The organism is Xanthomonas axonopodis, from assembly GCF_001304695.1.
In the GTDB taxonomy this organism is placed as follows: domain Bacteria; phylum Pseudomonadota; class Gammaproteobacteria; order Xanthomonadales; family Xanthomonadaceae; genus Xanthomonas; species Xanthomonas axonopodis.
Genome location: NZ_JFAQ01000010.1, coordinates 1 through 57,671 on the forward strand (window position 1 = coordinate 1; position 57,671 = coordinate 57,671).

A 57,671-nucleotide genomic window follows, 5' to 3' on the forward strand; every position below is an offset into this window, starting at 1 on the left:
CGCACCGTCCGCTACGCGTGGTTGGCAACAACGTTGTTCGACACCATCGAGCAGGTTCAGGACAAAGCCACGCGCTGGCTATGGACGTACAACCATGAACGCCCCAACATGGCGCTCGGCGGCATCACCCCAGCAATGAAATTGGCGATGGCCGCGTAGCTCCACTTTTGGCGAACGCTAAAAGCGGGGGGATTACCCACGGTCATTCCAGGCATGCGTGCGCTCGACGACCCAGCGTTTGGCCAGCACCACGAATCCTTGGGCGTTGGCCTTCACCGTGAACAGGTCCGGTTGCTCTGGGCCAATCCAGCGCCCCACGTTCTTGTTGCCCGGATGGCGCACGATCTGCACCCGAATGTCATGGCATTGCGAGACTGTCTGCGCGCACTGCCCCGCATAGCCACTGTCCGCGTACAAGGCCTGGATGCCTGGATATTTCTCCATCGCCCTTTCCACCACCGGATGAGCACCCTCGCGGTCCTGCACGCTGGCGGCGGTGATGCTCACGGCAAGCAGCAGTCCGAGCGTATCGACCACCAGATGGCGCTTGCGCCCCTTGATCTTCTTGCCGGCGTCATAGCCACTTTCGCCGCCTTGCGGAGAACCCCGTGTGGATTGTGCGTCAATGACCGCGGCGGTGGGCTCGGCGTTCTTGGGTGACCGGGTAGATCAGGTCCTGGTACGCCGAGATCGGCTGATCGTAGCCAGACTGGTTGCTGAGGAAGCGTCGGTTCTGTTTTTCGCGACGTGCGGCGCGTGCGCTCAATTCCAGCGAGGTGAACGGGCCGGCATCCACCGAGCGGCTGGCGTTGAGTGCCAGCGCAGCGATCTTGTCGCGCAGTGCCTGCGGCTCGGTCTGCCCGGCAATGCCGTATTCGGGCGTGTCCGAGCTGGTGCTGATGGTGGGGGTGACGCTGCGGCGGAAATCGAACGAGATGGTGTCCGGATTGCTGCCGAAACGCACCGCCTGCCAGGTGTTATCGCGCTTGGCCTGCGAGAACGACAGGTCGCTGCCCAGGGTCCACACATCGCCGCTCCACTTGGCGTTCAAGCCGCCGGCGGTGAGTGTCTTGACCTCGTTGTAGTGGCTGACCACATGGTCGACCTGCAGGTTGGAATTGGCCAGCGTGCCGGCCACCACATCGCCATCGACGATGGTGTAGGACGAGCCCGGCGTGGTGTATGGATTGGTGCTGCCAGAGAAGGTGCTGAAGGCTAGCCCGTTGAACCAGTTCTGCAACTGGTCTTCGTCGATTTCGATGCGCGAATACAGCCCGTCGAATTTCAATTCGAAATTGCCCGAGCGCCATTGCACGGTGCCCATTGCGCCGGTGCGGGTCTGGTCGATCAGCTTGAGCTGGTCGGCCGCGCCCCAGGGAGTCGGGTCCACGCTGCCGTCGCCATCCACATCGCGCGAGTTGGTGGCGTCGGTATAGCCCCAGCTGCCGATCGACGAGCTGGCGTTCTTCTGCTTCTGGTAGGTGGCGCCAAACGCCACCGCCAGGTTGTCGTTGAGTTTGTGCACCCAGCTTGCGCCGAAGCGGCTGCCCCACGGGCTGTAGCCGTCCACATCCTTGGCGTGGTCGTAGAACACCGGGCCGGCGGTGCCGACGAATCCCGGCCCGGTGTAATCGAGCGGGCTGATGGTGGAGATGTCCACGGTGGCGGCAAGACCGCCGGCGACCAGATCCGCCGATTGGGTCTTGTAGACCTTGACGGTGGAGACGATCTCGGTGGGGAACACCTCCCAGCGCAATGCGCGGTTGGGCTCGGAGGAGGCGATTTCGCGCCCGTTGACGGTGCCTATGGTCATGCGCGGGCCCAGGCCGCGCACGGTGGCCAGGCTCTCGTTACCACGGTCGCGGGTGCCGTTGACGCCGGGCAGCCGCACCAGTGCCTAGGCCACGGTGACGTTGGGCATCTGGCCCATGTTGTCGGCAGAGATCACTTCCACGACGTGATCGGACATCTGCTTGGCCTGCACGGCCTGATTCAGGCTGGCGCGCTGGCCAATCACGGTGATGTTGTCGAGCGTCACCGGCGTTTGCCCGTTGCCGGCAGCAGGGCTGGCGTCGCCTGCGGGCGGGGCGGCGGGAGCGCTGTCCTGTGCGTGCGCGCCGAACGCGGTCGCCAGGACGCAAGCGATGGTGGTGCACAGGATGGCGCGAACTGGCGTGCGGCGCAGGCGCCGGCTGGCCGGGTGGCCGGTATGGTGAACAGGCATCGGTTGATCCCTCCCAGGACAAAGTGACCGAATACGGTGGTAGCTGCTGGTGCGGCCAGCCGCGTGGCGCGGGTCTGGCGCGTCCGCGCGGGTGTGGCCGGTGGTGCTGTGCTGCGTGATCAGTGTGGGTCGTTCGTTTGCGTGGCGCCGGAAGCGCGCTGCATCGCGCTGGCCTCCCCTTGTCTTGCATGTGTCCGCTTCAGGGTAGAAGCGCAAGCCATTCCATTCCAATGAAGCATTTTGCTGCAGCTATCTCGGCTTGGAATGCTGCGCTGCGGCACTCGCGACTGCCTCCTCGCCCTGGAAGTGCGGGCAGTGATGCGGCAAGAGGGCTGTGGGATTGGGCCTGATTTGGGCTGATGCGATTGCCCGATGATGTGTGGCTTGTCTACGCCGGAAGAGCGCCAGATTGGCCAATGCAATCAGCCCAGGGCAGCGTGTCCGTCGTTGCGATCGCGGGGCGACGCACGGCCAAGCCCGACGACCAGATCCAATTCTCACCAGCCCGCTAACGCGTGCGTGCCGGCAGGCGTGGCAGCGCAGGGAAGGCGCGCTGCACGCAGTCGTTGCGCTCGCAGGTCAGGCAGCCCGGGCCGATCGGTACCGCATCGTCCACCGCGTTCAGATCCCAGCCGCGCGCATACACCAATTGATCGGCGTGGCGCAGGTCGCAGCCCATTGCCAGGGCAAACGTCTTGCGCGGGCGGCCATACCCGTGCGGGCCACTGCTGACCTGGCGAGCCAGCCAGAAATAGCGCCGGCCGTCGGGCATGCGCGCGATCTGGGTGAGGATGCGGTCGGGCTGATTGAACGCCTCATACACGATCCACAGCGGGCAGGCGCCGCCGACGTGCGAAAAATGGAAGTCGGTGGCCGAATGGCGCTTGGACACATTGCCGGCGCGGTCCACCCGCATGAAGAAGATCGGCAAGCCGGCTGCCCCGCGCCGCTGCAAGGTGCTGAGCCGGTGACACACCGCTTCGAAGCCCACGTCGAAGCGGTCGGCCAGCCATTCGATGTCGTAGCGCGAGGTTTGCGCGCTGTGCAGGAACGCGCTGTACGGCATCACCAACGCGCCGGCGAAATAGTTCGACAGACCGATGCGCAAGAGTGCGATGCGCTCGGCGTCCTCGAAACCGGCATCGGCAATGCGCGCGTCCAGCAGCGGCGCGCATTCCAGCAACGCCAGTTGCGCGGCCATCTGGAATGCCTGCTGCCCTGGCCGCAAGTGCGCCGGCAGCCACAGCACGCGCGCCTGCGCATCCATGCTGCGTTTGTCGCTGTGCAGGTCGGGTGCGTCCTGCACCAGCAGGCCATGACGATCGGCCAGCCGTTGGCGCAGCCGCAGCGGCAGATTTTGCGGGGTCAATCCAAGCTCGGCGTAAAGCGCTTCGGCGCGCTCGTCCAGGTCGGGCAGATAGTTGTGCGCGCGGTTGAAGTAGTCGCGCACCTGCTCGCCGGGCGACAGCGATGGGATCGCCGCGTGCTCGACCCCGATCTGCAGTTCCAGCGCGGCGTTGCGTTCGAGCAGCTGCTGATGGGCGCGGTGCAGGTCCAGTAGCGCCTGGGCCACCTGCGGCAAGTTGCCGGTGAGTGCACGCAGCTCGGCCGGCAACAGCGTGTGGCCCAGGCTGCGCAGCGATTCGTCCAGCGGTTCGACCAGTGCGGCCGGGTCGTCCAGGTCCAGCAGGCCGTCCAGGTCGCCCAGCGCGGTCTTGAGCCGCTGTTGGATGGCCAGGGTGAGCGGGCGCTGGTTGCGCTCGATCTGGTTGAGATAGCTCGGCGACAGTTCAAGCCGGCGCGCCAGTTCGGCCTGGGTCAGGCCATGGCGCTGGCGCAGCCGCTGCAGGCGCAGCCCGAGCTGGTGGCGGAGTTGAGCGTGCGGTTGAGGCATTCGCAAGATTCGCAAAATTGTGTTGCCAGCTTAGCGCGATTAAGCAATCGCGGGCTGGGAATGCAAGGCGCCGATGCAAACAATGCGAAGCAATGGCCTGCAACGGCCCGATGTCCTTCTTAACGAGCGAGCCCTGCAATGAGCGAATCCGTCCCCCGCGTCTCCCTGTTGATCGATGGCGAGTTGGTGGTGTCCGCCAGCACGCAGTGGCAGGATGTGGTCAACCCGGCCGACCAATCGGTGCTGGCCCAGGTGCCGTTCGCCACCACCGCCGAAGTGGATGCTGCAGTGGCGGCGGCCAGCCGCGCGTTTGTCAGCTGGCGCAAGACGCCGATTGGCACGCGAGCACGTATTTTTCTCAAATACCAGCAGCTGATCCGCGAAAACATGCCCGCACTGGCTGCACTGCTGAGCGCCGAGCAGGGCAAGACCCTGGCCGATGCCGAAGGCGATGTGTTTCGTGGTCTGGAGGTGGTGGAGCACGCCGCGGCGATCGGCAATCTGCAACTTGGCGAGCTCGCCAACAACGTGGCCAATGGCGTGGACACCTACAGCCTGCTGCAGCCGTTGGGTGTGTGCGCGGGCATCACCCCATTCAACTTCCCGGCGATGATTCCGCTGTGGATGTTCCCGATGGCGATCGCCACCGGCAACACCTTCGTGCTCAAGCCCTCCGAGCAAGACCCGATGGTGGCCATGCGGTTGGTGGAGCTTGCGCTGGAAGCCGGCATTCCCAAGGGGGTGCTCAACGTTGTGCACGGTGGCGAGGAAGTGGTCAATGCGCTGTGCGATCACCCCGACATCAAGGCGTTGTCGTTTGTCGGTTCCACCAAGGTGGGCACGCACGTGTATCGGCGTGCCTCGCTCGCCGGCAAACGCGTGCAATGCATGATGGGTGCCAAGAATCATGCCGTGGTGTTGCCCGACGCCAATCGCGAGCAGACGCTCAATGCGATGGTCGGCGCTGCATTCGGCGCCGCCGGGCAGCGCTGCATGGCCGCTTCCACCCTGGTACTGGTGGGTGAAGCGCGCACGTGGATTCCGGAGCTGGTGGCCAAGGCCAAGAGCCTGAAAATCGGCGCCGGCAACGCGCTGGGCACCGAGGTCGGCCCGCTGATTTCCTGCGCCGCGCGTGAGCGGGTGGAAGGCTTGATCGCCTCGGGCGTGGAGCAGGGCGCCACCCTGGAACTGGACGGGCGCGCACCGCAGGTGCCGGGTTTCGAGCAAGGCAACTTCGTTGGCCCGACCATCTTTTCCGGCGTCAAACCCGGCATGCGGATCTACGACGAAGAGATCTTCGGGCCGGTACTGGTGATCCTGGAAGCCGCCACGCTGGACGAGGCCATCGCCTTGGTCAATGCCAACCCCAACGGCAATGGTACGGCGTTGTTCACCCATCCGGTGCGGCTGCGCGGCGTTTCCAGGAAGACATCGATGTGGGTCAGGTCGGCATCAACGTGCCGATTCCGGTGCCGGTACCGCTGTTCTCCTTTACCGGCTCGCGCGCTTCCAAGCTCGGCGACCTGGGCCCGTACGGCAAGCAGGTGGTGATGTTCTACACTCAGACCAAGACCGTGACCGCGCGCTGGTTCGACGATCAGACGCTGGGCCATGGCGTCAATACCACCATCTCTCTCAAGTGACCCGATCACCATGAATGCAGCCATCCAGCTACACCCGAACGCGGCCGATCTGAACGAGGAGCAGGAGGCCTTCCGTGCCGTCGCCCGCGATTTCGCCGACAAGGAACTCGCCCCGCATGCAGCGCAGTGGGACGCAGAAGGCCATTTCCCGCGCGAGGCCATCGCCAAGGCCGCCGAGCTCGGCTTTTGCGGTCTTTACACCGATGAAGGCGTTGGCGGCCTTGGCATGCGTCGGCTCGATGCGGCCGTGGTGTTCGAAGAACTCGCCACGGTGGATCCGTCCACGTCGGCGTTTATCAGCATCCACAATATGGCCACCTGGTTGATCGCCAGCTATGGCACCGAGGCGGTGCGCGCGCAGTGGGGTGAGGCGATGACCAGCGGCGCCAAGCTGGGTTCGTATTGCCTGACCGAACCGGGCAGCGGCTCGGACGCGGCATCGCTGAAATCACGTGCGCAGCGCGACGGCGACAGCTATGTGCTCAACGGCAGCAAGGCCTTCATTTCCGGCGCCGGCGCAACCGACGTGCTGGTAGTGATGGCACGTACCGGCGAAGACGGTGCACGTGGCATCAGCGCCTTCGTGGTGCCGGCCGATGCGCCGGGCATCAGCTACGGTCGCAAGGAAGAAAAGATGGGCTGGAACAGCCAGCCTACCCGCGGTGTGAGCTTCGAAAACGTGCGTATTCCGGCCGGCAACCTGCTGGGCAAGGAAGGCGAAGGCTTCAAGATGGCGATGAAGGCGCTGGATGGTGGCCGCATCAATATCGCCGCTTGTTCGTTGGGCGCCGCGCAAGGCGCGCTGGATGCCGCGCGTCGCTACATGGGCGAGCGTCGCCAGTTCGGCAAGAAACTGGCCGATTTCCAGGCGCTGCAGTTCAAGCTGGCCGACATGGCCACGCAGCTGGTGGCCGCGCGGCAGATGGTGCACACCGCCGCGCGCAAGCTCGATGCCGGCAACCACGATGCCACCGTGTGGTGTGCGATGGCCAAGCGCTTCGCCACCGATGCCGGCTTTGCCATCTGCGACGATGCCTTGCAGATCCATGGCGGCTACGGCTATATCCGCCAATACCCGATCGAGCGTTTGCTGCGCGACAGCCGCGTGCACCGCATTCTGGAAGGTACCAACGAGGTGATGCGCATGATCGTGGCGCGTCATCTGCTCAATGGCGAGGAGGAATTGCGATGAGCGATTGGGAAGGACGCCTCCACACCGGTCTGCAGGTCGAGCGCGACGGGCACGTGGCCATCGTGACCTTGAGCAACCCACCGGCCAACACCTGGACCGTGCATAGCCTGGCGGCCCTGCGCGATTTGGTACGTGCGTTGGATGCCGACCGCAGCATCTGTGCGCTGGTGATCACCGGTGAAGGCGAAAAATTCTTCAGCGCCGGTGCCGACCTCACGCAGTTCGCCGACGGCGACAAGGCCAACGCACGCGAGGCCGCACGCCGGTTTGGCGAAGCCTTCGAAGCCTTGAGTGCGTTCCGCGGCGTGTCGATCGCCGCAATCAACGGCTATGCGATGGGGGGAGGGCTTGAGTGCGCATTGGCCTGCGATCTGCGCATCGCCGAGCAACACGCACAGTTCGCATTACCCGAGGCCAGCGTCGGCCTGCTGCCGTGTGCCGGCGGCACCCAGAACCTGCCGCGCCTGGTCGGCGAGGGCTGGGCCAAGCGTATGATCCTGCTGGGCGAGCGTGTCGATGCGGCAACCGCGCAGCGCATCGGCTTGGTGGAAGAAGTGGTGGGCAAGGGCGAGTCGCGCGCGCCGGCGGTTGCCTGGGCGCAGCGGGCCGGTAAACAGAGCCCGGTCAGTGTGGCGGCGTGCAAGCAGCTGGTGCAGTCCACCCGCCATGGCACCCATGCAGCGGCATTGATTGCTGAACGCGAAGCCTTCCTGGATCTGTTCGAGCACGCCGACCAAGCCGAGGGTGTGGCCGCATTCCTGGAAAAGCGTGCGCCGCAGTGGAGCAACCGCTGATGGTGCAGGTCAGCGCAATCGACGAGGCACCGGTGCTGTTCGAGCAGCGTGTGTGCGCCGATGGGCATCGCATCGGCATCGCCACCTTGAATGCGCCCAAGACGCTCAATGGCCTGTCGCTGCAGATGACGCGGCTACTGGAGATGCAGCTGCGCGCCTGGGCCGACGATGCGCAGATCGCGTGCGTGGTGTTGCGTGGCGCCGGCGACAAAGCGTTCTGTGCTGGTGGCGATCTGCATGGCCTGTACCAGAGCATGCGCGCGCATCGCGATGCAGTGCCCGACAATGCAGCGCGACGTGCAGCGCCGCAGGCCAACGCGCATGCGGCCGCATTTTTCGAGGAGGAATACCGGCTCGATTACCGCATCCATACGTATCCCAAGCCGCTGTTGTGCTGGGGCCACGGCATCGTGATGGGCGGTGGCATCGGCTTGATGTCCGGCGCCAGTCATCGTGTGGTCACCGAACGCTCGCGCCTGGCCATGCCGGAAATCAGCGTGGGCCTGTTTCCCGATGTGGGTGGCAGCTGGTTGTTACGTCGCGTGCCACAGGGCGCTGGCCTGTTTCTGGCGCTGACTGGCGCGCCGCTGGATGCCAGCGATGCCATTTACGCGGGGCTGGCAGATGTGCGCCTGGAGCATGCGCAGTACGCAGCGGTGCTGGATGCGCTGAGCGCGCACGCATGGACGGGCAATGCCGATAACGACCGCGCCCAGCTCGGTGCATTCCTGCATGGCATTGCGCAACCGACCGAGCCGGGCCCGCTACACGTCCATGCACAGCTGATCGAACAGTTGGTGGCCGGCGAGTCGTTGGAACACATTGTCGCTACGATCCTGGCGCTGCAAGGCGAAGACAGCTGGCTGCAGGCCGCAAGTGCCACCTTGGCCGCCGGTGCGCCGGGCTCGGCACGCCTGGCCTGGGAGCTGCATCGCCATCCGGGCACCACAACGCTTGCCGACACCTTCCGTACCGAATACGTGGTCGCATTGCATGTGGCGGCACATGGCGATTTTGCCGAAGGCATCCGCGCGCTGTTGATCGACAAAGATCGTCAACCGGGTTGGCAGCCTGCATCGCTGGAAGCAGCCGATGCGCAGTGGGCCGCTGGCTTCTTTGTTGCGCCCTGGCTGGCCGCGGACCACCCGCTTGCCGATCTGGGGGCGGGCGAGCCGGTTGTGCGTTGAGTGGTTGGCAACTTGCGAAGGACGTTTGGCTCACGCCGGATTTGCGTCGCGGTTGCCATGTCTTACCTGTGTCGTCGCAACTCAAAACTGGCGTTGGCTCCGTGCGCACCAGCAATCCGTGATGACCCCGGCTATCTATTGAAAATGGTCCTCTTTTGGAAACCGACACCATGAGCAAGATCGCGTTTATCGGCCTGGGCAATATGGGCGGGCCAATGGCTGCCAATCTGATCAAGGCCGGGCATCAGCTGCGGGTGTTCGATCTCGCACCGGCTGCCCTGGATGCTGCCGCAGCGGCCGGGGCGCATGCTGCCAGCTCCGCGCAGGACACGCTGGCCGATGCCGAGGTCGTGATCTCGATGCTACCTGCAAGCCGCCACGTCGAAGGTGTGTACCTGGGCGAATCCGGCATCCTGGCGCAGATCCCGGATGGTGCCCTGGTCATCGACTGCAGCACCATCGCACCGCTATCTGCGCGCAAGGTGGCCGAGGCGGCCAAGGCGCGTGGCCTGACGGTGTTGGATGCCCCGGTCTCCGGTGGCACCGCCGGTGCCGCAGCCGGCAGTCTGACCTTCATTGTCGGCGGCGCTGCCGATGCGCTGGAACGCGCGCGCCCGGTGTTGCAGGCCATGGGCAAGAACATCTTCCACGTCGGCGACAACGGGGCAGGGCAGGTCGCCAAGCTGTGCAACAACATGGCCTTGGGCGTGATCATGGCCGCCACCGGCGAAGCGCTGGCGCTTGGCGTCGCGCAGGGCCTGGACCCTGCGGTGTTGTCGCAGATGATGGCAGTCAGCACCGGGCGCAGCTGGGCCACCGAGGTGTGCAACCCGTGGCCCGGCGTGCTGCCCAATGCGCCGGCTTCGCGTGGGTATAGCGGCGGCTTCGGCAACGACCTGATGCTCAAGGATCTGGGCCTGGTTGCCGAGTCGGCGGTGCAGGCCGGCGTCTCGATTCCGCTCGGTGAGCTGGCGCGCAACCTGTATGCAATGAACAGCCAGGCCGGCAACGGAGCGCTGGATTTTTCCAGCGTGGTCAAGCTGGTCGCCAAGGTCTAACGAGCCACCTGGCTCGCGCCGCGGATTGTTGGAAGGGGGGGGGGCGGTGCGGTGGTGACATGCTTCCAGACCATGACTGCGGTCCTCTCGCCTCGCGGTAGCGCAACCACTGCGCTTTGTGCCGCCTGCCGCACGGCGCGCGTGATGTGATGTCATTACGCACAAGTGTAATAGTCTCCGCCATCGCGTGCGTCTAAGGTGCGCGCATTGCAGCAGGCCACGACATCCATGGGACACGACCACAACCACGCACCCAGCGAAATCCGTCACGAAGCACCCTTGTGGTGGGCACTGGGGTTGACCGCCACCTTTCTGCTGGCAGAGATCATCGGCGCATTCGTGACCAACAGCCTGGCGCTGCTGTCCGACGCTGCGCATATGGCCACCGATACCGTCGGCCTGATGATCGCGCTGGTCGCGGTGCGTCTGAGCCGTCGCCCGGCCGACGCGCGTCGCACCTATGGCTATGTGCGACTCGAAGCGCTCGGCGCATTGGCCAATGGCGCGCTGCTGTTCGCAGTGGGCGGCTACATCCTATGGGAAGCCGCGCAGCGCTTTCGCGCTCCGCAGGACATCGCGTACAGCGGCATGCTGCTGATCGCAGGTTTCGGCCTGGTGATCAACCTGGTCGCGATGAAGCTGCTGCACGCCGGCAGCGGCGAAAGCCTCAACGTCAAGGGCGCCTATCTGGAAGTCTGGAGCGACATGCTCGGCTCGGTGGCAGTGATCATCGGCGCCCTGCTGATCCGCTGGACCGGCTGGCAATGGATCGACCCGGTACTGGCCGTGCTGATCGGCCTGTGGGTCTTGCCGCGCACCTGGGTGCTGCTGCGCGAGGCGATCAACGTGTTGCTCGAAGGCGTCCCCAAGGGCATCGATCTAGCCCGGGTGCAGCAGGCACTGACCAGCCATCCAGGCGTCGAAGACGTGCACGACCTGCATGTCTGGGCACTGGCCTCCAGCACGCCGGCGCTCACCGCGCACATCGTGGTCAACGAGGCCACCGACCGCGACCGCCTGCGTGATGCGCTCGGCGCCCTGTTGCATGAGCGCTTCGATATCGCCCACGTCACCTTGCAGGTGGAAAGAGGCGACTGCGGTACTGAACCTTGCGGCACACCAAAGCCGGCTGCAGACACTGGCCAAGACGCGCACCATGGGCACAGTCATGCGCATGGGCATTCCCATCATTGACCTCTGGTAGTAGCAGGTTGGCAGGTCGTCCAATTAGCGCGTTTCGACCTGCACAATCAACAGGAACGGTTCTGTCCAGGCGCGGCGTACCTACATCGATGTCGACCGCGAAGGAATAGGTGCCCACATCTGCAAGATGCCCCGCTGACCAAAAAAGAAGGCTGCCAACGGCAGCCTTCTTGCAAATCAAACGCTGTCGATGATAACTGCTGGCCTCAGGCCACAGCTTCCCGCAACAACGGCCAATCCCAACCCGGGCGCGGCGCGAAGCGTTCGCCGTGGCGTGCATGCAAGGCCTGCAGGCGTTCCAGTAGTGCGTCTGCGCCGACGCTGCGGATGTACTGGATCGGGCCGCCGCGGAAAGGCGCAAACCCTGTGCCGAAGATGACGCCGGCGTCCAGCAGGTCTGCGTCGGCCACCACGCCGTCGTGCAGGCATGCGACCGCTTCGTTGAGCAGCGGCAGGATCAAGCGATCTTCCAGATCCGCCGGTGCGGTGTAACCGCTGGCAACCTCGGGTTTGACGGCGCGCCCGTTCTCCCATTTGTACAGGCCCTGGCCGTCCTTCTTGCCGCGCTTGCCGGCTTCCACGGTGGCCAGTGCCGCCGGGATAGGCAAACGCAGGAATGGCGCCAACTCGGCGGCCACACCGGCCGCCACATCCAGGCCCACGGTGTCGATCAATTCGATCGGCCCCATCGGCATGCCGAACTTCACCGCGGTCTTGTCCAGCACCGGGCCAGGAATGCCTTCGGCATACGCCGTGGCCGCCTCGAGCAGGTAGGGGAACAGCACCCGGTTGACCAGGAACCCCGGCGTGCCGGCCACCGGCACCGGGAACTTGTCCAAGGCCTTGCAGAACGCAGCCAGGCGCGCGACGTTGGCCGGATCCAGGTCATCGTGCTGCACGATTTCCACCAGCGGCATCATCGCCACCGGGTTGAAGTAGTGCAGGCCGGCGAATTGCGCCGAGCGCTGGATGTGGCCACGCAATTCGGTCAGCGGAATCGACGAGGTATTGGTCGTCAGCAATGCATCCGGCTTGAGTTGCGGCTCGATCGATTGATACAGGTCGCGCTTTGCCTGCGGGTTTTCGATGATCGCCTCGATCACCAGATCAGCCTGCGTCACGCCCGCGCCGGCCAGGTCGCCGCGCAGACGCGCCGCCACTGCCGGCCGCTTGGCATCGTCCTTGACGCGCTTGGCGAACAGCTCACCACCGCGTGTCAGCGCTGTATCGATAAAACGCTGCTCGCGGTCCTGCAAGGTGACCTCGAAGCCCTTGTACGCCGTCCAGGCCGCGATATCGCCGCCCATGACGCCGGCGCCGATCACATGCACATGGCGGATCGGGGCTGCTGCCGCGCCGGCTGCGTCCTTGCCGCCCAGCGCTTTCAGACGCTCGGTCAGGAAAAAGATGCGAATCAGGTTGCGTGCGGTCGGTGTGCTGGCGAGTTTGACCAGCGCCTTCCGCTCGGCTGCCAGGCGGGCCTGGATGCCGCTCCCGCCCGTTCGCTCCCAGACGTTGATCAAGGCATAGGGCGCCGGGTAATGCTCCTTGCGCGCCTTGCGCGCCACCTGCTTGCGCATCTGCGGCGCCAGTATTTTGCGTGCCAGCAAAGTGTTGGTGGCCCACGCAGTGGCGCGTTGCTTGAACGCACGCGTGGTGCCAGCGAGCGCCAGGCTGGCTGCCACATCCACCAGCACGGCGGGAGCGGCCACCTTGTCGACCAGACCCAGCGCGCGCGCGGCCTTGGCCGACACCGTGCGGCCGGTGAGCATCAGATCCATCGCCGCCGGCGCACCAATCAGGCGCGGCAAGCGGGCGCTGCCGCCCCAGCCGGGGAAGATGCCGAGCTTGGTTTCCGGCAGGCCGATGCGGGTGCTGCCATCGTCAGAAGCCACACGGTAGCGGCAGGCCAGCGCAATTTCGGTGCCGCCCCCCAGGCAGAAGCCATGAATCGCCGCGACGGTCGGGCAGGGCAGTTCGGCCAGCTTCTGAAAGACCTGCTGCCCGCGATGGATCGCATCGTTGACCGTGCCCCTGCGGTCGAATTCCTGGAATTCCTTCAGATCGGCACCGGCGATGAAGCCGTTGGGCTTGCCCGAGCGCAGCACCACACCTTTTGGCGGATCCAGTGCCAGCCGCTCGACCACGGCGCCCAGCTCCAGCAGCACCTCCTGCGAAAATGCGTTGACCGGTGCGCCCTGCCGATCGAGGCTGAGCACCACCACGCCGTCCTCGCGCAGATCGGCCTGCCAATGGCTGAATCGGAGCCCGTCGAAACCTGGAAGCATGCGTCTGGCCGTCCGGCAATAGAAGGAAAGGTCGTTATCATCCAGAGGTTGTTTCCTTCACGTCAAATACCCATACCTGTCGACAGGAGAGATCCGCGCGTTGCGCGCGGCGTCGCCTGCGGTGCGTCGCTGCCGCTACCCTGATGCGTGACGGTCGTACGGATCGGTATGAACTTTTCCTTTCAATGGCGGTCTCATTGCCCGACTTCGGTGGGCTGACAGGAGTGCGGCCCGACATGGCCGAAGTCGATACACCTCAGGAGCTGGACCTGGAACTGGTCCGGCGTGTGCAGCGCGGCGAAAGTGCGGCGTTCGATGTGCTGGTGCGCAAGTACCAGCATCGGATCGTCGCCTTGATCGGGCGCTACATCGCCGACTGGAGCGAATGCCAGGATGTTGCCCAGGACACGTTTGTGCGCGCGTATCGCGCCATCAACAGTTTCCGTGGCGACGCCCAGTTCTATACCTGGCTGCACCGCATTGCCGTCAACACTGCCAAGAACCATCTGGTTGCGCACAACCGCCGCCCGCCCACCGACGACATCGAGATCAGCGATGCCGAACAATTCGATGGAGCGACCCGATTGCGCGACACCGACACCCCGGAGCGCGAATTGATGCGACAGGAGCTGGAACAAACGGTGATGCGCGCGGTCCAAGCACTGCCGGAAGAACTTCGGTCGGCCATCACCCTGCGCGAGGTGGAGGGGCTGAGCTACGACGAAATCGCGCGAAAGATGGATTGCCCGATCGGAACGGTGCGCTCGCGCATCTTCCGGGCACGCGAGGCCATCGACATCGAGCTGCGGCCTCTGCTGGAGACCGAAAGCGCTACCCGTGAGCGACACCGTGTATGAACCAGAACCCTGCCATGTCCACCACCGACAAGTTCGAGCTTCACTATCGCCAGCAGCTGTCTGCACTGGTCGACGGCGAGTTGAGCGCCGACGAGTCGCGCTTCCTGCTGCGCCGTCTGGCCCACGATGAAGAATTGGCCGGCTGCCACGAGCGTTGGCAGCTGTGCGGCGACGTGCTGCGCGGTGCGGCCAGTGCGCCGGCCCCGCTGGATTTCGCGGCGCGTGTGCGCAGTGCCATTGCCGCCGAGCCGGCACCGCAAGCCCAGCCTGTGGCCCGCCCGGGCGCACGTTGGCGCTGGGGCGGCGGCGCAGCGATTGCCGCCTCGGTCGCGGCGATTGCCTTGTTCCTGGCACGCGAGCGCCTGCCCGACACCGCCGCGCCCGGTGCTCAAACCCCCGTCTATGTCACCGCTGCGCAGCTTCCGCCTGCCTCGCAGACCCCGCAGGTACCTGTGGCACCGAAGGTGCCTGTGGCACCGAAGGTGCCGGCTGCACCGGCTCCGGGGACGCCGGACGAGGTGGCCGCGCTTGTTGCAGCCGTGCCTGCCGCCGCGCTGGCCTCTACTCGCCGCGGCGCGGCAACCCGCAATCAGCAAGTCGCACGCAACGCGGCTGCGCGTCAGCAACAGGCGCCGACCCGCATGGTCGCTGCGGCAGCACCGGCACCCACGGGCACCGCATCTGCGGTTGCGGCGACACCGTCCAACCCGTTCACGCATCCGGATACCACGCTGCAGGCACGTCCGTGGCCGCGCGCGGCCTTGTCCGGGGCTGGTGAAAGCTCGCTCAATGCCAGTTTCCGCCAGAGCCGACCCGGCACGGCGTTCTATCCGTTCGAACCCGCGCCACAGGCAGTGACCAGCCCGGCGCCGAACCGGCCGGCACCGGCGCAGGCCCCGCAGGACTGACCCTGTCGCCGGCCTTCGCCCGTTCGGCAATCTCCCTTCCGTTATCGTGCCGGGCCCGTGTTGCCACGCGGGTTCTGGCCCTGTCGCCCTGCCATCGGAGGCAACCTGATGAACCATCGCATCCGCACCCAGATGTTCGGCCTGATCGCCATGACCCTGCCGCTGGCCGCCTGCGCGCAGCAGCCCGCACCCGCTGCCAAGGACGTCGCCCCGATTGCCGCCAACCGCAGTACCACGCCAGCGCCGCAGCTGGTGGTGGGGCTGCCGGACTTCACCAATCTGGTCGAGCAGGTCGGCCCGGGTGTGGTCAATATCGAAACCACCATCACCCGCAAGGACGTCATGGCGCGTCAGCAGCGCAGCGGCCCGGGTGGCCGTGGTGGCGGTGCGATGCCCGATGACGATCAGATGCCGGAATTCTTCCGCCGCTTCTTCGGGCCCGATTTTCAGATGCCGGGCGGTCCGCGGCAGGGGCCTGGCGGCGGCGATGACGACGGCGATGACGACGGCGGCATCGCCGGCAAGTCGATGGGTTCGGGCTTCATCATCTCGGCTGACGGCTACGTCCTGACCAACCACCACGTGGTCGATGGCGCCAGCGAGGTGACCGTCAAGCTGACCGACCGGCGCGAATTCAAGGCCAAGGTGGTGGGGAGCGACGAGCAATACGATGTGGCGCTGCTGAAGATCGATGCCAAGGGCCTGCCGACCGTGCGCCTGGGCGACTCCAACACGCTCAAGCCGGGGCAGTGGGTGGTGGCGATCGGCTCGCCGTTCGGCCTGGATCACTCCGTCACCGCCGGCATCGTCAGTGCCACCGGCCGCAGCAATCCGTATGCCGACCAGCGCTATGTGCCCTTCATCCAGACCGACGTGGCGATCAACCAGGGCAACTCCGGTGGCCCGCTGCTCAATACGCGTGGCGAGGTGGTCGGCATCAATTCGCAGATCTTCTCCGCGTCCGGCGGCTACATGGGCATCAGTTTCGCGATCCCGATCGACCTGGCCTTCAGTGCGGCCGAGCAGATCAAGGCCACTGGTCACGTAAATCGCGGCATGCTGGGCGTGGCGGTCGGCCCGATCGATTCGTTGAAGGCGCAGGGCCTGGGCTTGCCGGATACGCGCGGCGCGCGGGTCAACGATATTCCCGCCGGTAGCCCGGCTGGCAAGGCCGGTGTCGAAGTGGGTGATGTGATCCGCAGCATCAATGGTAAGGATATCCAGGCCTACAGCGATCTGCCGCCAATGATTGGCTTGATGGCGCCTGGAACCAAGGTCACTCTGGATGTCTTGCGCGATGGCAAGCCGCGCAAGGTGACGGTCACACTCGCACCACTGCAGGACGGCGGTGAGAACGCCGCGCCGCGCACCGCCGCCGATGAGGCCAAGCCCGGCGCCCCGGCCAGCGTGGAATTGCTCGGCCTGCAGGTCGCCGATCTCAGCGCCGCCGAGCGCAGCCGCCTGGGTCTGGAAGCGGGCGAGGGCGTGCGCATTGCCGCGGTCACCGGCGCGGCGGCACGCAGCACCCAGCCCCCGCTGTCGCCGGGCCTGATCATCGCCCGCGTGGGCCGGACCAAGGTCGGCAGCGTCGCCGAACTCAACCGCGCCCTATCCAGCTACAAGAAGGGTGATGTGATCATGCTGCTGGTCACTGACGGCAAGGCGACCAGCTACGTGGCCTTGAAGGCCGGCGGCTGACGGAGGCGGGGATTCGTCATTGGTGATTCGGGATTGGCAAAAGCAGGCTCCTGTTCGCGGGTGCCTGCGCTTGTTCCGCCTTTTCGAATCGCCAATCCCCACTCCCAAATCCCGGCTCCAAAGCGTGCGATAATGCTGCGTTATCCTGACGACGGCACCGCCGGCGCCCACCTTAATGTCCTCTGATTCAATGCGGAACATCCGCAATTTCTCCATCATTGCCCACGTCGACCACGGTAAATCCACCCTGGCCGACCGCATCATCCAGCTATGCGGCGGCCTGCAGGCGCGCGAGATGGAAGCCCAGGTGCTCGACTCCAATCCGATCGAGCGCGAACGCGGCATCACCATCAAGGCGCAGTCGGTGTCCCTGCCGTACACGGCAAAGGACGGGCAGACCTACCACCTGAACTTCATCGACACCCCCGGGCACGTCGACTTCTCCTATGAAGTCAGCCGCTCGCTGGCTGCGTGCGAAGGTGCCCTGCTGGTGGTCGATGCGGCGCAGGGCGTGGAAGCGCAGTCGGTGGCCAACTGTTACACCGCGGTGGAGCAGGGGCTGGAAGTGGTGCCGGTGCTCAACAAGATCGACCTGCCCACCGCCGATGTCGACCGCGCCAAGGCCGAGATCGAAGCGGTGATCGGCATCGATGCCGAAGACGCGGTGGCGGTGAGCGCCAAGACCGGCCTGAACATCGATCTGGTGCTGGAAGCGATCGTGCATCGCATCCCGCCACCCAAGCCGCGCGACACAGAAAAGCTGCAGGCGCTGATCATCGATTCCTGGTTCGACAACTACCTGGGCGTGGTCTCGCTGGTGCGCGTGATGCAGGGCGAGATCAAGTCCGGTAGCAAGATCCTGGTGATGTCTACCGGGCGCACCCATCTGGTGGACAAGGTTGGCGTGTTCACCCCCAAGCGTAAGGAACTGCCAGCGCTCGGCGCCGGCGAAGTGGGCTGGATTAATGCCTCCATCAAGGACGTGCACGGCGCACCGGTCGGCGACACCCTGACCCTGGCCGGCGATCCTGCACCGCATGCCTTGCCCGGCTTCCAGGAAATGCAGCCGCGCGTGTTCGCCGGCTTGTTCCCGGTCGATGCCGAGGACTACCCGGATCTGCGCGAAGCGCTCGACAAGCTGCGCCTGAACGATGCCGCGCTGCGCTTCGAGCCGGAAAGCTCCGAAGCGATGGGCTTTGGTTTCCGCTGCGGCTTTTTAGGCATGCTGCACATGGAAATCGTGCAGGAGCGCCTGGAGCGCGAGTACGACCTGGACCTGATCAGCACCGCGCCCACCGTGGTGTATGAAGTGCTCAAGACCGATGGCACGGTCGTCAACATGGACAACCCGGCCAAGTTGCCGCAGTTGAACCTGGTGCAGGAAATCCGCGAGCCCATCATTCGCGCCAATGTCCTCACGCCTGAGGAGTACATCGGCAACATCATCAAGCTGTGCGAGGAAAAGCGCGGCACCCAGATCGGCATCAATTACCTGGGCAGCCAAGTACAGATCAGCTACGAGCTGCCGATGGCCGAGGTGGTGCTGGATTTCTTCGACAAGCTCAAGTCGGTCAGCCGTGGTTACGCGTCGTTGGATTACCACTTCGTGCGTTTCGATGCCGGCCCGTTCGTGCGTGTGGACGTGCTGATCAACGGCGACAAGGTCGATGCGTTGTCGCTGATCGTGCACCGCAGCCATGCCGACCGGCGCGGCCGCGAGTTGTGCGAAAAGATGAAAGACCTGATCCCCCGGCAGATGTTCGACGTGGCGATTCAGGCTGCGATCGGCTCGCAGATCATCTCGCGCTCCACGGTCAAGGCGATGCGCAAGAACGTGCTGGCCAAGTGCTATGGTGGCGACGTTTCGCGCAAGAAAAAGCTGCTGGAGAAGCAGAAAGAAGGCAAGAAACGCATGAAGCAGGTCGGCCGCGTGGAGATTCCACAGGAGGCCTTCCTGGCTGTCCTGCAGATGGATAAGTAGCAGGGATTCGGGATTCGTCATTCGGGATTGGCAACGACTCGTCCGCCTTCCTGCTGTTGCGAATCCCCAATCTCCAATCCCGAATCCCGTTCCGAAGGAACATCAATGAAATGGTTTGAAATCATCCTGGTTGTCCTGACGCTAGGCAGTGGCTTCATCTGGCTGCTGGACAAGCTGTTTCTGGCCAAGCGCCGTGCGGCGCGGGCCGGGTTGCTGGACAGCGAGCCGGCGATCATCGATTACTCGCGCGCCTTTTTTCCGGTGCTGGCGGTGGTGCTGATCCTGCGCAGCTTCGTGGCCGAGCCGTACAAGATTCCGTCCAGTTCGATGATGCCCAACCTGCTGATCGGCGATTTCATCCTGGTCAACAAGTTCGCCTACGGCCTCCGCCTGCCGATCACCAATACCAAGTTCATTCCCACCGGCGAGCCCAAGCGTGGCGACGTGGTGGTGTTCAAGCCACCGCACGCGCCGGACCAGAACTGGATCAAGCGCGTGGTGGGCCTGCCGGGCGACAAGATCGGCTTCCACGGCGATACGCTGTACATCAACGACAAGCCGATGCATTACACGGTCAAGGTTGAGTACATCGGCAAGGGCAAGGGCGCTGAGATGACCGGCACCACGCTGCTGGTCGAGGACCTCCCAGGCCGCACGCATACCGTGCTGGAATGGCTGGACCGCAACATGCCGGCCGGCCAGGGCGACTGGACCGTGCCGGCGAACAGCTATTTCGTGATGGGGGATAATCGCGACAACAGCGAGGACAGCCGGTTCTGGACCCAAACGCACTTTCTGCCGGAAGCCAATCTGCGCGGCAAGGCGTTCCTGATCTGGCTCAATTGCGAAGGGTGGTTCTGCAAGGGGAGTTTCGATCCATCGCGGATCGGGACTGGAATCCAGTAAATGCACGCACGGCGTGCCAGGGGAAGCACAATGAAGCGCAAGCAAAGCGGTATGACGTTGACGTCGTTCGTGGTGGTGCTGGCGGTGGTGGGGTTCGCTCTGTACATCGGGATGAAGCTGTTCCCGATGTATCAGGAATATTACGCAGTGCGTACGTCGATGAAGGGCCTTGCCAATGAAGCTGGCAGTGCCGACATGGATCCGTCCAAATTGCAGGAAATGTTCTTCAAGCGGCTCGATATCAATGCGTCCGAAAGCGTGAAGCGTGAGAACGTCAAGTTCGAGCGGATCGAAGGCGGCTGGCGCATGAAGGTCAACTACGAAGTCCGTCGCGAGCTGGTTGGCAATCTGGATGTGGTCGGCAAGTTCGATATGGCACAGGATTTGACGAAGCGCGGTGTCGAATAGAACCTTCCAACGCGGTGATCCGATCGGGCACGCATTTGCCGATCCGGCTCTGCTCGCCCAGGCGCTGCGGCATCGCAGCGCCGGGACGCCGCATAACGAGCGACTGGAATTTCTCGGCGACGGCATCGTCAACCTGCTGATCGCCGAGGCGCTGTATCAACGGTGGCCCAAGGCCGATGAAGGCGCATTGACCCGTGCACGTGCCGAGCTCGTGCGCGAAGGTGCGCTGGCAGTGATCGGACGTACCCTCAATCTGGGCGAGCGGCTTACGCTTGGTCCAGGCGAATTGAAGTCCGGTGGTCATCGGCGTGATTCGATCCTGGCCGATGCGGTCGAAGCGATCGTCGCGGCCATTTATCTGGACTGCGGTTTCGAGCGTTGCCGTGCAGTGGTGCTGCCGTGGTTCGAAGCGTCGTTGGCGGCATTGCCGGTGGGCAAGGCAGAAAAGGATTCCAAGACCCGGCTGCAGGAATGGCTGCAAGCGCGGCAACTGCCGCTGCCCACTTACGCGCTGATCAGCGAGAGCGGCGACGAGCATGCCAAGCAGTTCTGCGTCGCCTGCATTCTGGAGCAGCCCGTCGCCCGCGCCGAGGGCCAGGGCACCTCGCGTCGCCTCGCAGAGCAACAGGCGGCGACTCTCGTCATCGCACAACTGGATTCAAACACGTGAGCGAAACCTCTTCCCCACACCGCAGCGGTAGCGTTGCCGTGATCGGCCGGCCCAACGTCGGCAAGTCTACCCTGACCAACGCCCTGGTCGGCGCGAAGGTCAGCATCGTCTCCAACCGGCCGCAGACCACGCGCCATCGGTTGCTGGGCATCGCCACCTTCCCGGAAGGGCAACTGGTGCTGGTCGACACCCCGGGCCTGCACCGCGAGCAGAAGCGCGCGATGAACCGGGTGATGAATCGCGCTGCGCGCGGCTCGCTTGAAGGCGTGGACGCGGCGGTATTGGTGATCGAAGCCGGCCGCTGGGACGAGGAAGACACGCTGGCGTTCCGCGTGCTCAGCGACGCCGGCGTACCGGTGGTGCTGGTGGTCAACAAGGTCGACCGGCTCAAGGACAAGACTGCGCTGTTCCCGTTCCTGGCCCAGGTCAGCGACGGGCGCACCTTCGCCGCCGTGCATCCGGTGTCAGCGCTCAAGCGCAAGGGCCTGGACGCGTTGGTCGGCGACCTGCTCAAGCTGGTGCCCGAAGCCGAGGCGATGTTCGGCGAGGACGAGATCACCGACCGCAGCCAGCGCTTTTTGTCCGGCGAACTGGTGCGTGAGCAGCTGATGCGTCAGCTCGGCGAAGAGCTGCCGTACGCCACCACCGTTGAGATCGAGCGCTTCGCCGAAGATGGCGCGCTGCTGCGCATCGGTGCGGTGATCTGGGTCGAACGCGAAGGCCAGAAGGCGATCGTGATCGGCAATGGCGGCACCCGTTTGAAAGAAATTGGCGGCAAGGCGCGTCTGCAGATGGAGCGCCTGTTTGGCGCCAAGGTGTTCCTGGAAACCTGGGTGCGCGTGCGCGAAGGCTGGTCGGACGACGAGGCTGCGCTGAAGGCGTTCGGGTACGAATGAGGCCGGGAGGGCCGGGACCCCGGACCCGGGACCGGGGACGCGGGAAAAGCTGGGTCAGGCAGTTGGTCGGCATGCTGCCGGGACGACGTTTTTTCGCATTTTTCAGATTCGCGTGGTGCGCTGACGGCATTGGCTGGGCCCCTGATCGCCGCGCCGCGCTGCGGGTCGACGGCCGATCCGGCGCTTTTCCCGGGTCCCCGTTCCAGGGTCACCAATCTCGGCTTTGCCTCCCGTGCTGATCGAGCATGCGCGCGGCTTTGTGCTGCACGTACGGGCCTGGCGCGAGACCAGCCTGTTGGTGGAAGTGCTGACCGAGCAACACGGGCGGGTGGGACTGCTGGCGCGCGGCGTGCAGGGTCCGCGCAAGCAGCCGCTGCGCGCGGCCTTGCAGCCATTGCAGCTGATCCAGTTCAGTGCCGTGCAACGCGGCGAGCTGGCCCAGCTGCGCCAAGCCGAAGCACTGGATACCGCGCCGCGGCTGGTCGGCGACGCCATGCTGGCCGGTTTCTACATCAGCGAATTGCTGCTCCGGCTGGCCCCGCGGAACGATCCAGTACCTGAGCTTTATGCCTGTTATGCGCAGGCACGTGCCTACCTTGCGTCCGATCTGCCGTTGGCGTGGGGGCTGCGCCGGTTCGAGCGGGACGTGCTGGACGGGCTGGGGTTCGCCTTCGATCTGCAGCACGACAGCGACGGGCAACCGATCGACCCGGCAGCGCGGTACTGGCTGGATCCGCAGGAGGGCGCCCTGCGTGTGTTCAGCGAACGGCTAGCCCAGGATCGCCGCGAAACCGTCACTGGTGCGGCGCTGCTGGCGCTGTGCGAAGACGTAATGCCGGACGTGGACGACATGCCCGGCCTGCGGCGCAGCATGCGCAGCGTGCTGCTACATCAGCTGGGCGGGCGGGGCCTGAAATCCTGGGAAATGCTCGAGGACCTCGTGCGCCGTCGTTGATTGCGGAGTGCTGCAGGCGCGTGCGCGATTGTGCTGGGCGAACGTCCGGGCGATGCCACCATGCAGCAGCGAGTTGAGCGAAGCGGGTGCTCGGAACCGACAGGCAGCACCTGTGCCCGTCAATTCCGAAAGGCCCTTCGGCATGCACCCGACCACGAGCGATACACTCCTTATTCCGCGTGGAACCGGGCGAGCGGGAAATCTGTGCGCCCTGCGTCGAGCCTGAACATCGTCCAGGCAGTCAATTGCCAGCAATTGGAGCCGGTCCGACCTGCAATACGCAGCCTCGATCAGCAAAACGACGCTGCATCGACCGCGGTGGCGAGCCGGCAGCGCACCGACGCCAGCGTCTGGCACACCTCGTCTGGCAAGGAGGGCTGCGATTGCGTCGCTCAATGCAGCAACGCGGCCACCGCCGCATGGAATTGGGTGCGTGCGGTCCGCGAGTGCGGATCGCCGCGCAGCAAGCGCACTGCGCCGGCAAGCCGCGCCGCGCCGACGAAGCCACAGCTGGCCTGCAATCGATGAAGATGGCTGCGTAATGCCTGTTCGTCGCTGATCTGCAAGGCCGAATCCACCGCATCCCGGGTGCCCGGCAGCTCGGCCAGGAACAGCTCGCGCAGGGCATTGAGATGATGCTGCTGGCCGTTGAGCGCACTCAGCGCAGCGGTCTCGTCCCAGTCGCTGGCGGCGATGTCCAGCACGCCCACCGGGGCCACGCTGTAGCGACCGCGTGCCAGGTCGCGCCGCACTGCCTGCAGCAGGCGTTCGGAAGTCAGCGGCTTGACCAGCATTTCCAGGAACCCGTCGGACTGCAAGCTGTGCTGCATCGACATGGTCGCGTCGGCGGTGTGCGCCAGTGCCGGCACGTCCGGGTGCAGCAGGCGCAATGCACGCAGCAGGCCGCTACCGGTGCCATCGGGAAGGTTGACGTCGATCAGCCAGAGGTCGTGGCGACGTTCGCGCGCGCGGTCGAGTGCAGAAGACAGGGAGTCTGCACAGTCGACCATAGCCGGAAGACTTTCAAGCACAGCCTGTAAGAAGCCGCGGCTGATCGGGTCGTCTTCCACCAGCAGTAGGCATGGGTGGGGTTCCTGGCGTGTGGCCATGTTCATGCTGCCTCCTTGTCAGCGATGCCGCGTTCTGATTTGTCGCGCGCAGCGGAAGCATGCCTGTGTTTGTGGGGCGCGACAATTGTTGCGCTGACCGGCGCGGCCTCCGTCGGTCGCATCTGCGACAATACGCACCCTTTTTGCCCGCAGCTTGTCGCCACGTGGCCAGAACCAGAAACCGTCTCGACCGTACCCCCTTCCAGACCGCGGTCACCGACCTGAGCCATGACGGCCGCGGGGTCGCCCGCCGCGACGGCGAGGGCGGCAAGGTCACCTTCATCAGCGGCGCCTTGCCGGGCGAGTTGGTGCGCGCCGAACCCACCGCCCGTAGCCGGCATTTCGACGAGGCCAAGACCGTGGAGGTGCTGGAGGCATCGCCGCAGCGGGTCACCCCGCGCTGCCCGCACTTTGGCCTCTGCGCAGGCTGCGTGTTGCAGCATCTGGAGGAGTCGCAGCAGATCGTGGCCAAACAGCGCGTGCTGATGGACAACCTGGAACGTATCGGTCACGTCACTCCGCAAGCCGTGCTGCCTGCGCTGACTGGCGACAACTGGGGGTATCGGCGCAAGGGCAGGTTCTCGGTGCGTCGCGTGGAGAAGAAGGACAAGACCTTGGTCGGCTTTCGTGAACTCGACCCGCGGTTCGTGGCCGATCTGTCCGTCTGCTACACGGTGATTCCGCAGATCGGCGAGAAGATTCCCTTGCTTGCCGCGCTGATCGAAGGCATGGATGGCAAGCGTGACATTCCGCAGATCGAATTCATCGCCGGCGACGATGCGGTGGCCTTGACCATCAGGCATATGCAGCCGCTCAGCAAGCGCGACCGCCAGGCCTGGATCGCCTTTGCCCAGGAGCACGGCTTTGCGATTTTCCTGCAGCCCGGCGGGGTGGACAGCGTGCATCCGCTGTGGCCGCAGGACGTGCCGCTATCGTTCCGCTTGCCGCAATGGGATGTGGAACTGGCGTTTCGGCCGCTGGACTTCATCCAGGTCAATGCGTCGCTCAACCAGAAGATGATCGCCCATGCAGTCGCGCTGCTGGAAGCCAAGCCCGACGACCGCGTGCTGGACCTGTTCTGCGGCCTGGGCAACTTCACCCTGCCGATGGCGCGCGTGGTGCGCGAGGTCGTGGGTGTGGAAGGCGACGCCGGACTTGTGGCGCGGGCGAAAGAGAACGCCAAGCGCAATGGGCTGGACAATGCGCAGTTCTACGCCGCCGACCTGGCCCAGGATCAGCGCAGCGCACCCTGGATGCGCCAGGGCTTCGACAAGCTGCTGCTGGACCCGCCGCGCTCTGGCGCCCTGGGAGTGCTGCAGCAGCTGCCGTTGAAAACGTTCGAGCGCATCGTCTACGTGAGCTGCCACCCGGGCTCGCTGGCGCGCGACGCCGGCTATCTGGTCAACGAGCAGGGCTTCACGTTGGTCTCGGCGGGCGCGATGGACATGTTCCCGCACACCGCGCACGTGGAAAGCATTGCGGTGTTTGAGAGGCGGTGATTGGGGATTGGGCATTGGGGATTGGCAAAAGCGAACACCTTACGCTCTGGCAAGAATTGCCGCCTCGCGCACGTCGCTCGCTGCTGAGTCCGGATTCGAGTGTAATCCGTGGATTGATAAGATTTGACGTCACTGGCATTGGCTCCTGCTTCAACGAATCCCCACTCCCGAATCCCCAGTCCCATGCCTATAGAAATCGAACGCAAATTCCTGGTCACCGGCGATGGCTGGCGCGACGCCGCGCATGCGGTGATTCCGATGGCGCAGGGCTATATCAATGATCAGGCGGCGCTGCGCAGTGGCGCGCAACATGCCTCGGTGCGGGTGCGGATTCAGGGCGAAAGCGCATTCCTCAACCTGAAATCGCTGCAGGTAGGGCATACGCGGCAGGAATTCGAATATCCGATTCCACTTGCTTGATGCACGCGCATTACTGGCGCTGTGCGTCGGCGGCCTGATCGACAAACGCCGTCATCTGGTCACCTACCAGGGACATGTCTGGGAAGTGGATGAATTCCTAGGCGACAACGCCGGTCTGATCGTCGCCGAGATCGAACTCGAACGTCCCGACGAAGCATTCGCCACGCCGGAATGGGTCGGGACCGAAGTCACCGACGACGTGCGCTATTACAACCTGGCGCTGGCCTCGCATCCGTTCAATCAGTGGGGCGGGAGAGGCGTGAGTCACAAAGGCAGGCACGCAGCTCGGTGCCTGGGAGGCCGGAGGCGGGAGTTGGGATTGGTGATTCGTAAGAACAGATCAGTGCGCGGCAACGGGCCGCTTTGCAGCGCTTGATCCCGCTCCCCAGTCCCGGCATTGGCAAACACTTCGCGATTGCATCAACCCGTCTATGCTTGGCCCATCCCAAATCCCCACGAACGAATCCTAGCTCATGCGCATCGACATCTGGTCCGACGTTGTGTGCCCCTGGTGCTGGATCGGCAAACGCCGTTTCCAGGCCGCCCTTGCGGCGCTTGGTCCGCAGGTGCCGGCCTTGTATATTCATTACCACGCGTTCCAGCTTGATCCGGATGCCGGCCTGGAGCCGATGCCGTTGCGCGAAGCTCTGGCCTCGAAGTTCGGCGGCACGGCACGGGTCGAGCAGATCCTGGCGCAGACCCAGGCCACTGCGCAGGCGGAAGGCTTGCCGTTGGATTTCGGCCGTGGGCAGGTGCAGGTTAGCACGCTGCGTGCGCATCGTTTGATCTGGCTGGCCAGCCACGAGGGCGATGTGGACGCGGTCATGGAAGCGCTGTTCCATGCGCATTTTGCCGAAGGCCAAAACGTGGGCGCGACCGACACGCTGGTGCGTGCCGGCGAGGTCGGCGGCCTTTCGGCGGCGCGAGTGCAGGCGATGCTGGAATCGGACGAAGCCACTGTCGAGGTACAAGCGCAGCTAGCGCAGGCCGCCGCGTTGGGCATCCGTGCGGTGCCCAGTTTCGTGATCGACGGCCGCGCGCTGATCCAGGGCGCGCAGCCGCCGGAAAGTTTTGCGCAGGCGCTGCTGCAGTTGGCGGCCGAATCGACGCCCGTCGGCGGGCCCGACGCATGCGGGCCTGACGGCTGCGCGGTGTGACACGCATGCCTGCCGCATGCACCGGCACGTGCGCGATGGCATGACACCGCCCGGCCGCGCGCAGACGATCGCCGTGATCGGCGCAGGGCTGGCCGGCTTGGCCTGCGCGCAGCAGTTGCAGGCGGCAGGCCATGCAGTGACGGTGTTCGATCAGGCCAAGGCCCCGGGCGGCCGCATGCGCCACTGCAGCGCCGAGCAGTGGCAATGCGATCACGGAGCGCAGTATTTCACCGCGCGCGACCCTGCATTTGCAGCGGTCGTGGATACTTGGGTCGATGCCGGTATTGCCGCGCCCTGGCCGGCGCGTATTGCAAGCTGGGACGGCACGCAGTTGCGTCGATCCCAAAGCGTGCTGACGCGTTATGTGGGTGTTCCCGAGATGACCGCGCCGGCGCGTGCGCTTGCGGCGCAGTTGGAAGTTCGTTTGTGTGCCCAGGTGCGCGCGCTGCAGCGCAGCCGGCAGGGATGGCGCGTATTGGTGTCGCAAGACGTTGCAGAATGCCTATTCGATAGCGTGTTGCTGGCCGTCCCGGCGCCAAGTGCGGCTGCATTAGTTGAACAGGCCGCGCCTGCGCTGGTGACGATTGCCGAGCGCGCGCGCATGCAGCCTGCATGGGCGGTGATGGCGCACTTCGATGCGCCAATCGATCCAGGCTTCGATGCGCTGTTCGTCAATGCCGGTCCGTTACGCTGGGTGGCACGCAACTCCAGCAAGCCCGCGCGTGCGGGTGCGGAGACCTGGCTGCTGCATGCAGCGGCCGAGTGGAGCCAGGCGCATTGCGATGCCCTGCCTGGGCACGTCATCGCCAGCCTCGTTCCGGAGCTTGCCGCGCTCGGTTTGCCGATGCCGCAGTCTAGCGATGCTTTTTTCTGGAACGTCGCCAGCAGCGACCCCGCATTGCAGATCGGCTGCGTCTGGGATGCGCAGCTTGGCTTGGGCATGTGCGGCGACTGGTTGGCCGGTGGCAAGGTGGAGGGCGCATGGCAGAGCGCAATGGCCTTGGCCCGGCGCGTGTCTGCCGGCGATGCGCCGCACAGTGACTGAGACTGTGCCAAGCAGCGCAGAACAAGGGTAGCGCGGTGCAAGTCCGTACCGCGATCATGGCGCTCGTTCGTGCATGCGGCCCTGGTGGCCCGAGTATTGTTGTCGGGTCGAACGCGTGCCCATGCGCCGCCTCGGCATGGACGCGCCCATGTGTCCGGCATGATCGGGCGTCACTCTGATGCATGATTCCAGCGCACTCACCGCGCAAACCAATCCGCAGACGCCGGCCCATACGCTGCGCTTGATTCTGGGCGACCAGCTCAATCCGCAGCACAGCTGGTTCGCCACGCGCGATGCGGGCGTGGTCTATGTGTTGATGGAAGTGCGGCAGGAAACCGACTACGTGCTGCATCACGCGCAAAAAGTCCTGGCGATCTTCGCGGCCATGCGCGCGTTCGCTGCAGGCTTGCGGCGTGCCGGGCATCGGGTGCGCTATGTGACGATCGACAACGCCAGCAACCGGCAGTCGATCCCGCACAACCTCGATGCGTTGATGGCGCATTACCGCGCCAACCATCTGGAGTATCAGGCCCCGGACGAATGGCGGCTGGACGAAGCACTACAGCACTGGAGCGCCACGCAGCCATTTGCCAAGCGCGTGGTCGACAGCGAACATTTTCTGACCGCGCGCCATGAGGTCGCCGCCTGTTTTCGCGCCGGCAGCCCATGGCGCATGGAAGTGTTTTATCGGCGTATGCGGCGGCGGCATCGGATCCTGCTCGATGCCGCCGGCGGACCGGAAGGTGGGCGCTGGAACTTCGATCATGACAATCGTGCGCCGTGGCCGGGCGACCCGCCTGCCCCCCCAGGATTGGCGTACGACCCACGATCACAGAGCGCTGTGGCGCACGATCGAAGCCGCCGGCGTGCGCAGTTTTGGCGCGCCGAACGCGCAAGCCCTGCCATGGCCGCTGGATCGCGACGAAGCCTTGCAGCATCTGGAAGCTTTCATCGCGCATGCATTGCCCAATTTCGGCCGCTACGAGGATGCGATGAGCACGCGTAGCCCGCGCCTTTTCCATTCGCTGCTCTCGTTTGCGCTCAACGTCAAGATGCTGCATCCGCGCGAAGTGATCGCGCGCGCCGAAGCGGCATGGCGGCAGGGGCATGCGCCGTTGGCGGCAGTGGAAGGCTTCATCCGGCAGATTCTGGGTTGGCGCGAGTACGTGCGCGGTGTGTACTGGGCGCAGATGCCCGACTACGCGGAATCGAATCATCTCGACCAGCATGCGCCGCTGCCGCACTGGTTCTGGGACGGGCAGATCGGCATGCGCTGCCTGGCCGATGCGGTCGACAATTCGTTGGCCAACGCGCATGCGCATCACATCCAGCGGCTGATGGTGATCGGTAATTTTGCGCTGCTGGCGGGGCTGGACCCGCAGGCCCTGCATCGCTGGTACCTGGGCGTGTACATCGACGCCTTCGAGTGGGTGGAGCTGCCCAATACGGTGGGCATGAGCCAGTTCGCCGATGGCGGCCTGCTCGGCAGCAAGCCGTATATCAGCGGCGCGGCCTACATCGATCGCATGAGCGATTACTGCGGTGGTTGCCGGTATCAGCGCAAGCGGCGGGTCGGCGCGAATGCGTGCCCGTACAACGCGCTCTACTGGGATTTCCTGCAGCGCCAGCGTCCGCTGTTGGGCGCCAACGAACGCCTGGCACTGCCGTACCGCCAGCTCGACGGTATGACCCCCGAGGTGCTGGCACAGGTGCAGGCCCAGGCTGCGCATTGGCGCGCCCATCTCGAGGTGCTGTAAGCCTGCCCGCAGTGGCCGAAGGGCGCGCAGCTGAATGCGCGATCTGACGCTGCCACGCGCATCTGCGACAATGCCGCGCTGCGCCACCATGGCGCCTGGCCCGGGAGTCCCCCAACATGCTTTTGATCGGCGTTGCCGGTACCGAACTCAGCGCACAGGAACGCGACTGGCTGCAGCACGATGCGGTTGCCGGTGTGGTGTTGTTCAAGCGCAACTTCGCCTCGCGCACCCAGGTGGCCGAGCTGTCGGCCGCCATTCGCGCCGCCGCGCCGCGCCCGGTGCTGATCTGCGTGGACCAAGAAGGTGGACGCGTACAGCGCTTTCGCGAAGGATTCAGCGCGCTGGCGCCGTTGCAAAGCTTCGGTGCGCAGTACGCGCAAGACCCGGAGGCCGCACTGGCCGCCGCGTGCGCGCATGCGCAGTTGATGGCCAGCGAGGTCCGCGCCAGCGGCGTTGACCTGAGCTTTGCGCCAGTGGTGGACCTGGGCCGCGGCAACCGCGCCATCGGCGACCGCGCCTTCAGCGACGACCCGCAGATCGTGGCCACCTTCACGCGCGCCTATGTACAGGCGCTGCATGGCGCCGGCATGGCCGCCACGCTCAAGCATTTCCCCGGCCACGGCACCGTGCTGGAAGATACCCACGTCGATCACGCCAGCGACCCACGGCCGCTGGAGGTGCTGCAGGCCGAAGACCTGGTGCCGTTCGTGGCGGGGATCGAGGCCGGCGCCGACGCCGTGATGATGGCGCATGTGGTCTACCCGCAGGTCGCCCCGGAGCCGGCTGGCTATTCGCAGCGCTGGATCGAACAGATCCTGCGTGGCCAGATGGGCTTCCGCGGCGTGGTCTTTTCCGACGACATCGGCATGGCCGCCTCGTTCAGTGCCGGCGGCGTGGCGGGCCGGGTGCATGCGCATCTGGATGCCGGCTGCGACGTGGTGCTGGTGTGCCACCCGGAGCTGGTCGCCGAATCGCTGCAGGCCGTGCAGGGTCGCAGCCTCAATACCGCTGCATTGATCGGCCTGATCAGCCGCGGCGCACTAGGCTGGGATGGCCTGCTCGCCGGCACCGACGCCTCATTCACCACTCCTCTTTCTGCCCATTTCGGAACAACTGCCTGATGTCCACGCTCACCATTTCCCAGGCCCTGGCCCAAGCCGATCTGCTGGTCGACCGTCCGGCCATCGATGCCGCTGTTGCCACCATCGCCGGTGCGATCGCACGCGACTACGCCGGCGAAGTGCCGGTGTATCTCACCATCATGCACGCTGCGCTGCCGTTCTCCGGACAACTGGCGCTGGAGCTGGGCGCACGCGGGCAGGACCTGCAGTTCGATTACCTGCATGCCACCCGTTACCGCGGCGAAACCACCGGCGGCGAACTGGTGTGGAAGCACCGCCCGGCCACCGCCTTGTTCGGCCGCCGCGTGATCCTGGTCGACGACATTCTCGACGAGGGTTACACGCTGCAGGGCGTGCGCCAGTGGTGCCTGGAGCAGGGCGCCACCGACGTGCGCGTGGCGGTGCTGACCGTCAAGCGCCACGATCGTTGCGTGCCGGGCGTGACTGCCGATTACGTGGGCGTGGAAGTGCCCGACCGTTATGTGTTCGGCTTCGGCATGGACGTCAACGAGCAACTGCGTGGCATTCCCGCCATCTATGCGATGAAGCAGTAAACCGCACTTTCCGCTCCCGAGTGCGAGCTGCCGAGCGCGCCCTGCTGCGCGCACCGTCGTTGATTTGTTGCAGAGGTCGGTTGTGTCCGCAAATTCCATCGCATTGGCCGTCATCGGCGGCACTGGTGTCTACAAGCTCGCGCAGCTGGACGATGTGCAGTCGCACGAGATCCAAACGCCCTACGGCGCGCCGTCCGGGCCGATCCGCGTCGGCATGCTGCTCGGCCACCGCGTGGCCTTCCTGGCGCGTCATGGCGAGGGGCATTCGCTGCCGCCGCACAAGGTCAATTACCGCGCAAACATCGCTGCGTTGCAGCAACTCGGCGCCTCGCGCGTGCTGGCGCTCAACACCGTGGGCGGCATCACCGAACAATTTGGCCCGCGCGTGTTGGCGTGCCCGGATCAGCTGATCGACTACACCTGGGGCCGCGTGTCCACGTTCGGCGAAGAGCCTGGCAGCGAGGTGCAGCACGTGGATTTCGGCCACCCGTATTCGCCGATGTTTCGCAGCACGGTCATCGCGGCAGCGAAAGTGGCCGGCGTCACGCTGGTGGCCGGCGGTTGCTACGGGGCGACGCAGGGGCCACGACTGGAAACGGTTGCAGAGATCGCACGCATGCGTCGCGACGGCTGCGATCTGGTGGGCATGACCGGCATGCCCGAAGCCGGGTTGGCACGCGAAAAAGGCCTGGAATATGCGTGTTTGGCAATCGTGGCCAACTGGGCGGCCGGTTGCGGCGACGCGCAGGAAATCACCATGGCCGACGTATTGGCCAACGTCGATGCGGCTTCGTCCGGGCTGCCCGAGCTGATCGGCGAACTTGTACGCGGGTGATTGTCATCGGGGCATAAGCTTTGCATACTCGGCGCGTACGCACCGCCGTACACCACCCATTAATTATTGCAAAGGTCTCGCATCACCATGCCGAACGGTACCGTCAAGTGGTTCAACGACGCCAAGGGATTTGGCTTCATCTCACCGGAGGACGGCAGCGCCGATGTCTTCGCGCACTTCTCCGCGATCAATTCCAAGGGCTTCCGCAGCCTGCAGGAAGGCCAGCGCGTCAGTTATGACGTGACCCAGGGCCCCAAGGGTGCCCAGGCTTCGAACATCACGCCGGTCGAGTAATCTGACTCGATTGTGCGATTGAAGAACCCCGCCACGGCGGGGTTTTTTTGCGCCGGTCGTGCGCGGGCAGCGATAGCCAGACAGAGCAGGGACGATGCAACGAGCATTACGTATTGCGGTAGTGGGTTACGGAACGGCGGGGCAGGCATTGGCCGTGCTGCTGGGCGCCGACGGGCATCAACTGGAGGTATTCGAGCGCGCAGCTGCGCCCGGGCCGGTGGGTGCCGGTTTTCTGCTGCAACCCAGTGGGCTGCAGGTGCTCTGGAACATGGGCTTGCTGCCGCAGGCGCTTGCGCATGGTGCGCCGGTGCGCCGTTTGTATGGCGACACGCCGTGCGGGCGCATGCAGTACCGCGATCTGGATGCGCGGCTGATGGGTGTGGGCATGCAGCGCGGCGCGTTGTTTACGCTGCTGCGAAGCCTGGCCGCAGCACGCGCAACTGCATGTGGATATGCAGATCACCGCGATCGATCACGCGGGTGCGCGCGTGCAGGACCAACGCGGGCAATGGCATGGCCCCTTCGATCTGATCATCGCCGCCGATGGCTCGGCTTCCACGTTGCGTGCGCAGGCACAGGGAACGCAGCTGGATCTGGTTTATCCATGGGGGGCACTGTGGTGCCTGTTGCCACGCGAAGACTGGCCGTTCGTGGACGAATTGCGCCAGCGCTATATCGGCGCGCGCAAGATGATCGGCCTGCTGCCGGTGGGCACGCGCCCGGGCGACGACACCCCGAGACTGAGCTTTTTCTGGAGCCTGCCGTGCAGCGATTTCGTTGCATGGGAACAGCGCGGCATTGCCGCCTGGCGCGATGAAGTGGCGCAGATGTGGCCGGAGGCGCATGCGCAGCTTGCCACAGTGCAGGTGCATGGTGCGCTGGCGCGCGCGAGCTATCGCGATGCGGTGGTGTCGCGCTGGCGTCGCGGCCGCTTCGTGCTTGCCGGCGATGCCGCGCATGCGATGAGCCCGCAATTGGGGCAGGGCGTGAACATGGCGCTGCTGGATGCATTGGCGATGCGCGATGCTTTGCGCGCCGACGCCGATCTGGACGCTGCCTTGCAGCGCTACCAGCGCGAACGCCAGGCGCACGTGGCAATCTATCACCGCTGTAGCCGCTGGCTGACGCCACTGTTCCAGTCCGAACGCGATCTGTGGGCACATGGCCGCGACCTGCTGCTACGCCCGATGGGACGCGTGCCGGGCGGACGCGGGCACATGCTGCGTGTGCTCAGTGGCACCCAGCACGGTTGGTTCGGCAAGCTGGCGCTGGCGCCTGAATTCGTCGAGGCCCTGGCGCAACCAGTCGCGCGGCTGGCCGACGCTGACGCCGAAGCAGCTGCATAGTCGTAGCATCGGCCGGTGCGTGGGTGGCAGTGGCTAACGCACCGGCAGTGCCAGCGCATCGCCTTCCACGCAGGCAACCAGGCGCTCGCCTTCGGTCAGGATCGGCACGATGCCTGCGGTGAACTGCGAGAACGCTGGCAGGATGGTGACGCGCTCGCGCAACCAGAACGCCGGCCAGCGCCGCGACAGCCCCGGCAGCTTGGCCAGCGGATGCAGGTGCCCGCATAGCACGTGGCCGGTGGGATGCGGCAATGGGTCGTGGCGCAGCACGAACGGGCCATCTTCGACCTGTTCGCCGGCCGCTTCGATATGCAACTCCGCACCGGCCAGGGCGCGGTCGTGATTGCCGCGGATGGCGATCACGCGCAACGCGCAATGCCGTTCGCGCCATGCGCCCCAACGTCGGTGCCAGGCGGCACGCGGCGCGGGCCCGTGCAACAGGTCGCCCAAAATCCACAGCGTCTGGACATCGCGTTGATCGAGCAACGCATCCAGCCGCTCCAGATCGTGCGCGGTGCCGCCGGCCGGCAAGCCGATGCCGGCACGTCGGAAGACATCGGCCTTGCCCAGGTGCAGGTCGGCGATCAACAGCGCACGTTGCGCCGGCCGATACAAGGCGCGTTCGCCAAGCAATTCCACGGTTTCGCCGGCCAGCTGCAGCTGCACGCTATCGCCCATGCTTGCGTTCCAGTTGTTCGGCAGCGCGCAATACACGCGCTTTCCAGTCTTCGGTACTCAGCTGCCCACGCATGCGTTCGGCCCACAGCGGAAACGATAATGGAGTGAGGCTGCGTGGCTTGCATAGGCGCAACTCACGTCGCGCGCAGTCTTCCAGGGCATGCGCAAGCCGCGCCAGTTCGAGCTGGCCTTCGAACACCTCGCGCTCGGCCTGGGCGAGCAGCAGGTGATCGGGATCGAAGCGTTGCAACACGTCGTACAGCAGGCCGCTGGACGCCTGCAGCTGGCGCAGGCTGCGCGGCGCACGGCCAGGCAACGATGGCGACAACAAGCCCGCCACGCGCGCGATTTCGCGGAACTGCCGGCGGGCCAGCTCGCCCAGGTTGAGGCTGTCGCGCAAATCGTCGAACAGGTCGATCGGCGACAACAATGCCTGCAGCACGCTCGCGTCGATCTCCACATCCTGTGCCGGTGAGAGCACAAAGCCATAGTCGTTGGCGGCAAAGCTGAAGGTATTGCGCTGACGCCGGCCCCAGCGTGCCGCGAGCAGCGCGGCCAGGCCTTCGTTGACCTGCCTGCCGGCGAACGGGTAGACGAAGACGTGGCGGCCGTCGCGCGCCTTGACGCTTTCCACCAGCAGATGGGTAGGCCCCGGCAGCGAAGACAGCGACGCCTGCAGGTGCAGCAACGGCGCCAATGCCCGCATCTCCGGCGCGTCGCCGGGATCGGCGAACACCGCTTCCACCTCGCGGCCCAGTGCCGACGACAACGGCATGCGCCCGCCCATCCATTTGGGCACCACGCCGCTGCCACCCTTGGCCACGCGCACGTAGGCGGTCATGTCTTCCAGCCGCACCAGCTCCAGCAGGCGGCCGGCAAACTGGAAGCGGTCGCCGCGGCGCAGGCGGCCGACGAACTGTTCTTCCACCGCGCCCAGCCGCCCGCCGCGCAGAAACTGCACGCGCACGCTGCCCTCGCTGGTGATCGTGCCGATGGACAGCCGGTGCCGCAGCGCCACACGCCGATCGATCACGCGGTACACACCGTCGTCGTCGCGCACCACCTTGTGGAAATCCGGGTAGTGCGCCAGTGCGCTGCCACCTTGCACGATGAAGTCGAGTACCGCATTCCAGTTGGGTCTTTCCAGCGCAGCGAAGGCATCGGTGCCGCGCACTTCCTCGAATAACGCATCGGCCCGGAAGCCGCCGCCGAGGGCGAGGGTGACGCAGTGCTGGGCCAGCACGTCCAGCGACAAGCGCGGCGGCGGCCGCGCTTCGATGTGGCCGTGCACCAGCGCGCGACGGGCCGCCGCATATTCGACCAGCTCCAGCGCATGCGAGGGCACGCACACCACGTGGCCGGATTCGCCTGGACGATGGCGTGCGCGCCCGGCGCGCTGCAGCAGGCGCGCGATGCCTTTCGGGCTGCCGACCTGCAGCACCTGATCCACGGCCGGGAAGTCCACACCCAGATCCAGGCTGGAGGTGGCCACCACGCAGCGCAGGCTGCCGTCGGCCAGTCCGCGTTCGGCGGCCGCGCGTAGCGATGGATCCAGCGAGCCGTGATGCAGCGCCAGCGTGGCCAGGTCTTCGGGCCACACCGCGCTCAAGGCCTGATGCCATAACTCGGCCTGCGCGCGCGTATTGGTAAACACCAGGCTGGTGCGCTGTTGCATGATCTTTTGCAGCACGCGCGCCAGTTGTGCAAGACCAAGATGGCCCGCCCATGGAAAACGCTCGCCACTTTCCGGTAGCAGCGTTTCCAAGGTCATCGTGCGCGGTTTGACGCCCGACACCAGCGCTGCATCGGGCAGGTGCGGCAACAGCACATCGCGCGCCTGCGGGAGATTGCCCAGCGTTGCCGACAGCCCCCAGATGCGCAGTTGCGGCGTCCATCCATGCAATCGTGCCAGACACAGCTGCAGCAACACGCCGCGCTTGTTGCCCAGCAGCTCGTGCCATTCGTCGACGATCACGCAGCGCAGCGCCGACAGTTGTGGGGCGGTATCCGGATACGACAGCAACAACGCTAGTGATTCGGGCGTGGTGACCAGCACGTCGAGTTTGCCGCTGCGTGCCAGCCGCTTGTCGCGCGCGCTGGCATCGCCGGTGCGCAGTCCCACCTGCCAATCCAGCCCCAATGCGTCCACCGGCTCGCGCAGCGCGCGAGCGGTATCGGCAGCCAGTGCGCGCAGTGGCGTGATCCACAACACCTGCAGATTGCGTTGCGGCTGGCGGCGCGCAGGCGAGGCGGCTTTGCCCGGTTTGCGTGGGGATTTGCGCCCACGCGCGGCCAATGCCTCCAGCAACGGCCCACCAAATGCCGCCAGCGTCTTGCCGCTGCCGGTGGGCGTGTGCAGCAGGCCGGATTCGCCATCGAGATAGCGCTTCCACACATCGCGTTGAAACGGCAGCGGCGCCCAGCCGCGCTGTGCGAACCAGGCACGCCATTGTTGCAGTGGCGTGCCATGCGTCTGCTGCGTGACGCTCACCGCGCCAGTGCCTGCAGGGTACTCAGGTGGTCGGCTTCGGCCATCGGCTTGTCGTGACGCCAGCGCAGGATGCGCGGGAAGCGCACCGCGATGCCGGATTTGTGCCGCGCGCTGCGGTTCACCGCTTCAAACCCCAGCTCGAACACATGCTGCGCGGTGACCGCGCGCACCGGGCCGAACCGCTCGGTGGTGTTGGCACGGATCCAGCGATCCAGCTGCAGAATTTCCTTGTCGTCCAGGCCCGAATACGCTTTGGCGATCGGCACCAGTTGTCCTTCATGCCACAGCCCGAATGTGTAGTCGGTATGGAGCGTGCTGCGTCGTCCGTGGCCGGCTTGCGCATACAACAACACCGCATCGATGGTGAGCGGGTCGATCTTCCACTTCCACCAATCGCCGCGTCGGCGGCCGGCCTGATACACCGAGTTGGCGCGCTTGAGCATCAGCCCTTCCACGCCGTGTTCGCGCGCTTCCACGCGCACCTGCGCTGCGTCCTGCCAATCGCTGACCTGCACCAGCGGTGAGGCGACGATGCGCGGGTCTGCGAGCGCCGAGAGTACGCCTTCCAGCAGTGCGCGCCGCTCCTGTAGCGGGCGCTCGCGCAGGTCTTCGCCCGCCAGTTCCAGCAGGTCGTAGGCCACCACGCGCGCCGGTGCGGCGGCCAAGGTCTTGGGCCCGGGCTTGAGCCGCTGGATGCGCGTCTGCAACGCGGTAAACGGCATCGGCAGGGGCTGCTCGGGTTGCCAGGCCAGCAGCTCGCCATCGATGACCGTGCCGTCCGGCAATTGCATTGCGGCGTGTTCGATTTCAGGGAAACGTCCATCCAGACGCTCTTCGCCGCGCGACCACAACGCTGCTTCGCCGGCGCGGCGAATCAGCTGCAGGCGAATGCCGTCCCATTTCCATTCCAGCAGCCAGTCGTCGATGGCGCCCAGCATTTCGACCTCCGCTTCCAGCGGCGATGCCAGAAAGAACGGGTAGGGCTGCTGGCGGTCGCCGGGCAGTTCTTCGCTGGTCAACAACTGCGCAAGATAGGTCGGATGCGGCCGCCAACTGCCGAGCATGCGCTGGGCAATGCGCGCAATATCCACGCCCGACAATTCGGCCAGCGCCTGCTGCACGAGCCGCTGCGACACCCCAACCCGCAACGCGCCGGTGAGCAGCTTGTTGAACACCAACCGCTCGTCGAAGGCCAGGCTGCGCCACGCCTGCACGATGCAGGCCTTGCGCACTTCCACGTCCTGGTTGGCGATCGGCAGCAGCTGCTGTTCGATCCACTCTGCCAATGGCAGATCGGCCGCTTCGGTGACCGGATCGTCCAGCAGCAAGGCCAGGGTTTCGGCCAGATCGCCGACATGGTCGTAGCTGTCGGCGACCAGCCAATCGGCAACGCCGGCGGTGTCGGTGATCCATTCACGCAGTTCGCCGCTGCTGGCGATGCGCATGCGCGTGCTGGCCACCTTGCCACCGGCCAGCAGGTACAGCGCCCATGCGGCATCCAGCGCAGGTGCCTCGCGAAAATACGCCACCAGCGCAGCGCGCTTGTCGAGCGTGCCGGTGCTGCGATCCAGGGTACGGTACAACGCCGCGAAATGCTTCACCGCAGCGCCTGTGGCGCTGCGCGCCTGTCGGCTGCACGCAGCTCCAGCGCGCGTCGGGTAAACGCGGCAAGTACGCGTGGGCGGCGCAGCGGTCGCGGCGGACTGATGGTAGCCGCCGGCGCGTTGCGATGCACGCAAAACGCCAATGCATGCCGGCGGAAGGCGAGCGCACCGCTCAGGCGATTGCGCGGGCGCGCGCGAACATAACGACGTGCGGGCAGCGGATTCATTCCTCGGCTCCGAAATCGGTACGGAAGGCTTCTGCTGCGACGCCGCGTTCGCGCAAGTGTTGGATCAATGCATCGGTATTGCCATGGGTGGCGATCACGCGCCGTGCGCCGGTCTCTTCGATGGTGCGCAGCAGGTCCGGCCAGTCGGCATGGTCGGAGACCACAAAGCCACGGTCGTAGTTGCGCCGACGGCGATTGCCGCGGATGCGCATCCAGCCCGAGGCAAAACCCTGTTGCGCGCTGCGGAACCGGCGAATCCAGGCGCTGCCCGCCGCCGATGGCGGTGCGATGACCAACTGCCCGGCATAGTCGGCGCCGCGCGCATGCTCGCCGACCGGCTGGGTATCCAGCATCGGGATGCCCGCTTGGCGATAGACCTCCACGCCCACTGCAACCGCGCCATGCAGCAATGCCGGCTGCGTCTCCCACGCGCGCAATTCGGCCAGGACGCGTTGCGCCTTGCCCAGCGCATAGCAATACAGGATGGCCGCTTCGCCGCGTTCGGCGCATTCGCGGCGCCAGGCGGAAATATCGGCCGCAACCTCGGCGGTGTCGGGCCAGCGATAGACCGGCAGGCCGAAGGTTGCCTCGGTGATGAAGGTGTCGCACGGCACCACTTCGAACGGCTTGCAGGTGGGGTCGGGCTGGCGCTTGTAGTCGCCGGAAGCGACCCAGACCTCGCCATCCACTTCGATGCGCACCTGCGCCGATCCCAGCACGTGTCCTGCCGGATGCAGCGACACGCGCGCCCGCCCCAGCTGAAACGCCTCACCGTCCGCATGCGTGTGATAAACCTGTTCGCCCAGGCGCCACTGCAGGATCGACAGGCTCTCGCGCGTGCAGTGGTACTCGCCCATGCCGCTGCGGGCGTGATCGCCGTGGCCATGCGTAATCACCGCGCGCGGCACCGGCCGCCATGGGTCGATATTGAAATCGCCTTGCGGGCAATACAGGCCCTCCGGCCCGAGCACCACCAGATCGCCGCGTGTGTGAGCTGTCTCATCGTTGCCGTTGCGCATGCGGCAACTGTGGCCAAGCCGGTGTGCAGATTCTGAGAATGGGGCCGCGTGCGGCGATGCGTTCGCGCAGCGCGCGCGTACGGGTGGGTGCCACACGACGCAAGCCGCCGTCCAACGGCCGTGCACGGCGCGTACGGGCTTACGGGTACTGCCGATCAGCTCACCAGCCACGCTGGTTCGGCGGTACGTGTTACGGAGTTGTCGGCTGCCGCTTGGATCGTGGACACCTAATGCCGCGTGCGCCGCCCAGGCAAACGCACCGCGCTTGCCTCCACCGCCAGGGTGAAGCCGCGTTCTTCGCCGCCGTGCATGGCGCCGACATCGACCACGTGGCGGCGGATCTCTTCGCCTTTACCGTTGCGCACCACCACCACCACCGTGTATTCCCAAGGATCGCCGTCGGCCGGGTGGCGGATGGTGCCGTCGACCTTGAGCGGCACGATCGGCGCCGGCTGCGCGTGTTGCGCAGCCGCCGAATCGAAGCGCAGGTGGTGCTTGCACGCAGGGCAGACGCTGGCGCTTTCCAGGATCGTCGCCTTGCAGTGCGGGCAGCTGCGCGTGGCGCCGGGCGTGCCCGGGCGAGGCGCACTCATGTGGCGTCGCTGTCTCCGCTGACCACCGGCTTGCTGGCAGCGACCGGCTTGCCGCCATCATCGCCCCAGCCGAAATCGGCCTGGCCGCGCATGCGCGCACCCGATGCCACCGTGAGGCTGCCGGCCTTGACGTCGCCGACCAAGACGCCGGACGTCTGCAGTTCGACCTGCGCGGCAGATTCGATATTGCCCTCCAGCTCGCCGGCGATGATCACCTTGTTGGCGCGCACGCCGCCATTGAGCTTGGCGCCGCGTTCGATGGTCAGGTCGCCCTTGACGTTGACATCGCCCTTGAAGCGGCCGGCCAGGCGCACATGGCCGGCGCCTTCGATCTTGCCTTCGATGCTGATGTCGGCAGCGATCAGCGACTCTTTTGCCTCGCTGTGACGCTGCGTGGCCGCGGCTATTGGTGCAACGCTGGGCGGGGCGGCGGCGGGCACCGGCGGTGCAGGGCTGGCCTCGGCGGTGAACAGCCTGCCATCGGCAGCAGGAACCTCGGGGGTGACCGGAACGCCGTCTTTCTTGTTGGGACCTTGATCGCGCCACATCGACATCGGACTGCCTCGCTTTAGGGGTCGAGGCCGACTATCGCTGCGCAATTGGATCTTTTGTGTGACGAAATCCACAATCCGCGACGGACAGCACGCTTGCCGAAGCTGTCGGCAAACGCCGCGAGCAGATGTCAGGTGGGTGCGCGGTGTACAGGAGCGGCAGTGTTTGCGTGCCACATCCCGGGCGCGGCCGCACCGGCCTGGCAGCTGCGCCGTGGCTTTGTCAGCTGCCCTCAGTCCGCAATGTCCGTCGCAGCACCGTGTCGCTCCACCCGGTTGCGCCCAGCGTGTTTGGCGCGATACAGCGCTGCATCGGCTTTCTGGATCAGGCTCGCACCCTGTTCGCCATCGGTCGGGAAGCTGGCCACGCCGATCGAGGCCGTCACCTTCGGCAAGGCGCGTGCACCGTCGCTGACCGCCAGCGTGGCGATGTAACCGCGGATCTGCTCGGCCACGCGCATGGCTTCCTCGCCATCGGCTTCGGGCAGAAGGACGGTGAATTCCTCACCGCCGTAGCGACAGGCCACGTCTTCGGCGCGCAGGCGGGTCAGCAGCAATTCGCCCACCGCTGCCAGCAACAGGTCGCCGCCGGCATGGCCCTGGCTGTCGTTGAACTGCTTGAAATGGTCCACGTCCAGCATCAAGACCGACAACGGCAGACCACGCCGTGCGCATCGCGCCAACTCGTGGCTCAGCGATTCTTCCAGATAGCGGCGGTTATACAGCCCCGTCAGTGCATCGCGGATCGACTGCCGGCGCAGCGATTCGCGCAGGCGCAGGTTGCTCAGCGCCAACGACAACTGCTCGGCGGCCGCCACGGCGATTTCCAGCCGCGGCATCGGTCCCGGGCCGGCTGCGGACAGGAACAGAAACCCGAGCTGGGTGCCTTGCGCCGACATCGGCAGGCACGCGGTGGTGACGGACGCATCGCGTCCGGGTTCTTCGATATGCGCACACAGCGCGTCCCGTCCCAGGTCTTGGGCGATATGCGGCTGGCCGCGGCGCAGCGCCCAGCACTGCTCCGGCGCCAGATGCGGTGCGCTGCGCACCAGCGGCTCGCCCCAGTGGCTGATCGCCTCGGCGCGGTCTTGCGAGGCGCGCAGCAGGTACACGCTTCCCGCCACGCCCGGCAGCAGGCTGGCCAGGGTACGGCTGCTGACCATCAACGCTTCTTCGGCACTGATGCAGCTCTGCAGCAGGCCGGTGTAACGGCTGAGCAGGTTGAGATCGGCGGTACTGCGTTGCAGTGCGTCGATGCTCTCGCCCAACTCGCGATTGGCCTGCGCCGCCAGCTGTTCGGCCTGCGCGCGGTGGCGCAGTTCGCGCATCAACAGCGCATAGACCATGCCCACCACCATCAGTCCGAACGGAATGCCGGCCAGTGCCAGCGCAAGCAACAGGTCGGCGCTTTGTTCGCTGCTTCGCGCGCGTTGTGCCAGCAGTTCCTGTTCGCGCTGCACCATCGCCAATGCCTGCTCGCGGATCGCGCTGGTGGTGCGGAAGGCGCTTTGCCGGATGTCGGCACGTGCCGCCTCCAGCCCACGTTCCGTATAGATGTCGAGCACGTGTTGAATCTGCCGCAGTCGGGTTTCCACCAGCCGTTGCAACTGCGCCAGGTGCTGCTCCTGTGCGGGGTTGTCGACGATCAGGCGGCGCAGGTTGTCCAGCAGGATCGGCAGACGTTCGACACTGGTCTGATAGTCACGCAGGTAGGCGTCGTTGCCGGTGAGCAGGAAGCCACGCTGCGCCGATTCGGCATCGAGCACGCGCGCCTGGATCTCGTCGACCCGCCCGATCACCTCGTGGGTGTGCGACACCAGCGCAGCGTCGGCCAACGAACGGCGGACACCGACGAAAATGCCGAATCCGATGACGACAAAGATCAGCGCAGAAAAAATCAGCGCCAGTTGGTTGCGCCGGCGCGACGTAAAAGAAGAGGACATATGCGAATGCTAGCCTGCCGGCCTCGACAACACGAGCCACCCGTCGGCCGAGACAAGCGCGCCGGCACATGGCCGGCGCGTTGCGGGTGCTGCGAATGGAGGCGGACTCAGTGCTGCGCGTGGTCGGCGTCGTGCTTGTCGGCGTTCTGTTCGGCCTTGCTGGCCATTTCGCGCGTCTTGTCGGCGGTCGCATTGGCCGCATTGGCGGTGGCGCGGCTGGCGTCTGCGGCCAACTCGCGCGCAGCTACGCGTGCATCGGCGGTTGCGGCCTTGGCTTCCACTGCCGCACGGTCGGCAGCCTGTTCGGTCGCGGCGGCGGCGTGCTTGGCGGCAGACGCGGCATCGCGGCGGGCCTGCTCGGCATCCGGGCCCTGACAGGCAGCAAGGGTGAGGGCGGCGATGGCGCTCAACGACAGCATGCGGATCGTCTTCATGGGTGGTCCTGTTCCTGTTCCGGTGTTGGAAGCCGGAGCTTATGCAGGAGGCAATGCAGTCTGCGTCAATGCGCAGCCGGCCATTCAGCCGCCGGGTAGACAGACGCAATCTTGTAGGTTGTCCGTAGTCTTGCCGGCGGGCACGGCGTACGAGGCTTGAATCGCAGACAAAGAAAAAGCCGCTGGAAACCAGCGGCTTTTTCCGAACTCGCTTGGAGTCAAGAAGTGATTACTTCTTGGCTTTTTCTGCGGTGTCCTTAGCAGCCTTGGCGGTGTCTTCAGCCGTCTTGGCAGCGTCGGCAGCCTGGTCAGCAGCAGCATCGGTCGCGGCGCCGGAAGCAGCCTGGGCAGCGTCAGCAGCGGTGTCGGCCGAAGCAGCAGCGGTGTTGGCAGCAGCCTGAGCGGCGTCAGCCGACTGCGAGCCCGAGGCAGCAGCCTGGTCGGCAGCGGTCTGAGCGTCGGTAGCAGCTTCGTTAGCCGAAGCAGCAGCATCCTGAGCCTGTTCCGGCTTCGTGCAAGCGGTCAGGGCCAGGCCCAGAGCCATTGCGATCAGCAGCTTGTTGATGGTCATTGTTTCAATCCTCGTCGTTAGATTAGGCAACGCGCTATTGCGCGCCCCCGACATGATGACGGCCACAAGACGAGTGTCAAGCGCACGCGCATTCAGTTTTGAAAAGTCGCCGTTAAAGACAATTAAATCAATTCGATAGCAATGGCAGTCGCTTCGCCGCCGCCGATGCACAGCGTTGCGATTCCGCGCTTGCCTCCGCGGCTGCGCAACGCGTTCACCAACGTCACCACCAAGCGCGCACCAGATGCACCGATGGGATGACCCAATGCGCAGGCGCCGCCATGCACATTGACCTTCTCGTGCGCGATGCCGAGTTGCTTGATCGGTACCATCGCCACGACGGCGAAGGCCTCGTTGATTTCGAACAGATCCACATCGTCCAAGTGCCAGCCGAGCTTGCCGACCAGCGACTGGATCGCAGCGACCGGTGCGGTGGTGAACCACTCCGGTTCCTGAGAGTGGGTGACATGGCCGACGATGCGCGCCAGCGGCGTCACACCGCGGCGCTGCGCATCGTCCGCGCTCATCAGCACGGTGATTGCCGCGCCATCGGAAATACTCGAGGAACTGGCCGCGGTCACGCTGCCGTCCTTCTTGAAGGCCGGCTTCAAGGTCGGAATCTTGGCCACGTCCGATTTTCCCGGTTGCTCATCGCGATCGACGACGACTTCGCCCTTGCGCGTTGCCACCGTCACCGGAACGATTTCGTCGACAAACGCGCCGCTGCGCTGCGCCGCCTGGGCGCGTTCCACCGAGGCGATGGCGAATGCATCCTGGTCGGCGCGGGTGAAGCCGAACTTCTCCGCAGTGGCTTCGCCGAACACGCCCATGGCCTGGCCGTCATACGGATTGGTCAGGCCGTCCCAGGCCATGTGATCGACCGCCTGGAAATTGCCGTAGCGGTTGCCGGTGCGCGAGTTGGGCAGCAGATGCGGGGCATTGCTCATCGACTCCATGCCGCCGGCCACCACGATGCTGGCCGAGCCGGCCTTGATCAGGTCGTGTCCCAACATGATCGCCTTCATGCCCGAGCCGCACACCTTGTTGATGGTGGTGGCGCCGGTCGAGGTAGGAATGCCTGCGGCAATCGCGGCCTGACGTGCAGGTGCCTGGCCGAGATTGGCCGGCAGCACGCAGCCGACGATGACTTCGGACACATCGGCAGGCGCGATGCCCGATTGCGCGAGCGCGCCCTGGATGGCAGCCGCGGCGAGCGTGGGTGCCGGCACCGCATTGAATTGGCCGAGGAACGAGCCGATGGCAGTACGTTTGGCAGCAACGATGACGATGTCGGACATGAGCGGATACCGTTTAAAGTGAAACGATTATCTGCCTCAAGGCGGCGCCGCGCCAGCACGCGCCCCACGCGCACGCTTTCCGATTAAAGTAAGCAAAGCGTTATTCGGGCCCGATCGGGCCCCATCCATGGAATGGGTTCGGGGAGAACACCAATGAAGAAGCAAGACGTCGCCAGGACTGTACTGGCCTCGGCGCTGGCCGTTGCGTTGACCGCATGCGGCGGTGGCGGGGGCGGTATCCGTCCAAGTACCCCAGCCGCACCGCCGGTGACCTCGCCACCGCCGCCTCCGCCGCCAACATCACCGCCACCGGTGACGACGCCCACGACGCCGGAGCCGGCGATCGATGCGCATCTGGCGCTGACCAACGCGCGCGCAGCGCAGGCGCTCGGCTTTACGGGTGCGGGGTACCGCATCGGTGTCATGGATACCGGCATCAATGCCAATCATCCGGCGTTGCAGGGGCGCGTCAGCGACAGCTTCATTTATGTGGATCCCCGCACCAACAACACCGCGGTGGGCGATGTGGTCGGGCACGGGACCGTGGTGGCTGAGCTGGCGGCCGGGCGCGCGGTCGGCCAATGGCCCGGCGGCATCGCGCCGGGTGCGGGCCTGGTGTCTGCACGCATCATCAGCGACCGTGCGCCGGTGGACGACGGCAGCGGCGACGGCAACGAGGTCGATGGACCGCTTGGTCTGGGGCCGGTGCACGCCGATCTGATCAGTGCCGGTGTGCGCATCATGAACAATTCGTGGGGCGGCCTGTATTGGAACGACCCGACGGTGACCAATCAGATTGCGCAGGAATACCGCCCCTTCATCCTCAGTAACGATGGGCTGGTGGTGTTCGCCTCGGGCAATGAATCGCGCTCTCTGCCTTCCGATACTGCGGCACTGCCCAGTCAACCAGGGCCGAACGGAACGCTGCCGGCGGCCGATCTGGAACGCGGTTGGTTGGTGGTCGCCGCGCTGGATACCGCCAACCCGACGCAACTGGCGTCGTACTCCAACGCCTGTGGTGTGGCGATGCGCTATTGCCTGGTCGCGCCGGGCACTTCGTTGTTTATCGACCCGGACGCCACCGCCGGCAACATCCGTTATTTCTACGGCAGCGGTACCTCGTTTGCAGCGCCGCTGGTCTCCGGTGCGGCCGCGTTGGTGTGGCAGGCATTTCCGTATTTCAACAACGATCTGGTGCGCCAGACCTTGCTGGGAACCGCCACCGACTTGGGGGCTGCGGGCGTTGACCCGGTCTTCGGCTACGGCCTGCTCAACGTCGGCAAGGCGGTGTTGGGGCCGGCACGCTTCGATTGGGGCACGGTGGATGTCGATGTCACGACCTTGCGTTCGACCTGGGCCAACGACATCAGTGGCACCGGCGGCCTGACCAAGCGCGGCACCGGCACCTTGGCATTGATCAGCACGGCCAATACCTTCACCGGCGACACTCAAGTACTCGGCGGCACCTTGCAAACGGCCAGCTTGCAGAGTGCGCGCGTGAGCATCGCCAACGGCGCGCGCCTGGTCGGCGCGGGCAACATCGGTGGTCAGGTCGACAACGCCGGGACTTTGCAGGTCAACGGCGCGACCGCGTCCATTGCCGGCAACTACAGCCAGGCCAGCAATGGTCGCCTGGCAGTGAATGTGGGTGACCGTTTGAATGTCGCGGGTACGGCGACAATCGCAGGCGACCTGCAATTGATCGGTCGGCGCGACTACGTTGTCAACAACACCACCTACGCGGTGTTGCGGGCGACCAATGGTTTGCAAGGCACATTCGATACGCTGAGCAGCGGACCGGCGGTGACCTTTCTTAGCGCCACCCGCAGCTACGACGCCAACACCGCGTATGTGTCGCTGCAGCGCATGGATGTCACCGCGGTCGCTGCGTCGTTGGGCGCGATCGGCACCGCCTCGATGGATTCGGCCATTCGCGTCGAGCAGGCGTTCCAGCAGGTCGATGCACAGCAGTTCCAGGGCAATGGCGCACTCAGCGGCGGCTTCATTCGCGCTGCAGCTGCCTTGCAAAAATCGCCAACCGCCAAGGCCGCCGCCGATTCGCTGCGCAGCCTGTCCGGCCGTGCGCATGCCGACTCTGCGGCGATGACCTTCGACACCATCGATCTGGGTCGCCGCGCACTGGCAGCGCATTTCGATGGCCTGTCGCAAAAGCCGCGTCTGTCGGGCAACTGGCAACGGGCACTTGGCGGGCCGGGCGAGGGCGGTGCAACCACCTCGGGCTTTGCCACCTCCGGCTGGATGATGGGCAACGATCTGCGTCTGGCTTCCGGTGCGGTCACCGGTTTTGCGTTCGGCGAAACGCGCTCCAGCAGCCTGGGCGACCTGGATGGGGCACGCGGGCGCGATCGGCAGGTGCAGGCGCAGCTGTATTGGGGCACGACATTGGGCGCTGCGTACACGTTGGGCCAAGTGGGTTTTGGCAACGTCGATCGCCAGATCGAGCGCACTCTGCAGCTGGGCGAAGACCGCAGCAGCGCCTTCAGCGACTACAGCGGCAGTTACCTGAGCAGCAATCTGGAAACCGGGTACCGCCTGGGCGGTGTGCATGCAAGCCTGACGCCGTATATGGGCCTGGATTACGTGCGTTTGCGCAGCGATGGCTTCCGCGAAAGTTGCGGCGATGGTTTCGGCTTGCGCGCCAACGCGAGTACCTCATCGCGCACGCAGGCGCTTGCCGGCGTGCGCTCGGCGTATCGCTGGCGCGGTATCCAGCTGGGCGGCTATGCGGAATGGCAGCAGGCGCTGAGCAGCGACGGCTTGACGCTGGATGCCAGCTTCGTGGGGGTGGATGCGTGGGCACCGCTGCGTGGCATGCAGCCGGCACGCTCGGGTGGTCTGTTCGGCATCACCGCTGCTGCGCCGGTTGGCCCGCAGAGCCAGCTGCGTTTCGGTTACGACCAGCGGGTGGGCGAGCGCGGTGACGACCGCGCGCTGAGCCTGAAGTACAGCGCCGGTTTCTGATCGGCGTGCATGACGCCCGGGCGCAATGCCCAGGCGTGGCGTTTCAGCGGCAATCACGTACTGCGCTGATCGTTACGCCCAATCTATCTGTTTCCAGTTACTCGCCGCGTAGTTTGTGCAGGAAGCGCGGCGCAGTACGGCCCAGCGGCAGTTTGAGCTTGCTGATGGACTCGATGCGCGCTTCGGCAATCCGATCGGCCGCCTGCTGCGGCGAAACGTTCAACTGCGTGGACAGGTCGAAGACCTTTTCCAGGTTGTGATAGATGCTGCGGATCAACCGCATCGCACGTTCGCGGTTGTAGCCGTCGATCTCCAGCGACACATTCATCACCCCGCCCGCATTCACCACGTAATCGGGCGCATACAAAATGCCGCGCCGATGCAGCTCTTCGCCAATGGCGGCGCTGGCCAGCTGGTTATTGGCCGTGCCACAGATGATCTTGGCCTTGAGTTGCGGCAGCGTGTCTTCGTTGATGGCACCTTCCAGCGCGCACGGGGCGAACACGTCGGCCGACACCTGATGGATTTCATCCGGGCGCACCGCTTCTGCGCCGTATTCGGCTACCGCGCGGTCCACCAGTGCCTGATTCAGGTCGGCCACATAGAGTTTCGCGCCGCGTTCCTTGAGCAGCTTCACCAGCTCCATGCCGATATGGCCCAGCCCCTGGATCGCGATGCTTGCCTTGCCGACTTCTTCGTGGCCGAGCTTGCGGTTGAGCGAGGCCATCAGCGCCTGCAGCGCGCCATACGCAGTGAACGGGGCAGGGTCGCCGGAGCCGCGATGCACCTGATGCACGCCGGTGACGTACTCGCTTTCCAGGTAGATCTGCTCCATGTCGTTGACGTCCGTGCCGACGTCCTCGGAGGTGATGTAGCGCCCGCCGAGGGTGTCGACGAACCGGCCGAAGGCGCGGAACAGCGCTTCGGTCTTGTCGGTCCTGGGGTCGCCGATGATGACCGCCTTGCCGCCGCCGACGTTCAGGCCGGCCAGAGCGTTCTTGTAGGTCATGGTGCGGCTCAGCCGCAGCGCATCGTTGAGTGCCGCCTCGCTAGTGGCATAGGGGCGCATCCGCACGCCACCCAACGCTGGCCCAAGACGCGTGCTGTGCAGGGCGATGATCGCCTTGAGTCCGGCGTCGCGGTTGTGACAGAAAATCACCTGCTCATGGCCGGTGGTATCGAGGGTTTCGAAAAGCATCGAAGGCTCCGCGGGGCTGCGTGATGTGCCTTCCCTGAAGCCGGGCATGCACCCGTGCAGTGGGAAACAAAAAACGCGACGTTTGCAGATCCTGTCCGATCACGTCGCGCTGCAACATTTTAAACCACGTCGGCAGGGGGGTGTGTATGAATCTGTTCACCAATGACGATAGCGTTGCTGGCGGAACCATAGCGTCCCCAACCACTTGCTGCCTGCCGCGACCGGCAGGCCGGCGTCCAGCGAATCGGCGTCCGGGCGGCCATCGGCATGCAGGTTGTCGAAGCAGACCAATGTGCCGGAACGTGGCCGCACGCGAACGCCGGTGACCGGAAATTCGGTGTCGCCACCGGCGCCGACGTCGTTGAGATAGACGTAGACGGTGCGCTGGCGGTTGCCGGCGGTGGGACAGTCGGCGGCGATCGTTCCGGGCGGCAGGTAGTCGCGGTGCGCGCGGTACTGCTCGCCCGGCGCGTAGCACAGCACCGAGAGCGGTTCTGCGTGGGCGAGCGGGAGCTGCGCGCAGGCCGCCAGCCGCGCCTGTGCGGCACGCGCGGCGAAGTCCTCGATGATGATGGGGTCCAAGGTCGCACCGCGGCTGGTGCGGACCGGCGCGCGCTGGGTGCTGGCATCGTTAGGATCGATCACCTTCGAGGCACGCAGATGCGGTCGCGCCAGCAGTATGAGCAGGCGGCATTCGTCGGCTGACAGGACTGCGGCATATTCTTCGATGCGTGGGGCCAAGTGGCGTCGCACCGGGCCGAAACGCGGCGCGAATGCGATGCGGTGATCGGCGGTGTCGTCTGCGGGGTCTGGTGGCGCGATGTCCACCGCCGTTAGCGCGGTCATGCCCAGGGGCTGCAACTGCTGCAAGAGCTGTGCAGCGGCATCGGGCTGTGGCGGCACGCCTTCGCCACGCAGCAGGCGCTCGGCCAACAGGACCGCCGACACGGCGTCGCCGCCTGCCGCCGCGCGTTCCAGCAAGGCGACGCACTGCCGTTGCCGCTCCGGATGCGCCACACGCCCGTGCTGGATGGCGATGGCCCGTAGCGCTGGCGGGTAGTCGGCAGCGGCTGCCGACTGCAGTCGATCCTGTGCAGTGCCGGCCAGGGCCAGCGGCTGCTCTCCCACAGCCAGGGTCGCCAGCAAATAGCGTGCCGCCGCCGCGCCCTGCCGCTCGGCCAGCTCCCAGTAGGCACGCGCCTGACCGGCGTCTACCTCGCAACCGATGCCATAGGCACGCATGCGCCCGGCTTCCACCTGCGCCAGCGCATCGCCGGCGGCCGCGCTGCGCGAATACCAGAGGAGCGCTTGTTCCGGTTGGCCGGTACGCACCAGCGCCTGGGCCAGCGCGTTGATCGCGCCGGGTTGCTGGCGTTGCGCGGCGCGGGTGAGTTCTGCAAGGAGAGGAGGGCTGCATGCGCGCATCCTAAAATAGCCAACACCGCGTAGCGAGCGGTCGTCAGGCGGAGGTTGGCGGCGCGCCCGGACCTGCACTGTACGAGGGGGAGCTGCCGATTCCGAGCACCGGCAGCGTGCGCGCCCACCTGGCGGTAAGCGCAGTGGCTCGGTCAGCTGCGCAAAGCCTTGCACGCGTCCTGCACGATCAGCGATCGGCAGCCAGTGCTAAGTGCGTCAGGTACAGACGCAGATCGAATTCCAGCTGGTGATAGTCCGGGGTCATGTGGTTGCAGAGCTGGTAGAAGGCCTTGTTGTGATCGGCCTCCTTCAGGTGCGCCAGTTCGTGCGCCACGATCATCTGCAAGAACGGTTCCGGCGCGTCGCGAAACACCGATGCGATGCGGATCTCGCGGCTGGCCTTCAGGCGGCCACCGTGCACGCGGGAGATCGCCGTATGCGTGCCCAGGGCGTGCTTCACCACTTGCAGGTGATTGTCGTACATCGCCTTGTGCAGCGTCGGCGATGAGCGCATGTAGCGCTCCTTCATCGCCTGGACGTACTCATAGAGATGGCGATCGGTGCGAATCGCGTGCCGGTCCGGGTAACGTTGCGCCAGCACGGTGGCGAGCTTGTCCTGCGCGATCAGTTCGCATACCTGATCCAGGACGGCGGGCGGATAACCGGTGAGGTAGCGAAGAGTGTCCATGGCGATCGGTCGCGGGCAAGCACGCATGATCGCCGATGCGTCAGCCACTGGCCAATCCACGCGTATACATGGGTGACGACGCACCGGGCGCGCATGAGCGTTGAGGGGAGACGTGGCAAGCGGGATTTGTTGCGCTCAGTGTGGCTTGCACGATGCCACGCGGACGATGCAGTGCTGCGGCGTGGACGGGCGGCCCCGCGCGCAGCTGTCATGATCTCTCCAGGAGCGCGCGCGGTTGCGTGGACACCGCGCTTGCTCTCTGAATGCAAGGCGTGTATTGCAGCCTGTGTCAGGCGTATTCACGAGTGCGGCACATTCGGATCGGTAGCGTGCGGTGCATGTTTTGTGGCGCTGCGCCGCAAGCACACGATCGAACAACGGCATGGTGCCGATGAGGAGACAACATCATGATCAAGTGGGCCATCATCTTCGCAATTATCGGCTTGATCGCCGGTGCGCTGGGATTCGGCGGCATGGCCGGCGCGGCGATGGGTATCGCCAAGTTCCTGTTCTGGGCGGGCATCATCATTGCCATCGTGCTGTTCGTGCTGGGCATGACGATCGCCAAGAAAGTAACCTGACGCATGCTGCACAGCCCGGCACGCGCGTCGCTGCCTGCTGTATTACCTGTGATGCAAAGGAGCGGCCAATGGCCGCTCCTTTTTTTGTTCCGCCCAATCAGCTGGCAAGCATGTCAGCTGTAGACGATCTCAAGCGTGGTGCACACGAACCACACGCTTGGCTCAGACGCCGGTATCGCTGGCAGTGGTATGCAAGGCGATATTGAGTTGGTCGATGGTCACGATCCAGTCGGCATCGTCGAGGCGTTCTTCACGCAGTAGCTGGGATTGGGCAGGCGTCCAGAACGGCGCTTCTTCCAGGCGCATATCGCCCGGCAGCGGGGAATGCGCGGCAATGAAGCTGCGGATGCCGGCTTTGTCGGACGGCAGGCCAAGCTGGGCAAAGAGTTCGGAAAACGGGTGGACGGGCTGTTCCATTGCTATTCCTTGTGGGTGCGGATGACGGAGGCCTGGTCACTCCGCGCGTGGCGGCCGGTGGCGTTGATTTGATGCTAGTTCAACCAGCTTGAGCGTACTGTGCACATGCGGCTTGGATTTGCCTACGCGAATGACCATATGTGTGTCCAGACCAGCGAGGTGAGCGACCATGGCGACCGGATGGGCGGGTGATGGAGCGGTACAGGACCAGATCGATGCCACTGTCGACGATGCGATCAAGCGCGCACGGAGTCAGTTGCATCAAGGGCCGAGTCTGACGCACTGCGAAGAGTGCGACGCAACGATTCCCGAGGCGCGCCGCAAGGCAGTGCCCGGCGTGCACTTGTGCGTGAACTGCCAAGAAGCGCACGACCAGGAGCAGGCTGCGCAAAGCGGCTATAACCGTCGCGGCAGCAAGGACAGTCAGCTGCGTTGAGTGGTGGGTGGGTCATGCCCACGATGCAATCGGCGGTCGCGATTGCGGGGCAGGGAACTGCTGTCACACGCGGGCGCCGCAGTGGAGCTCGCTGCAGTGGTCGACGGTTGCCGCTTGCCGACGTCGCCGTGTTCGGGTCTGCCACTGGCGAACTGGCGCAGCAAAAGGCCTCCGCCTTGCGCTTAGTTGGCGTTGAAGCTGCTGGTCTCGCGCCAGCGACGCGTTGTGCGCTGGAAAAACAGGCTATCGAGAACTTGCAGTACGCTGCCGGCACGCTCGCCGGTTTCGCGTGGTGTAGATCACGTTGATATCGATCACGCGTCCCTTCAAGCCTGGCTTGTCGCCGCCTTCGAGTACCTCGATGTGATCGTGCAGGCGAAACGGCCGCGTGGTGGTGATCAGGAACGTGCAGAAGATATTGGACAGCACGCTCCATGCAGCAAAGAACGCCACCGCGCCGACGGCTGCGAACCCGGTGAATGCGGTCCACAACGTGCCGCGCGAGACGCCGATGACCCGCAGCACCATCAGCAAGGCACTGACCGAAATGACGAAGCTACCGACGCGGCGGATACCGATCATTATTTCGGCCGGCACGCTGTAACGCGTGCACAGCCGCCGCAGCAATTGCCGGAGCAGCAGGCGGATCAACGCGGCAACTGCCAGAATCAGCACGATCTTGACCGTCGGCACCGCAATCGCCAGCCATTCCGGATTCCAATGGGGCAACCGGCTGCGGATCATGGCGGGCAACGCATTGGAGGCAGACATCACAGCGTGCAGGATCAAAGGGGCGCCCCTTGTAGCGGGCCAATTCTGCGCTGTAGGTGCGCAGAGTGAATGCATGCTCATCTGCAATGCCCGCGTGCGGCAGAGTGCATGCGTTCAATGCGTGCATGCCTATGTGCGCATGCAGATGGAGTGGGTGGGGGCAGCCTGGAGTGTTCGCGCCGATGCGGCGCAAGGCGCCGACGCGCTGGGCTGCGCCCGGTCGCCCCCATCAGCAGCCTGTGCGAAGTCACTGAGCGGTTCATCGCCAGAAGCGACACGACATCGCACTGGAGTTGCATTCCCGCGCGATGCGCATGCATGAAATCGGCACACCAGGAACAAACATGCCACCTTGCGGTGGCATGTTGATACAACAATTCAACAACGCGGCAACAAGCGTTGCAACCTGCCGCGTTGTGGGCTGCGTCAGGCGATTTTGTCGCCGTCGTTACGCGCCGGGCCGAAGTTGGTGGTGAGCACTTCGATCCGGCCGCCGGTCTTACGGAACGCAGCGATATCGGCAGCGATGCGCTCACGACTGAGCGGCTGCGACTTACCTTCGCTGCGAGCGATGCTGGGCTGGGATTTCTGCTTGGTCGCGGGACGTGCCATGTGGCCTCCTGTAGCGGGGAAGTGCGGTGACACCGCGTGCGTGCCGTTGCAGGCAAGACGGCGGGGCGTCGAGCAGCAGCCCATTATACGGGATGACGTGCCAGCGCGTGTTAAGTGTCCGACGAGTGGGCTGTCTGCGCGGCCCAGGCCAATCCCTGGACCACACCGAATGACGGATCGCCATGCACCAGGCGCGATTCGGGGAATGCAGCGGCCACGGTCTCGCGGATGTAACCCGCGCGCGACATGCCGCCGGTGAGGAACACCGTCGCCGGTGCGGCGGCCATGTCGGCGCGCACCTGTGCCAGCAGGCCTGCCAGTTCGCCTAGATAGCTGGAAGCGGACGCAACCAGTGCCTGGGCCTGCACGTCCACGCCCAGGCCGCGCTCGATGAAGTCGAGCGCGGCCTGGTGCCTGTCCGCCTCGCTGAGCGCGATCTTGCAGGCCTCCACTCCGCGATATAGGCGCGCGGTGTTGCCGGTGTCCTGCAGGGCCTGCAGGCGCTTGTCGAAGGGTGCGGGCACGTTCTGGTACTTGTGCAGGCGAAATTCGCGCTGTCGCGTCATGTCTTGCACCATCGCTGCCTCCACGTAATGGTGGGTGGGTACGCGCGTGATGCCGCGGCCGAACAGTGGCATGTAGGCCGCCAGGCTCAACGCCAGATCGATATCGGTGCCGCCACGCGCAATACCCCATGCGCGGTGCACCTGTGGCGCAGCGCTGCCGCCGACGCTGGCGTGGGCAACGTCGGTGGTGCCGCCACCGATATCCACCACCACGGTGGCGTGGCGGCTGTCGTGGCTGACGTGGTAATGCATCGCAGCCGCTGCAGGCTCTTCGAGAAAATCCACGCTATCGAAACCGGCGGCGATCGCGGCGGTCTGCAGAATCTCCAGCGCCTGCGCGTTGCCGGCTTCACCGATCGAACTGCGGAATTGCACCGGGCGGCCCAGGGTGGCGTGACGGATGTTGATGTCGAACTGGCGCGAGGCAGTCAGCCGGATGTGTTCCAGCACATGGGTGGCGATGCCGGTAATGGTCTGGCGCGCGCGCGGATGCAGGTTGTAGCCCAGCATCGACTTGGGGCTCTGCACCAGGCTGCCTTCGCCTTCGAGAAAATACGCATCCAGCGCTTCATCGCCGTAGACGGCGTTTTGCAGCAGGGCGGCGGAGCTGCGTGGCTCACGCACCTGCTCTTCCATCCATTGCCGACGCACGATGCGGATCGCATCGCGGCGCAGACTGTCGTTGTTGGGGGTGCGGCCGGCGGCCAATGCATCGCGGCGGCCCGAGTCAATGAGCCGCTCCACCTCGTATTCCAGCGCTGGCGTCAGGCTGAAATCGTCCGGGTCGCGCATGGTCTCCGGAAAATACACCGTGGTGCGGAACTGCAAGGCCTCGCCGAAGCGCACCGGCACCACCTGCCCATCGACGATCGCCGCGGCGGCGGAGTTGCTGGTACCGAAGTCGATGCCGAGTTTCATGCAGACAGGCCTGGGAGCGGGCCGCGCACTTTACTACGCCTGCCGCACCTGCCGTCGAGACCGGCAGCGTCGGTGACGCCAGTGGCCAAACACAGGCGCCGTGTCGGGCACTGGCCGCGCCGCAGCCACGCGGGCGCGGCGCGCGCTCCGGTCAGGCCGCCAGCTCGGCCACGTGACCGTCGTTCAATTCCTGCGTGGTGGCCTCGCGCACTGCCACCACTTCGACCGCAAAGTGCAATGTTTGCCCAGCGAGCGGGTGATTGCCGTCTACGGTGACCTGGTCCGGCCCAACTTCAGTCACGGTGACCAAGACCGGACCCTGCTGCGTGCGTGCCTCGAACTGCACGCCGGGTACCACGTCGACATCGGTCGGAAACGCATCGCGCGGCACCTGCTGGATGAGCTGCTCATGACGCGGGCCATAGCCCTGTTCGGGCACGACGTCCGCGGTGAGCGTATCGCCCAGCCGCTTGCCTTCCAGTGCCTGTTCCAGGCCGGGCACGATGTTGCCGGCGCCATGCAGATAACTCAGCGGCGTGTCGGGCGTGGAGCGATCCAGCACTTGGCCGTTGTCGTCGGAAAGGGTGTAGTGAATGGTCGCAACGCGACCTTGGCTGATTTCCATTGGAAACCTCCATGATGGGTGATCGAGGGGGAATGCATCGGCTAATTCACGATGCGAAGAGGTGCCGCACGCACACCGTAGGCAATCACGCCGGATCATGCAACCGCAGCCGGGTTTGCGGTTGAGGCGGGGATCAGTTTGACGAGACGACCGCCACGCCCGCGCACGCCGGCTGAGTCAGCGCGACAACGGAGATTGAAGGGTGGTGTGCGTCGGGCTGACCGTCCGCAGCGCGATCGGCTAGTTCGGCAACGGCGCTGGCTTTGATGGACCAACGCGCAGCGCCGTGGTGACCGACAGGCATGCGCATCCCGACATCCGCATGTTGCACACGCGTCGGTCTCCCTCAGTCCGGCTCTGCGCCGCTCTCGATCTGCGCACGCCGTGCACGCCAGGTTTCCGGGGTCTGCGGTTTGATGAACAGTGCGGTGAGTTCGGGATGTTGCTGCTTGGCAGCGGCTTCGATCCGCCCGACGCAGGCCTCGATCTGCGGTGTGGTGCGGCTGTCTTCGAACTCGGCGCTCAATGCCGCCACCACCTGGTTGGGGCCGATTTGCATGGTGAGCACGCCATTGGCGGCACGCACGTCCGGGTCGCTGGCGGCGATGCGCCGCAGCGAGTCGGTGACATGCGCATGCGCCGGCTCGCCGATCAGCAGGCCCTTGGTTTCGCGCGCCAACAAGAACGCGGTAAACGCCAGCACCCCGGCGATGCCGATCGAGGCGATGCCGTCGAGCTCGGGCATGTCGAACAATTGCGCACCGGCCAGGCCGAGCAGCGCCATCAGCAGACCGATCAACGCGGCGCTGTCTTCCAGCAACACGGTAAAGGTGGTGGGGTCCTTGCTTTGGCGAAATACCTGGAAATAGCCCATGCGGCCTTTCTTGGAGCGAAATTCGCGCACCGCCACCACCCAGGAAATGCCTTCGAACACGATCGATACGCCGAGCACGCAGTAGGCGATCAGATGGCTCTTGGCCGGCTCCGGGTTGCGCAAATGCACGATGCCTTCGTACAGCGACACACCTGCCCCCATCGCGAAGACCAGCAGGGCGACGATGAAACTCCAGAAGTACAGCTCGCGCCCGTAACCGAACGGATGGGTCGGGGTGGGCGGCTGCGCGGCGCGGCGCAAGCCATACAACAGCAGCAC

47 protein-coding genes and 7 pseudogenes (1 of these 54 running past the window's edge) are annotated in these 57,671 nt (G+C 65.4%); 29 read left to right on the plus strand and 25 right to left on the minus strand.

The features are described from left to right. On the plus strand, positions 1–159 hold a 159-nt coding region (locus XAXN_RS00735), incomplete at its 5' end, for an integrase core domain-containing protein (RefSeq protein ID WP_167694731.1). Between the two features lie 39 nt (positions 160–198). Here the strand turns inward: XAXN_RS00735 and XAXN_RS00740 are convergent. The 3 genes and pseudogenes from XAXN_RS00740 to XAXN_RS00750 form a co-directional block, all read right to left on the minus strand. After that, positions 199–663: pseudogene (locus tag XAXN_RS00740) on the minus strand (transposase); the annotation flags it as partial. Beyond that, positions 656–2,224 (minus strand): annotated as a pseudogene (locus tag XAXN_RS00745) (TonB-dependent receptor); the annotation flags it as partial. The pseudogenes XAXN_RS00745 and XAXN_RS00740, both read right to left, overlap by 8 nt. Before the next feature lie 508 nt (positions 2,225–2,732). After that, the gene (locus XAXN_RS00750) at positions 2,733–4,118 is read right to left on the minus strand and encodes a helix-turn-helix domain-containing protein (RefSeq protein WP_054318128.1); all 1,386 of its coding nucleotides are present in this window, start codon (positions 4,116–4,118) and stop codon (positions 2,733–2,735) included. A gap of 138 nt (positions 4,119–4,256) precedes the next feature. On the opposite strand from XAXN_RS00750, the pseudogene XAXN_RS00755 reads away from it, so the two are divergent. The 6 genes and pseudogenes from XAXN_RS00755 (at position 4,257) to XAXN_RS00780 (ending at position 11,186) form a co-directional block, all read left to right on the plus strand. Further along, positions 4,257–5,761, plus strand: a pseudogene (locus XAXN_RS00755) (CoA-acylating methylmalonate-semialdehyde dehydrogenase). Between the two features lie 10 nt (positions 5,762–5,771). Next, on the plus strand, positions 5,772–6,953 hold the full coding sequence (locus XAXN_RS00760; protein ID WP_054318129.1) for an acyl-CoA dehydrogenase family protein: 1,182 nt from the start codon (positions 5,772–5,774) through the stop codon (positions 6,951–6,953). Then, positions 6,950–7,747 carry an enoyl-CoA hydratase gene (locus XAXN_RS00765; RefSeq protein WP_054318130.1) on the plus strand — a complete coding sequence of 266 codons (798 nt, stop codon included), beginning with the start codon at positions 6,950–6,952 and terminating at the stop codon, positions 7,745–7,747. Before XAXN_RS00760 ends, XAXN_RS00765 begins: the two co-directional genes overlap by 4 nt. After that, entirely contained in the window at positions 7,747–8,934 is a 1,188-nt protein-coding gene (locus XAXN_RS00770) for an enoyl-CoA hydratase/isomerase family protein (protein WP_054318166.1), read from the plus strand. Before XAXN_RS00765 ends, XAXN_RS00770 begins: the two co-directional genes overlap by 1 nt. Positions 8,935–9,089: 155 nt before the next feature. Next, positions 9,090–9,992: a 3-hydroxyisobutyrate dehydrogenase gene (mmsB, locus tag XAXN_RS00775; RefSeq protein ID WP_174515503.1), complete on the plus strand. Its 903-nt coding sequence runs from the start codon at positions 9,090–9,092 to the stop codon at positions 9,990–9,992. Positions 9,993–10,220: 228 nt separating this feature from the next. Beyond that, complete coding sequence (locus XAXN_RS00780) at positions 10,221–11,186, plus strand: cation diffusion facilitator family transporter (RefSeq protein WP_054318131.1); 966 nt, start codon at positions 10,221–10,223, stop codon at positions 11,184–11,186. Between the two features lie 215 nt (positions 11,187–11,401). Here XAXN_RS00780 and XAXN_RS00785 read toward each other — a convergent pair whose 3' ends face one another. After that, positions 11,402–13,483 carry a 3-hydroxyacyl-CoA dehydrogenase NAD-binding domain-containing protein gene (locus XAXN_RS00785; protein WP_054318132.1) on the minus strand — a complete coding sequence of 694 codons (2,082 nt, stop codon included), beginning with the start codon at positions 13,481–13,483 and terminating at the stop codon, positions 11,402–11,404. 236 nt (positions 13,484–13,719) lie between these two features. Between XAXN_RS00785 and rpoE the strand changes: the two genes are divergently transcribed. The 9 genes from rpoE to recO all read left to right on the plus strand — a co-directional run bounded on the left by rpoE (position 13,720) and on the right by recO (position 22,762). Further along, positions 13,720–14,340, plus strand: a complete 621-nt coding sequence (rpoE, locus tag XAXN_RS00790) for an RNA polymerase sigma factor RpoE (protein ID WP_039809975.1) — start codon at positions 13,720–13,722, stop codon at positions 14,338–14,340. Further along, complete coding sequence (locus XAXN_RS00795) at positions 14,337–15,248, plus strand: sigma-E factor negative regulatory protein (protein ID WP_054318133.1); 912 nt, start codon at positions 14,337–14,339, stop codon at positions 15,246–15,248. The genes rpoE and XAXN_RS00795 overlap by 4 nt, the downstream gene beginning before the upstream one ends. Before the next feature lie 108 nt (positions 15,249–15,356). Then, positions 15,357–16,946 (plus strand): DegQ family serine endoprotease, encoded by a 1,590-nt coding sequence (locus tag XAXN_RS00800; RefSeq protein WP_054318134.1) that lies wholly within the window; start codon positions 15,357–15,359, stop codon positions 16,944–16,946. Between the two features lie 190 nt (positions 16,947–17,136). Continuing rightward, complete coding sequence (gene lepA, locus XAXN_RS00805) at positions 17,137–18,927, plus strand: translation elongation factor 4 (protein ID WP_054318135.1); 1,791 nt, start codon at positions 17,137–17,139, stop codon at positions 18,925–18,927. A 105-nt stretch (positions 18,928–19,032) separates the two neighbouring features. Further along, positions 19,033–19,833 carry a signal peptidase I gene (gene lepB / locus XAXN_RS00810; protein ID WP_054318136.1) on the plus strand — a complete coding sequence of 267 codons (801 nt, stop codon included), beginning with the start codon at positions 19,033–19,035 and terminating at the stop codon, positions 19,831–19,833. Beyond that, the gene (locus XAXN_RS00815; protein WP_134980271.1) at positions 19,834–20,241 is read left to right on the plus strand and encodes a DUF4845 domain-containing protein; all 408 of its coding nucleotides are present in this window, start codon (positions 19,834–19,836) and stop codon (positions 20,239–20,241) included. Then, positions 20,231–20,911 carry a ribonuclease III gene (gene rnc, locus XAXN_RS00820; protein ID WP_054318138.1) on the plus strand — a complete coding sequence of 227 codons (681 nt, stop codon included), beginning with the start codon at positions 20,231–20,233 and terminating at the stop codon, positions 20,909–20,911. Before XAXN_RS00815 ends, rnc begins: the two co-directional genes overlap by 11 nt. Continuing rightward, positions 20,908–21,807 carry a GTPase Era gene (era, locus tag XAXN_RS00825; RefSeq protein ID WP_054318139.1) on the plus strand — a complete coding sequence of 300 codons (900 nt, stop codon included), beginning with the start codon at positions 20,908–20,910 and terminating at the stop codon, positions 21,805–21,807. Before rnc ends, era begins: the two co-directional genes overlap by 4 nt. A 232-nt stretch (positions 21,808–22,039) precedes the next feature. Next, the gene (gene recO / locus XAXN_RS00830; protein WP_054318140.1) at positions 22,040–22,762 is read left to right on the plus strand and encodes a DNA repair protein RecO; all 723 of its coding nucleotides are present in this window, start codon (positions 22,040–22,042) and stop codon (positions 22,760–22,762) included. Between the two features lie 392 nt (positions 22,763–23,154). On the opposite strand, the gene XAXN_RS00835 is transcribed toward recO, so the two are convergent. Next, the gene (locus XAXN_RS00835) at positions 23,155–23,877 is read right to left on the minus strand and encodes a response regulator (protein ID WP_054318141.1); all 723 of its coding nucleotides are present in this window, start codon (positions 23,875–23,877) and stop codon (positions 23,155–23,157) included. A 158-nt stretch (positions 23,878–24,035) separates the two neighbouring features. On the opposite strand from XAXN_RS00835, the gene rlmD reads away from it, so the two are divergent. From rlmD to XAXN_RS00885, 10 genes and pseudogenes are all read left to right on the plus strand, one after another. After that, positions 24,036–25,370 (plus strand): 23S rRNA (uracil(1939)-C(5))-methyltransferase RlmD, encoded by a 1,335-nt coding sequence (gene rlmD, locus XAXN_RS00840; RefSeq protein WP_054318142.1) that lies wholly within the window; start codon positions 24,036–24,038, stop codon positions 25,368–25,370. Positions 25,371–25,553: 183 nt separating this feature from the next. Continuing rightward, a pseudogene (locus XAXN_RS00845) lies at positions 25,554–26,037 on the plus strand (CYTH domain-containing protein); the annotation flags it as partial. 226 nt (positions 26,038–26,263) lie between these two features. Continuing rightward, complete coding sequence (locus tag XAXN_RS00850; RefSeq protein WP_054318143.1) at positions 26,264–26,947, plus strand: DsbA family oxidoreductase; 684 nt, start codon at positions 26,264–26,266, stop codon at positions 26,945–26,947. 16 nt (positions 26,948–26,963) lie between these two features. Beyond that, positions 26,964–27,992, plus strand: coding sequence for an NAD(P)/FAD-dependent oxidoreductase (locus XAXN_RS00855; RefSeq protein WP_054318144.1), 1,029 nt, complete (start codon positions 26,964–26,966; stop codon positions 27,990–27,992). Between the two features lie 178 nt (positions 27,993–28,170). Continuing rightward, positions 28,171–29,749 (plus strand): annotated as a pseudogene (locus XAXN_RS00860) (cryptochrome/photolyase family protein). A gap of 116 nt (positions 29,750–29,865) precedes the next feature. Next, entirely contained in the window at positions 29,866–30,870 is a 1,005-nt protein-coding gene (nagZ, locus tag XAXN_RS00865; protein ID WP_054318145.1) for a beta-N-acetylhexosaminidase, read from the plus strand. Further along, positions 30,870–31,424, plus strand: a complete 555-nt coding sequence (locus XAXN_RS00870) for a hypoxanthine-guanine phosphoribosyltransferase (RefSeq protein WP_054318146.1) — start codon at positions 30,870–30,872, stop codon at positions 31,422–31,424. Before nagZ ends, XAXN_RS00870 begins: the two co-directional genes overlap by 1 nt. Positions 31,425–31,506: 82 nt before the next feature. After that, on the plus strand, positions 31,507–32,259 hold the full coding sequence (locus tag XAXN_RS00875; RefSeq protein ID WP_054318147.1) for an S-methyl-5'-thioinosine phosphorylase: 753 nt from the start codon (positions 31,507–31,509) through the stop codon (positions 32,257–32,259). Between the two features lie 87 nt (positions 32,260–32,346). Then, positions 32,347–32,553 carry a transcription antiterminator/RNA stability regulator CspE gene (cspE, locus tag XAXN_RS00880; protein ID WP_003488188.1) on the plus strand — a complete coding sequence of 69 codons (207 nt, stop codon included), beginning with the start codon at positions 32,347–32,349 and terminating at the stop codon, positions 32,551–32,553. Positions 32,554–32,647: 94 nt separating this feature from the next. Continuing rightward, positions 32,648–33,899: pseudogene (locus XAXN_RS00885) on the plus strand (FAD-dependent oxidoreductase). A gap of 33 nt (positions 33,900–33,932) precedes the next feature. Here XAXN_RS00885 and pdeM read toward each other — a convergent pair. From pdeM to XAXN_RS00940, 11 genes are all read right to left on the minus strand, one after another. Next, positions 33,933–34,577: a ligase-associated DNA damage response endonuclease PdeM gene (gene pdeM / locus XAXN_RS00890; protein WP_054318148.1), complete on the minus strand. Its 645-nt coding sequence runs from the start codon at positions 34,575–34,577 to the stop codon at positions 33,933–33,935. Further along, positions 34,567–37,068 (minus strand): ligase-associated DNA damage response DEXH box helicase, encoded by a 2,502-nt coding sequence (locus tag XAXN_RS00895; protein ID WP_054318149.1) that lies wholly within the window; start codon positions 37,066–37,068, stop codon positions 34,567–34,569. Before XAXN_RS00895 ends, pdeM begins: the two co-directional genes overlap by 11 nt. Continuing rightward, positions 37,065–38,669 carry an ATP-dependent DNA ligase gene (locus XAXN_RS00900; protein WP_054318150.1) on the minus strand — a complete coding sequence of 535 codons (1,605 nt, stop codon included), beginning with the start codon at positions 38,667–38,669 and terminating at the stop codon, positions 37,065–37,067. The genes XAXN_RS00895 and XAXN_RS00900 overlap by 4 nt, the downstream gene beginning before the upstream one ends. After that, entirely contained in the window at positions 38,666–38,899 is a 234-nt protein-coding gene (locus XAXN_RS00905) for a hypothetical protein (RefSeq protein ID WP_054318151.1), read from the minus strand. Before XAXN_RS00905 ends, XAXN_RS00900 begins: the two co-directional genes overlap by 4 nt. Further along, positions 38,896–39,918: a ligase-associated DNA damage response exonuclease gene (locus tag XAXN_RS00910; protein ID WP_054318152.1), complete on the minus strand. Its 1,023-nt coding sequence runs from the start codon at positions 39,916–39,918 to the stop codon at positions 38,896–38,898. The genes XAXN_RS00905 and XAXN_RS00910 overlap by 4 nt, the downstream gene beginning before the upstream one ends. A 227-nt stretch (positions 39,919–40,145) precedes the next feature. Then, positions 40,146–40,511, minus strand: a complete 366-nt coding sequence (locus XAXN_RS00915) for a hypothetical protein (protein WP_054318153.1) — start codon at positions 40,509–40,511, stop codon at positions 40,146–40,148. Then, positions 40,508–41,065: a bactofilin family protein gene (locus XAXN_RS00920; RefSeq protein ID WP_054318154.1), complete on the minus strand. Its 558-nt coding sequence runs from the start codon at positions 41,063–41,065 to the stop codon at positions 40,508–40,510. Before XAXN_RS00920 ends, XAXN_RS00915 begins: the two co-directional genes overlap by 4 nt. 230 nt (positions 41,066–41,295) lie before the next feature. Next, positions 41,296–43,005 carry a diguanylate cyclase gene (locus XAXN_RS00925; RefSeq protein ID WP_054318155.1) on the minus strand — a complete coding sequence of 570 codons (1,710 nt, stop codon included), beginning with the start codon at positions 43,003–43,005 and terminating at the stop codon, positions 41,296–41,298. A gap of 107 nt (positions 43,006–43,112) precedes the next feature. Next, positions 43,113–43,439, minus strand: a complete 327-nt coding sequence (locus XAXN_RS00930; protein WP_054318156.1) for an XAC1346 family secretion chaperone — start codon at positions 43,437–43,439, stop codon at positions 43,113–43,115. 229 nt (positions 43,440–43,668) lie between these two features. Further along, complete coding sequence (locus tag XAXN_RS00935) at positions 43,669–44,010, minus strand: hypothetical protein (RefSeq protein ID WP_054318157.1); 342 nt, start codon at positions 44,008–44,010, stop codon at positions 43,669–43,671. A 122-nt stretch (positions 44,011–44,132) separates the two neighbouring features. Further along, entirely contained in the window at positions 44,133–45,308 is a 1,176-nt protein-coding gene (locus XAXN_RS00940) for a thiolase family protein (protein WP_054318158.1), read from the minus strand. Between the two features lie 153 nt (positions 45,309–45,461). Between XAXN_RS00940 and XAXN_RS00945 the strand changes: the two genes are divergently transcribed. Next, entirely contained in the window at positions 45,462–48,290 is a 2,829-nt protein-coding gene (locus XAXN_RS00945; protein WP_054318159.1) for an autotransporter serine protease, read from the plus strand. A 97-nt stretch (positions 48,291–48,387) separates the two neighbouring features. On the opposite strand, the gene XAXN_RS00950 is transcribed toward XAXN_RS00945, so the two are convergent. From XAXN_RS00950 to XAXN_RS00960, 3 genes are all read right to left on the minus strand, one after another. Further along, positions 48,388–49,488 (minus strand): Glu/Leu/Phe/Val dehydrogenase dimerization domain-containing protein, encoded by a 1,101-nt coding sequence (locus tag XAXN_RS00950; protein ID WP_054318160.1) that lies wholly within the window; start codon positions 49,486–49,488, stop codon positions 48,388–48,390. Positions 49,489–49,644: 156 nt separating this feature from the next. Continuing rightward, complete coding sequence (locus XAXN_RS22320; protein WP_054318161.1) at positions 49,645–50,913, minus strand: 2OG-Fe(II) oxygenase; 1,269 nt, start codon at positions 50,911–50,913, stop codon at positions 49,645–49,647. Between the two features lie 178 nt (positions 50,914–51,091). Beyond that, positions 51,092–51,619, minus strand: a complete 528-nt coding sequence (locus XAXN_RS00960; protein WP_054318168.1) for a YgjP-like metallopeptidase domain-containing protein — start codon at positions 51,617–51,619, stop codon at positions 51,092–51,094. 380 nt (positions 51,620–51,999) lie between these two features. Here XAXN_RS00960 and XAXN_RS00965 point away from each other — a divergent pair, with 380 nt between their 5' ends. Continuing rightward, entirely contained in the window at positions 52,000–52,173 is a 174-nt protein-coding gene (locus XAXN_RS00965; RefSeq protein ID WP_003489471.1) for a DUF1328 domain-containing protein, read from the plus strand. A 162-nt stretch (positions 52,174–52,335) separates the two neighbouring features. On the opposite strand, the gene XAXN_RS00970 is transcribed toward XAXN_RS00965, so the two are convergent. Next, positions 52,336–52,590 carry a DUF2789 domain-containing protein gene (locus tag XAXN_RS00970; RefSeq protein WP_054318162.1) on the minus strand — a complete coding sequence of 85 codons (255 nt, stop codon included), beginning with the start codon at positions 52,588–52,590 and terminating at the stop codon, positions 52,336–52,338. A 169-nt stretch (positions 52,591–52,759) separates the two neighbouring features. On the opposite strand from XAXN_RS00970, the gene XAXN_RS00975 reads away from it, so the two are divergent. Continuing rightward, on the plus strand, positions 52,760–53,026 hold the full coding sequence (locus XAXN_RS00975) for a DksA/TraR family C4-type zinc finger protein (protein WP_054318163.1): 267 nt from the start codon (positions 52,760–52,762) through the stop codon (positions 53,024–53,026). A gap of 182 nt (positions 53,027–53,208) precedes the next feature. Here XAXN_RS00975 and XAXN_RS00980 read toward each other — a convergent pair. The 5 genes and pseudogenes from XAXN_RS00980 to XAXN_RS01000 all read right to left on the minus strand — a co-directional run. Beyond that, positions 53,209–53,797, minus strand: a pseudogene (locus tag XAXN_RS00980) (mechanosensitive ion channel domain-containing protein). Positions 53,798–54,223: 426 nt separating this feature from the next. Continuing rightward, on the minus strand, positions 54,224–54,409 hold the full coding sequence (locus XAXN_RS00985; RefSeq protein WP_010366034.1) for a hypothetical protein: 186 nt from the start codon (positions 54,407–54,409) through the stop codon (positions 54,224–54,226). A 110-nt stretch (positions 54,410–54,519) separates the two neighbouring features. Then, positions 54,520–55,893, minus strand: coding sequence for an Hsp70 family protein (locus XAXN_RS00990; protein ID WP_054318164.1), 1,374 nt, complete (start codon positions 55,891–55,893; stop codon positions 54,520–54,522). Positions 55,894–56,044: 151 nt separating this feature from the next. Continuing rightward, positions 56,045–56,518, minus strand: coding sequence for an FKBP-type peptidyl-prolyl cis-trans isomerase (locus XAXN_RS00995; protein ID WP_054318165.1), 474 nt, complete (start codon positions 56,516–56,518; stop codon positions 56,045–56,047). Between the two features lie 346 nt (positions 56,519–56,864). Then, positions 56,865–57,671, minus strand: part of the annotated coding region (locus XAXN_RS01000) for a cation diffusion facilitator family transporter (RefSeq protein WP_054318169.1) (this coding region is incomplete at its 5' end). The annotated region continues 194 nt past the right edge of the window; 807 of its 1,001 annotated nt are in view.

Excerpts from the sequence above, each read along its gene's own strand:
- XAXN_RS00750 (WP_054318128.1), bottom strand. The coding sequence starts at position 4,118 with ATGCCTCAACCGCACGCTCAACTCCGCCACCAGCTCGGGCTGCGCCTG.
- XAXN_RS00760 (WP_054318129.1), top strand. The coding sequence starts at position 5,772 with ATGAATGCAGCCATCCAGCTACACCCGAACGCGGCCGATCTGAACGAG.
- XAXN_RS00765 (WP_054318130.1), top strand. The coding sequence starts at position 6,950 with ATGAGCGATTGGGAAGGACGCCTCCACACCGGTCTGCAGGTCGAGCGC.
- XAXN_RS00770 (WP_054318166.1), top strand. The coding sequence starts at position 7,747 with ATGGTGCAGGTCAGCGCAATCGACGAGGCACCGGTGCTGTTCGAGCAG.
- XAXN_RS00780 (WP_054318131.1), top strand. The coding sequence starts at position 10,221 with ATGGGACACGACCACAACCACGCACCCAGCGAAATCCGTCACGAAGCA.
- XAXN_RS00785 (WP_054318132.1), bottom strand. The coding sequence starts at position 13,483 with ATGCTTCCAGGTTTCGACGGGCTCCGATTCAGCCATTGGCAGGCCGAT.
- rpoE (WP_039809975.1), top strand. The coding sequence starts at position 13,720 with ATGGCCGAAGTCGATACACCTCAGGAGCTGGACCTGGAACTGGTCCGG.
- XAXN_RS00795 (WP_054318133.1), top strand. The coding sequence starts at position 14,337 with ATGAACCAGAACCCTGCCATGTCCACCACCGACAAGTTCGAGCTTCAC.
- XAXN_RS00800 (WP_054318134.1), top strand. The coding sequence starts at position 15,357 with ATGAACCATCGCATCCGCACCCAGATGTTCGGCCTGATCGCCATGACC.
- lepA (WP_054318135.1), top strand. The coding sequence starts at position 17,137 with ATGCGGAACATCCGCAATTTCTCCATCATTGCCCACGTCGACCACGGT.
- lepB (WP_054318136.1), top strand. The coding sequence starts at position 19,033 with ATGAAATGGTTTGAAATCATCCTGGTTGTCCTGACGCTAGGCAGTGGC.
- XAXN_RS00815 (WP_134980271.1), top strand. The coding sequence starts at position 19,834 with ATGCACGCACGGCGTGCCAGGGGAAGCACAATGAAGCGCAAGCAAAGC.
- XAXN_RS00835 (WP_054318141.1), bottom strand. The coding sequence starts at position 23,877 with ATGAACATGGCCACACGCCAGGAACCCCACCCATGCCTACTGCTGGTG.
- XAXN_RS00850 (WP_054318143.1), top strand. The coding sequence starts at position 26,264 with ATGCGCATCGACATCTGGTCCGACGTTGTGTGCCCCTGGTGCTGGATC.
- XAXN_RS00855 (WP_054318144.1), top strand. The coding sequence starts at position 26,964 with ATGCACCGGCACGTGCGCGATGGCATGACACCGCCCGGCCGCGCGCAG.
- nagZ (WP_054318145.1), top strand. The coding sequence starts at position 29,866 with ATGCTTTTGATCGGCGTTGCCGGTACCGAACTCAGCGCACAGGAACGC.
- XAXN_RS00870 (WP_054318146.1), top strand. The coding sequence starts at position 30,870 with ATGTCCACGCTCACCATTTCCCAGGCCCTGGCCCAAGCCGATCTGCTG.
- cspE (WP_003488188.1), top strand. The coding sequence starts at position 32,347 with ATGCCGAACGGTACCGTCAAGTGGTTCAACGACGCCAAGGGATTTGGC.
- pdeM (WP_054318148.1), bottom strand. The coding sequence starts at position 34,577 with ATGGGCGATAGCGTGCAGCTGCAGCTGGCCGGCGAAACCGTGGAATTG.
- XAXN_RS00905 (WP_054318151.1), bottom strand. The coding sequence starts at position 38,899 with ATGAATCCGCTGCCCGCACGTCGTTATGTTCGCGCGCGCCCGCGCAAT.
- XAXN_RS00910 (WP_054318152.1), bottom strand. The coding sequence starts at position 39,918 with ATGCGCAACGGCAACGATGAGACAGCTCACACACGCGGCGATCTGGTG.
- XAXN_RS00915 (WP_054318153.1), bottom strand. The coding sequence starts at position 40,511 with ATGAGTGCGCCTCGCCCGGGCACGCCCGGCGCCACGCGCAGCTGCCCG.
- XAXN_RS00920 (WP_054318154.1), bottom strand. The coding sequence starts at position 41,065 with ATGTCGATGTGGCGCGATCAAGGTCCCAACAAGAAAGACGGCGTTCCG.
- XAXN_RS00925 (WP_054318155.1), bottom strand. The coding sequence starts at position 43,005 with ATGTCCTCTTCTTTTACGTCGCGCCGGCGCAACCAACTGGCGCTGATT.
- XAXN_RS00930 (WP_054318156.1), bottom strand. The coding sequence starts at position 43,439 with ATGAAGACGATCCGCATGCTGTCGTTGAGCGCCATCGCCGCCCTCACC.
- XAXN_RS00935 (WP_054318157.1), bottom strand. The coding sequence starts at position 44,010 with ATGACCATCAACAAGCTGCTGATCGCAATGGCTCTGGGCCTGGCCCTG.
- XAXN_RS00940 (WP_054318158.1), bottom strand. The coding sequence starts at position 45,308 with ATGTCCGACATCGTCATCGTTGCTGCCAAACGTACTGCCATCGGCTCG.
- XAXN_RS00945 (WP_054318159.1), top strand. The coding sequence starts at position 45,462 with ATGAAGAAGCAAGACGTCGCCAGGACTGTACTGGCCTCGGCGCTGGCC.
- XAXN_RS00950 (WP_054318160.1), bottom strand. The coding sequence starts at position 49,488 with ATGCTTTTCGAAACCCTCGATACCACCGGCCATGAGCAGGTGATTTTC.
- XAXN_RS22320 (WP_054318161.1), bottom strand. The coding sequence starts at position 50,913 with ATGCGCGCATGCAGCCCTCCTCTCCTTGCAGAACTCACCCGCGCCGCG.
- XAXN_RS00960 (WP_054318168.1), bottom strand. The coding sequence starts at position 51,619 with ATGCGTGCTTGCCCGCGACCGATCGCCATGGACACTCTTCGCTACCTC.
- XAXN_RS00965 (WP_003489471.1), top strand. The coding sequence starts at position 52,000 with ATGATCAAGTGGGCCATCATCTTCGCAATTATCGGCTTGATCGCCGGT.
- XAXN_RS00970 (WP_054318162.1), bottom strand. The coding sequence starts at position 52,590 with ATGGAACAGCCCGTCCACCCGTTTTCCGAACTCTTTGCCCAGCTTGGC.
- XAXN_RS00975 (WP_054318163.1), top strand. The coding sequence starts at position 52,760 with ATGGCGACCGGATGGGCGGGTGATGGAGCGGTACAGGACCAGATCGAT.
- XAXN_RS00985 (WP_010366034.1), bottom strand. The coding sequence starts at position 54,409 with ATGGCACGTCCCGCGACCAAGCAGAAATCCCAGCCCAGCATCGCTCGC.
- XAXN_RS00990 (WP_054318164.1), bottom strand. The coding sequence starts at position 55,893 with ATGAAACTCGGCATCGACTTCGGTACCAGCAACTCCGCCGCCGCGGCG.
- XAXN_RS00995 (WP_054318165.1), bottom strand. The coding sequence starts at position 56,518 with ATGGAAATCAGCCAAGGTCGCGTTGCGACCATTCACTACACCCTTTCC.